The sequence below is a fragment of the Desulfobacter vibrioformis DSM 8776 genome, assembly GCF_000745975.1.
Taxonomy (GTDB): Bacteria; Desulfobacterota; Desulfobacteria; order Desulfobacterales; family Desulfobacteraceae; genus Desulfobacter; species Desulfobacter vibrioformis.
Genome location: NZ_JQKJ01000019.1, coordinates 1 through 57,671 on the forward strand (window position 1 = coordinate 1; position 57,671 = coordinate 57,671).

General features: G+C 47.7%; 49 protein-coding genes. 13 read left to right on the forward strand and 36 right to left on the reverse strand.

The genetic code is table 11. The annotated features are described in order from the left end of the window. From Q366_RS12665 to prmA, 8 genes are all read right to left on the reverse strand, one after another. On the reverse strand, positions 1 to 793 hold a 793-nt coding region (locus Q366_RS12665; RefSeq protein WP_051958028.1), incomplete at its 3' end, for an IS982 family transposase. Between the two features lie 56 nt (positions 794 to 849). Continuing rightward, the gene (locus Q366_RS12670) at positions 850 to 1,683 is read right to left on the reverse strand and encodes a hypothetical protein (protein WP_156968171.1); all 834 of its coding nucleotides are present in this window, start codon (positions 1,681 to 1,683) and stop codon (positions 850 to 852) included. Positions 1,684 to 2,098: 415 nt separating this feature from the next. After that, positions 2,099 to 2,863 carry a phosphoribosylformimino-5-aminoimidazole carboxamide ribotide isomerase gene (gene hisA / locus Q366_RS12680; RefSeq protein WP_035239499.1) on the reverse strand — a complete coding sequence of 255 codons (765 nt, stop codon included), beginning with the start codon at positions 2,861 to 2,863 and terminating at the stop codon, positions 2,099 to 2,101. Between the two features lie 32 nt (positions 2,864 to 2,895). Then, positions 2,896 to 3,555: an ABC-type transport auxiliary lipoprotein family protein gene (locus tag Q366_RS12685; RefSeq protein WP_035239501.1), complete on the reverse strand. Its 660-nt coding sequence runs from the start codon at positions 3,553 to 3,555 to the stop codon at positions 2,896 to 2,898. Between the two features lie 6 nt (positions 3,556 to 3,561). Next, positions 3,562 to 4,632, reverse strand: coding sequence for an MlaD family protein (locus Q366_RS12690; RefSeq protein ID WP_035239503.1), 1,071 nt, complete (start codon positions 4,630 to 4,632; stop codon positions 3,562 to 3,564). 20 nt (positions 4,633 to 4,652) lie between these two features. Then, entirely contained in the window at positions 4,653 to 5,399 is a 747-nt protein-coding gene (locus Q366_RS12695) for an ABC transporter ATP-binding protein (RefSeq protein ID WP_035239506.1), read from the reverse strand. Then, positions 5,396 to 6,511, reverse strand: a complete 1,116-nt coding sequence (locus Q366_RS12700; RefSeq protein WP_156968172.1) for an ABC transporter permease — start codon at positions 6,509 to 6,511, stop codon at positions 5,396 to 5,398. The genes Q366_RS12695 and Q366_RS12700 overlap by 4 nt, the downstream gene beginning before the upstream one ends. 88 nt (positions 6,512 to 6,599) lie before the next feature. Continuing rightward, complete coding sequence (gene prmA, locus Q366_RS12705) at positions 6,600 to 7,523, reverse strand: 50S ribosomal protein L11 methyltransferase (RefSeq protein ID WP_035239672.1); 924 nt, start codon at positions 7,521 to 7,523, stop codon at positions 6,600 to 6,602. On the opposite strand from prmA, the gene Q366_RS21320 reads away from it, so the two are divergent. From Q366_RS21320 to Q366_RS12720, 4 genes are all read left to right on the forward strand, one after another. Further along, positions 7,513 to 7,782, forward strand: coding sequence for a hypothetical protein (locus Q366_RS21320; protein ID WP_156968173.1), 270 nt, complete (start codon positions 7,513 to 7,515; stop codon positions 7,780 to 7,782). The two genes, prmA and Q366_RS21320, sit on opposite strands and share 11 nt — an antisense overlap. 69 nt (positions 7,783 to 7,851) lie before the next feature. Continuing rightward, entirely contained in the window at positions 7,852 to 8,829 is a 978-nt protein-coding gene (locus Q366_RS12710) for a phosphate/phosphite/phosphonate ABC transporter substrate-binding protein (RefSeq protein WP_169742964.1), read from the forward strand. Positions 8,830 to 8,882: 53 nt separating this feature from the next. Then, the gene (locus Q366_RS20385; RefSeq protein WP_051958029.1) at positions 8,883 to 11,498 is read left to right on the forward strand and encodes a hybrid sensor histidine kinase/response regulator; all 2,616 of its coding nucleotides are present in this window, start codon (positions 8,883 to 8,885) and stop codon (positions 11,496 to 11,498) included. Between the two features lie 113 nt (positions 11,499 to 11,611). After that, a complete protein-coding gene (locus Q366_RS12720; RefSeq protein ID WP_035239510.1) occupies positions 11,612 to 12,436 on the forward strand; it encodes a sulfotransferase domain-containing protein in 825 nt (274 codons plus the stop codon). A 78-nt stretch (positions 12,437 to 12,514) separates the two neighbouring features. Here the strand turns inward: Q366_RS12720 and Q366_RS12725 are convergent, their stop codons facing one another. From Q366_RS12725 to Q366_RS12740, 4 genes are all read right to left on the reverse strand, one after another. Beyond that, positions 12,515 to 13,024, reverse strand: a complete 510-nt coding sequence (locus Q366_RS12725; protein WP_035239512.1) for a YehS family protein — start codon at positions 13,022 to 13,024, stop codon at positions 12,515 to 12,517. Continuing rightward, complete coding sequence (locus Q366_RS12730; RefSeq protein ID WP_084691820.1) at positions 13,021 to 13,938, reverse strand: CvfB family protein; 918 nt, start codon at positions 13,936 to 13,938, stop codon at positions 13,021 to 13,023. The genes Q366_RS12725 and Q366_RS12730 overlap by 4 nt, the downstream gene beginning before the upstream one ends. Positions 13,939 to 14,165: 227 nt before the next feature. Then, positions 14,166 to 14,999, reverse strand: coding sequence for a transglutaminase domain-containing protein (locus Q366_RS12735; protein ID WP_051958030.1), 834 nt, complete (start codon positions 14,997 to 14,999; stop codon positions 14,166 to 14,168). A 152-nt stretch (positions 15,000 to 15,151) separates the two neighbouring features. Beyond that, on the reverse strand, positions 15,152 to 16,300 hold the full coding sequence (locus Q366_RS12740) for a GTP pyrophosphokinase (RefSeq protein ID WP_035239514.1): 1,149 nt from the start codon (positions 16,298 to 16,300) through the stop codon (positions 15,152 to 15,154). Between the two features lie 358 nt (positions 16,301 to 16,658). On the opposite strand from Q366_RS12740, the gene Q366_RS12745 reads away from it, so the two are divergent. From Q366_RS12745 to Q366_RS12765, 5 genes are all read left to right on the forward strand, one after another. Continuing rightward, positions 16,659 to 18,086, forward strand: a complete 1,428-nt coding sequence (locus Q366_RS12745; RefSeq protein ID WP_035239517.1) for a methyl-accepting chemotaxis protein — start codon at positions 16,659 to 16,661, stop codon at positions 18,084 to 18,086. Positions 18,087 to 18,430: 344 nt separating this feature from the next. Next, a complete protein-coding gene (locus tag Q366_RS12750; RefSeq protein WP_035239519.1) occupies positions 18,431 to 19,840 on the forward strand; it encodes an FAD-binding oxidoreductase in 1,410 nt (469 codons plus the stop codon). Next, positions 19,837 to 21,090, forward strand: coding sequence for a (Fe-S)-binding protein (locus Q366_RS12755; protein ID WP_035239522.1), 1,254 nt, complete (start codon positions 19,837 to 19,839; stop codon positions 21,088 to 21,090). The genes Q366_RS12750 and Q366_RS12755 overlap by 4 nt, the downstream gene beginning before the upstream one ends. Positions 21,091 to 21,131: 41 nt before the next feature. Then, positions 21,132 to 22,475 carry a M48 family metalloprotease gene (locus tag Q366_RS12760; protein WP_035239525.1) on the forward strand — a complete coding sequence of 448 codons (1,344 nt, stop codon included), beginning with the start codon at positions 21,132 to 21,134 and terminating at the stop codon, positions 22,473 to 22,475. Further along, on the forward strand, positions 22,475 to 23,374 hold the full coding sequence (locus Q366_RS12765; protein WP_035239527.1) for a M23 family metallopeptidase: 900 nt from the start codon (positions 22,475 to 22,477) through the stop codon (positions 23,372 to 23,374). Before Q366_RS12760 ends, Q366_RS12765 begins: the two co-directional genes overlap by 1 nt. A gap of 52 nt (positions 23,375 to 23,426) precedes the next feature. On the opposite strand, the gene Q366_RS20390 is transcribed toward Q366_RS12765, so the two are convergent. The 7 genes from Q366_RS20390 to Q366_RS12800 form a co-directional block, all read right to left on the reverse strand. Further along, complete coding sequence (locus Q366_RS20390) at positions 23,427 to 26,207, reverse strand: hybrid sensor histidine kinase/response regulator (protein ID WP_051958031.1); 2,781 nt, start codon at positions 26,205 to 26,207, stop codon at positions 23,427 to 23,429. A 7-nt stretch (positions 26,208 to 26,214) separates the two neighbouring features. After that, positions 26,215 to 27,021, reverse strand: a complete 807-nt coding sequence (locus Q366_RS12775) for a PstS family phosphate ABC transporter substrate-binding protein (RefSeq protein WP_035239530.1) — start codon at positions 27,019 to 27,021, stop codon at positions 26,215 to 26,217. A gap of 195 nt (positions 27,022 to 27,216) precedes the next feature. Continuing rightward, on the reverse strand, positions 27,217 to 27,657 hold the full coding sequence (locus tag Q366_RS12780; RefSeq protein WP_051958032.1) for a YkgJ family cysteine cluster protein: 441 nt from the start codon (positions 27,655 to 27,657) through the stop codon (positions 27,217 to 27,219). A 46-nt stretch (positions 27,658 to 27,703) separates the two neighbouring features. Then, on the reverse strand, positions 27,704 to 28,738 hold the full coding sequence (locus tag Q366_RS12785) for a histone deacetylase family protein (RefSeq protein WP_035239532.1): 1,035 nt from the start codon (positions 28,736 to 28,738) through the stop codon (positions 27,704 to 27,706). A 17-nt stretch (positions 28,739 to 28,755) separates the two neighbouring features. Beyond that, positions 28,756 to 29,319 carry a GNAT family N-acetyltransferase gene (locus Q366_RS12790; RefSeq protein ID WP_035239533.1) on the reverse strand — a complete coding sequence of 188 codons (564 nt, stop codon included), beginning with the start codon at positions 29,317 to 29,319 and terminating at the stop codon, positions 28,756 to 28,758. Positions 29,320 to 29,325: 6 nt separating this feature from the next. Then, positions 29,326 to 32,403, reverse strand: coding sequence for a PAS domain-containing protein (locus tag Q366_RS12795; protein ID WP_035239536.1), 3,078 nt, complete (start codon positions 32,401 to 32,403; stop codon positions 29,326 to 29,328). Between the two features lie 35 nt (positions 32,404 to 32,438). Beyond that, entirely contained in the window at positions 32,439 to 33,902 is a 1,464-nt protein-coding gene (locus tag Q366_RS12800) for a chemotaxis protein CheW (RefSeq protein ID WP_035239539.1), read from the reverse strand. Positions 33,903 to 34,293: 391 nt separating this feature from the next. On the opposite strand from Q366_RS12800, the gene Q366_RS12805 reads away from it, so the two are divergent. Both Q366_RS12805 and Q366_RS12810 read left to right on the forward strand, forming a co-directional pair. Further along, the gene (locus Q366_RS12805; protein ID WP_035239541.1) at positions 34,294 to 34,575 is read left to right on the forward strand and encodes a hypothetical protein; all 282 of its coding nucleotides are present in this window, start codon (positions 34,294 to 34,296) and stop codon (positions 34,573 to 34,575) included. Positions 34,576 to 34,639: 64 nt separating this feature from the next. After that, complete coding sequence (locus Q366_RS12810) at positions 34,640 to 35,668, forward strand: response regulator (RefSeq protein ID WP_035239544.1); 1,029 nt, start codon at positions 34,640 to 34,642, stop codon at positions 35,666 to 35,668. Positions 35,669 to 35,797: 129 nt separating this feature from the next. On the opposite strand, the gene Q366_RS12815 is transcribed toward Q366_RS12810, so the two are convergent. The 5 genes from Q366_RS12815 to dctP all read right to left on the reverse strand — a co-directional run bounded on the left by Q366_RS12815 (position 35,798) and on the right by dctP (position 43,187). Then, entirely contained in the window at positions 35,798 to 38,659 is a 2,862-nt protein-coding gene (locus Q366_RS12815) for a bifunctional diguanylate cyclase/phosphodiesterase (protein WP_035239547.1), read from the reverse strand. 199 nt (positions 38,660 to 38,858) lie between these two features. Beyond that, positions 38,859 to 40,247, reverse strand: coding sequence for an aspartate aminotransferase family protein (locus Q366_RS12820; RefSeq protein WP_211251891.1), 1,389 nt, complete (start codon positions 40,245 to 40,247; stop codon positions 38,859 to 38,861). 47 nt (positions 40,248 to 40,294) lie between these two features. Beyond that, on the reverse strand, positions 40,295 to 41,554 hold the full coding sequence (locus Q366_RS12825; protein ID WP_051958033.1) for a TRAP transporter large permease: 1,260 nt from the start codon (positions 41,552 to 41,554) through the stop codon (positions 40,295 to 40,297). A gap of 69 nt (positions 41,555 to 41,623) precedes the next feature. After that, positions 41,624 to 42,124, reverse strand: coding sequence for a TRAP transporter small permease subunit (locus Q366_RS12830; protein WP_035239553.1), 501 nt, complete (start codon positions 42,122 to 42,124; stop codon positions 41,624 to 41,626). Positions 42,125 to 42,134: 10 nt separating this feature from the next. Beyond that, positions 42,135 to 43,187 carry a TRAP transporter substrate-binding protein DctP gene (dctP, locus tag Q366_RS12835; RefSeq protein ID WP_035239555.1) on the reverse strand — a complete coding sequence of 351 codons (1,053 nt, stop codon included), beginning with the start codon at positions 43,185 to 43,187 and terminating at the stop codon, positions 42,135 to 42,137. 354 nt (positions 43,188 to 43,541) lie between these two features. Between dctP and Q366_RS12840 the strand changes: the two genes are divergently transcribed. Next, entirely contained in the window at positions 43,542 to 44,954 is a 1,413-nt protein-coding gene (locus Q366_RS12840; protein ID WP_035239687.1) for an aldehyde dehydrogenase family protein, read from the forward strand. A 303-nt stretch (positions 44,955 to 45,257) separates the two neighbouring features. Here Q366_RS12840 and Q366_RS12845 read toward each other — a convergent pair whose 3' ends face one another. Both Q366_RS12845 and Q366_RS12850 read right to left on the reverse strand, forming a co-directional pair. After that, the gene (locus tag Q366_RS12845; RefSeq protein ID WP_035239557.1) at positions 45,258 to 46,160 is read right to left on the reverse strand and encodes a phosphate/phosphite/phosphonate ABC transporter substrate-binding protein; all 903 of its coding nucleotides are present in this window, start codon (positions 46,158 to 46,160) and stop codon (positions 45,258 to 45,260) included. 1 nt (position 46,161) lies between these two features. Further along, the gene (locus tag Q366_RS12850; protein ID WP_169742965.1) at positions 46,162 to 48,492 is read right to left on the reverse strand and encodes a bifunctional diguanylate cyclase/phosphodiesterase; all 2,331 of its coding nucleotides are present in this window, start codon (positions 48,490 to 48,492) and stop codon (positions 46,162 to 46,164) included. A gap of 321 nt (positions 48,493 to 48,813) precedes the next feature. On the opposite strand from Q366_RS12850, the gene Q366_RS12855 reads away from it, so the two are divergent. Next, positions 48,814 to 50,562 carry a DEAD/DEAH box helicase gene (locus Q366_RS12855; protein WP_035239559.1) on the forward strand — a complete coding sequence of 583 codons (1,749 nt, stop codon included), beginning with the start codon at positions 48,814 to 48,816 and terminating at the stop codon, positions 50,560 to 50,562. Here Q366_RS12855 and Q366_RS12860 read toward each other — a convergent pair. The 10 genes from Q366_RS12860 to Q366_RS12900 form a co-directional block, all read right to left on the reverse strand. Next, positions 50,559 to 52,076 (reverse strand): alpha-amylase, encoded by a 1,518-nt coding sequence (locus Q366_RS12860; protein WP_211251892.1) that lies wholly within the window; start codon positions 52,074 to 52,076, stop codon positions 50,559 to 50,561. The two genes, Q366_RS12855 and Q366_RS12860, sit on opposite strands and share 4 nt — an antisense overlap. Positions 52,077 to 52,118: 42 nt before the next feature. Next, on the reverse strand, positions 52,119 to 52,934 hold the full coding sequence (locus tag Q366_RS12865; RefSeq protein ID WP_084691823.1) for a lipase family protein: 816 nt from the start codon (positions 52,932 to 52,934) through the stop codon (positions 52,119 to 52,121). Between the two features lie 74 nt (positions 52,935 to 53,008). Continuing rightward, entirely contained in the window at positions 53,009 to 53,437 is a 429-nt protein-coding gene (locus tag Q366_RS12870) for a thioesterase family protein (RefSeq protein ID WP_035239564.1), read from the reverse strand. Positions 53,438 to 53,537: 100 nt separating this feature from the next. Next, positions 53,538 to 54,254, reverse strand: coding sequence for a class I SAM-dependent methyltransferase (locus Q366_RS12875; RefSeq protein WP_035239567.1), 717 nt, complete (start codon positions 54,252 to 54,254; stop codon positions 53,538 to 53,540). Positions 54,255 to 54,520: 266 nt separating this feature from the next. Continuing rightward, positions 54,521 to 54,859 (reverse strand): cupin domain-containing protein, encoded by a 339-nt coding sequence (locus Q366_RS12880; protein WP_051958035.1) that lies wholly within the window; start codon positions 54,857 to 54,859, stop codon positions 54,521 to 54,523. 184 nt (positions 54,860 to 55,043) lie between these two features. Further along, the gene (locus Q366_RS12885; protein ID WP_035239571.1) at positions 55,044 to 56,183 is read right to left on the reverse strand and encodes a PrpF domain-containing protein; all 1,140 of its coding nucleotides are present in this window, start codon (positions 56,181 to 56,183) and stop codon (positions 55,044 to 55,046) included. Positions 56,184 to 56,380: 197 nt separating this feature from the next. Continuing rightward, positions 56,381 to 56,722: a DsrE family protein gene (locus Q366_RS12890; protein WP_035239574.1), complete on the reverse strand. Its 342-nt coding sequence runs from the start codon at positions 56,720 to 56,722 to the stop codon at positions 56,381 to 56,383. A gap of 144 nt (positions 56,723 to 56,866) precedes the next feature. Continuing rightward, positions 56,867 to 57,142: a hypothetical protein gene (locus Q366_RS21325; RefSeq protein WP_211251893.1), complete on the reverse strand. Its 276-nt coding sequence runs from the start codon at positions 57,140 to 57,142 to the stop codon at positions 56,867 to 56,869. Next, positions 57,135 to 57,299: a hypothetical protein gene (locus tag Q366_RS20915; protein WP_281175494.1), complete on the reverse strand. Its 165-nt coding sequence runs from the start codon at positions 57,297 to 57,299 to the stop codon at positions 57,135 to 57,137. Before Q366_RS20915 ends, Q366_RS21325 begins: the two co-directional genes overlap by 8 nt. Before the next feature lie 46 nt (positions 57,300 to 57,345). Next, the gene (locus Q366_RS12900) at positions 57,346 to 57,558 is read right to left on the reverse strand and encodes a hypothetical protein (RefSeq protein WP_035239579.1); all 213 of its coding nucleotides are present in this window, start codon (positions 57,556 to 57,558) and stop codon (positions 57,346 to 57,348) included. Between the last annotated feature and the right edge of the window lie 113 nt (positions 57,559 to 57,671).

The following is a 57,671-nucleotide window of genomic DNA, read 5'->3' on the forward strand; positions in this document are numbered from 1 at the left end:
TTGTCAGATGCCACAAATCTCTTGCACGCACTTTCTCAATATTAAAGCGTTCGCAAAGTTGTCCGATTACTGTTTCGACTTCTCTGCGAACCGATGTCATAATTCGGACGGATTCTGGAGGACGGTCATCTTTCATATTCGAACGAAAAGGTGTCTGCAGATCAATGCCGTACAAAAGCAATTCGTTATGTAGAAAGTCGCTTATATAACCTTTATCCCCAATGACGAGCCCCCGGATGCCGCAAAGCATTTCCCACAAGGCATCCCGTTCCTCGGCGTTGGCAGCAGTCAGGGTGAAGGACGAAATTACACCAGAAAGGCTGATCAGCACATGGCCTTTGAATCCGTAATATTTTTCATCTTTGGCGGCACAATATCCGTATGTGGCATCACCTTTGAAAATTCGGGAAAAATAAGCCCGTTTGAAATGACATACAGGTAATGGAAAACCGTCAACAAGATGAATATTGTCATCAAAGGCTCCACATTCTTTTGCAAACCTGCGCTGAAGTTTTAATTTCCAATACCAGAGATTTGCGGCTTGGCGCGCAAAGGTTGTCCGGCAACCAAGATCGGGAAAAAAGTGTAGCCAATGACGCCGAAAGTATTCCCATATCCCCTTATCGGTGTCAATTCCGATGTATTCACCCACAATTTCCATGGTAATGACCTCGCTATCGGATAGCGAAGGAGGAAAACCCCGGCTGCGTAATTTTATACCCCGGGAAATTTCTTTCAAAGAATCATCTGTCCGACAATATATTTCAATTATAAAATCTTCTATTGACAACATAACTCTATCCTCCCTGTCTGATATTATCAGTGCCTATCGGGAATATAATCATGTTGTCAAAAAAAGTTGCACATCACGTCATTTTTAGAAAAAAAATCTTTCGATATCCCTACAATAGTAAATGCATCTATGTATGATTTGTAGTAGCGCCCCATATCATATAAAAATATGCAATACATTTTTTGAAATTGTTTTTTGTCTGTCCTAAACTCAGGATACATAGAGTTCAGTTTTTCATTAGATTTAATATAATTAACTATTAATGGCACTTCGTTTTTTTGTTCAATTTTTATCTTATTGGTTTTATTAATTTCATCTTTAATCCTCTCTACCTTAGTTGTAAGTTTCCATATTTGCGAGGGGATTTTTATTGTTTGAAAATTTATCTTTTCAGTTTTCTCTTCCAGTTCTGAAATAGCATTATCCACGTTTAATATTTTTTCCTGAAATAATTTATTCATTTTATCGTTTGCACTATCAATTTCTGCATTGAGTTTTTCAATATTTGCAACGACACAATCAAATTGTATTTTAAGTGATTGACCATTTCTAACATCAAAATAAAAAGATGATAGAAGGGTAATCAGAATAGACAAAACTACAGATGCTGCGAATATTTTTATGGACTGAGATTTGGCTTCTTTGGAAGGGACTTCAAAAAGCTCCTTAATCAACAAAGAATAGTTTGAATTCTTAAAGTTTTGAGCTAACGCCGTCTTTTCTTCAGCTATTTTTTTTTCTTCAGCTATCTTTTTTACTTCTATAGTGAGGTTTGCTATTTCATCTCTGTATTTGTCTGCTTTTCGTTGCTCTTCAACTGCTTTTCTTTGTTCTTCCTCTAACCGAGCCTTTAGTTCTTCAATTATTTCTGTGATAGGCTTATCGTTCATGAAAACTATCCCAAATAACATACAAAAATTACTGGTAATTAATTTATCCCTGGTTAATTTCAAGGCACAACAGTGAAATAGGCAGAATGGGCCAATATGGTAATAGGCAGATTCTGTCTATTCATTTTATAATTTTTATTTTCGTTTCATTTTTTCATAGCTGGATGCCCTTGCAGCTTGAAAAGTTGAATGATTTAACCGAGTTCATCCGGTTGGTAAGAAAACCAAAACCCAGATACAGTGGAAAATATCCTGACTACCACCTGGGAGGCAAGGGAAAATTTCAATTATTGGAGTTCGTTTTTTGCAAAAGGTCTGACAGCAGGCCTATTCAGCCTATGATGCAAGGCACTATATGGGTCAAAAGGCACATGACTTTGTGCTCTTATAAAAAATAGTCTTAAATATCAACGTATTATTTTTGATTCTTGTGCCATGCCACCACCTCCTGGTAAGGGATGGTGCCGCCAAATATGTCCAGGGCTGAACCGATGGTCAGGTCCACACGGCCATTGCCAAGGGTTTTTACCCGGTCCAGGTCTGCAGACCGGCTTGCTCCCCCGGCATAGGTGGCAGGGATGGGACTGTGTTCCCCTAACAGCACCACCAGTTCTTCCTGGATCCCCTGCATTTTGCCTTCCACATCCACGCCGTGGATTAAAAACTCGTCACAGAATGCGGACAGATGTTCCAGGGTGGCCGGGGTTACGGCCTTTTCTGTGAAATTTTGCCAGCGGTCTGTCACAATCCAGAACTGACCGTCCCTTTTCCGGCAGCTCAGATCCAGAACCAGGCGGTTTTTACCCACGGCATTCACCAGGGTATTGAGCTTATCCATGTCCATGCGGCCTTGGGAGAAAACATACGACGTGACGATGACATGGGATGCGCCTGCATCCAGAAAGGTATGTGCATTTCCAGGATTAATGCCGCCGCCCATCTGAAGACCGCCGGGAAAAGCCTGCAGCGCGTCAAGGGCTGATTTGGTATTTCCCGGGCCAAGGGCAATGACATGGCCGCCGGAAAGCTGGTCTGCCTGGTACATCCGTGCGAACTGTTCCGGGGTCCGGGTGCTTTCAAAATTGGTGACAAGGCTGTCCTGGGTGTTGTCGCACAGGGTGGCGCCCACAATCTGGACCACTTTGCCGTTTCGAAGATCAATGCAGGGTCGAAATTTCATATGGCATACTCAAAATAAGAAACTCAAAAAAATTATGGGTTATCCGCCGGGGCCGGCATTGTTTGAAAATCCGACAGAATATTGTTAACAATGCCGGTCAGTCCGCGGTTGAGGGCCTTTATATACCCCTTGGGGCTGGTGTCGCTGCCCAGGGGAATTTGCGCGGAATAGGTTTTTGCCAGAACCGGCGTGAACCCGTCTTTGTTCAACCGGTCAAGGTTCAGGGCCATGGCCACCACAGCCGATACCGCGGATGGGTTGCGCTGGTCACAATAAAGCGCTGTGATTTTACCCCATAACTGGAAAATATCGTCCGGAACCTGGTTTTGGGGGGCCGGTGCAAACTGAGGCGAGTTGACCAGGGCTTCAAGCATCACATCACTGATCATACGGGCCGGAGGTGTCATATAGTTGTTATAATAATCCTGGGTAAACCGGTTCTGATCCACCCGGTAGACAAATCCCGCGCCGCCGAATTCCGGTGAAATGTCCAGGCGCTTGACCACCAACGGGGCACCTGCTGACCGGTTGCCTTGGGCCGCAGGTGTGTTGCAGTCTGCACAAAGCTTGAACATCTGTTTTTCCGTGTAATCATTTTTAATCCCGCATCCGGCAAAAAAAGCTGCTGCAGTTAAGATGCAGGCCATTATCACAAAAAGGGGCAAACGCGTTAAGGGGCGATGGCAGTTCATAACGGTTTATTTCTCCTTTCCTGATGTGGATGTTTTTCTGGCAGGCGGGGCCTCCATGAGAATTCTGCCCGGGTATTCACGCAGTTCCCGGGTAAACTGGTTGAGGTTTTCTGTGGTATCCTCCAGGTTCCCGATGGTTTTCTCGATGACATCCGCATTTGTCCAGATCATGTTTTCCAGTAACCGGGATGTTTTTTCAAGGCTGGCAAGGACTGTATTCATTTTTTCGGACATGTTGGTCAATTTTCCTTCATAACCTTGTTCCAGGCCGGTGGCCATGCGCTTGAAACTGCCTGATGCCGTATTGATATCTGCCAGGGTCTGTTTGATGGGAACTTTTGCCTCCTGAACAATCTGCTTTAAATCTGCCACAGATGCGCCTGCATCGGCCAGAAGCTGTTTGACCTGGCCGGATGTCAGGATTTTGGCCAGGTCCTTATTGGTCTGGCGAAGTTCCTTGAACAGGCTTTCTGCCTGGGCAGATACTTTTGTGATATTCAGTCCCTTGAGAAGGGCTGAAAGATCCTCTTTCATCTCTTTGAAGTCCAGGGAGCCCAAGGTTTCCATTGCCTGACTCAGAGCGTCCGATACCTGTTTGATGTTGCTGGGCTGGGACGGCACATAAAGGTTTTCAGGGGTCCAGGTGATTTTAAGGTCATCTGGCCCGGGTTTTTTATAATCGGTTTCCAGGTAGGCGGAGCCGGTCAGCCCGTTAAAGGATAAAAATACGGAAAGACCGTCTTTGACTGCTTTTTTCATACGTTCCTCAGGATTTTTTCCGGTCTGCCCCACATAACAGTCTTCGGACAGGGAAAAGGTGACCAGAACGTAATTTGAGGCAATGTCATAAACCTTTGTGGGGGTGGTGATGGATTTTACAGCGCCGATTTTTACCCCTTTGTATTTAACCTCCGAGCCGATGTCCAGACCCTGGACAGATTCGTTAAAATAGGTTTCGGCAAGGGTTTCTGTCTTGAGAAACTGGCCTGCACCAAGGGCTATCAACATGGCCGCAGTCAGTGCAAAGGCCAGGATGACAAAAAGGCCGAGTTTAAAATAATTGGTTTTCTGGGTCATGGTCGGGTTCCAAAGGGGTTTTATGGGTTCCGGTTAAAAAATTTATATACATATGGATTTGACGGATCGGTTTTGAGCTTTTTGGGATCGCCCTGGGCAATGATGCCTTTTTCCGTTTTGCCCAGCATGATCACCCGGTCGGAAATGGCCAGAATGCTTTCGAGCTCATGGGTGACAATGACAAAGGTGATGTTAAGGGCCCCTGCCAGTTCCAGGATCAGGCGGTCCAGTTCGGCAGAGGTTAAGGGGTCCAGCCCGGCAGAGGGTTCGTCCAGAAACAGGATGGCCGGATCAAGGGCCATGGCCCGGGCAATGGCTGCCCTTTTTTTCATGCCGCCGCTCAGCTCGTCGGGCAGAAGATAAAGGGCATGGCCCATGTCAACCAGATCCAGTTTGACCCGGGCAATGGCTTCAATGGCTTGCCGGGGAAGATCCGTGAACTCTATCAGGGGAAGCGTGATGTTTTCCAGCACAGTCATGGAGCCGAACAGGGCCCCGTTCTGGAATGCCACGCCAATGGTGGCCAGCAGCCGGTTGCGCGCCTTTCCCCGGGCCGTTACCATATCTTCGCCATGGATGAGGATCTGGCCGGACACCGGCGGCACCAGGCCGATCATGTGTTTGAGCACCGTGCTTTTGCCGCAGCCGGAACCGCCGAGGATAACAAACACCTCACCACTTTGGATATCAAAGTTGAGATCTTCCATAATGGCGTTGTTGTTATACCCGGCAAAAAGGTGCCGGACATTGATAATGGTTTCGTTCATATGCCCAGATAATAGAAAATTACGGAAAAAACACCGTCAAATACAGCAATCAAAACGATGGAGGATACCACAGCCCTTGTGGTGGCATCTCCCACGGCAGAAGGCCCCCTCAGGGTCTGATACCCCCGGATACAGCCGGTGGCGGCAATGAGAAGGCCGAATACAAAACATTTGGCAAGGCCCCCGGCAAAGTCTTCCCAGGAGACAAATCCCACCACCTGGTTATAATAGGCGATCGGCGGGTAGCCAAGGGAAACAATGACAACCATACCGCCAAGGATGCCCACAAAATTGGAAAATACCGTTAAAAGCGGCGTGATCAGGGTGGCGGCAATGACCCGGGGCACAATCAGAAATCTGACCGGCTCCATACCCATGACCGTGAGCGCGTCAATTTCCTCGTTGATTTTCATGGTGCCGATTTCCGCAGCAAAGGCAGATGCGGACCGGCCGGCCAGCACAATGGCGGTCATCAGGGGCCCAAGCTCCCTGACCATGGCAATGCCGATGAGGTTGGCCACATATATTTCCGCGCCGAACATCCGCATGGGAATGGCGGCCTGGAAGGCCATGACCAGGCCCACGATAAATGAAATCAGCGCCACAATGGGCAGCGCGTTCACCCCGGAACGTTCCGCCACCATCCAGGTGTCTGCCCACCGGACCCGGCCTGGATTTTTTATGCAGGAAAACAGGGCCGCCGTGATCTCTCCGACCATGGTGATGAACATTTTAACATCTTCAAGGGAGGTAATCAGATCTTCACCGGTTTTTTCAATATAGGAAGTCTTTGGCGGCGGGGCTGCTGCGTCGTTTTTTGATTTTTGGGCCAGTTCCAGAAGCGGGGAAAATTCATTTTTGACCCCGGTCACAAAGCCGGGCTGTTCTGCCGGTGTGCTGCCTGCCAGTCGGCTTAAATGGGAGATAAAGGTGGCACCGGCCATGTCCATGTAATCAACGGATCCAAGATCGATCCGGATTTTTTCCTGGCCTGGGTTGTTAACCGTTTTAACTGCGGTATCCCATAACCGGGCCACGCCCGGGGCATCCAGCCGTCCTGAAAAAAGCATTGCCGTTGTGTGGTTTACGGTTTCAATGTTCAGCTCCGGCAAAATATCCCCTTGTCCCTTAATATTGTTTCTTTTATGGGCCGCACCATGTGTTACGATTCGGGGATTAAACCATGTTTATGACAGGGAATCAAGGTGTGATCAAACGAACCACCAGCGCCACCCACCCCTCCTGGTTGATTTTCCGGATGCACCTGAGGTTTTCGGCCCCAAGGGCTGCGTAAATATCCGGCACGCGCTCCTCAATGATGCCCGAAAGGATGGCAATTCCGTCCGGTGCCATGCGGGCCGCGATATCCGGCATGATGGATACGATAACCTGGGCAATGATGTTGGCGCAGATAAGGTCGTACCGGATTGCAGGTGTTTGATCCAAAGTTGCTGCCCCAAGGCCGAAATGGTCCGGTGAAATTCCGTTTTTTTCCAGATTCTGCCGGGTGATATCCACGGCCACAGGGTCCACATCAATGCCGGTCATGGCGCCCGCTCCAAGCTTTGCAGCCCCGATCATCAGTATGCCGGACCCGCACCCCACATCCAGCAGGGTTTTGCCCGGCTGTACATGTTCTTCCAAAAGGGCCAGGCACATGGATGTGGTGGGGTGGGTGCCTGTGCCGAATGCCATGCCCGGATCAATGTGGATAATAATCTCTCCGGGTGCAGGGGAATAGTCCTTCCATTCGGGTTTCACCACAATTTTGTCCGTAATCCGGGTGACGTTGAAATAGTCTTTCCAGGCATGGGCCCAGTCTTTTTCATTCACCACTTCCAATAAAATATCCACCTGGACAGCCATATCAGACAGTCCTGACAGACGTTCCTTGATTTTGGAAATCATAATATCAGAATCATCCGTATCCGGCAGGTACCCGATAATGCTGTTGTGCTCAGGCAGTTTCAGGGTACGGGTGCCGAACCCCTCATCCGGTTCGGGGATGGGAACCTCACAGATTACGCCTTTCAGGTTGAATGAAAAGAAAATATGGCAGATCACTTCTTCGGCAAGTTCAATATTGTCTGCATCAAACCGGGCAGTCACTTTTTTGAATTTCATGGTATTTTCCGTTGCTTTTTTGTTGCGGGCTTGGGGCCCATCCGGGTTATATATCAACATTATCGTTAACAATCCATACCTGCCTGGCCTAACGGTAAAGCAGGCCGTTTTTATAAAATTCATGGGACAGTGGCATGCCGCAGCAAGAGCCTGGGAAACAGGTAAAAAAGTTTCCCATCCTAATTATTATCTAATAGTTTTCTCATATTTACATGAAGATATTTCTTGGATTATCGTACCTGATTGGCTAAAAGAGTAGAGCCGTGTATAAATTCAGGAAAGGGTGGAGAGCCGCACTTTTTTATGAAAAACAATGCTGGAAAATAAGTTGATTAAAAATACATGTATTAAAAATTACCGGGTGCTTCGTCTCCTGCTGACGGTTTCAGTCATATCCTGTGCATGTATTTTTAGTCATGGCGCATTGGCCCGGGGGCAAGACAATCCCCTGGGCCGTGCAGAACCCGGGACACCTCTGGCAGGCGATGTCATCAATTTCGGTGTGGAATATCTGGAGTCCGAGGCTGTTATGAACCAGGCCTTTGTCCCACTTTTAAATTATATGGGTGAGAAGCTTGGAAAACAATTTGTCATCAACTATTTCCTTGAAGATAAAGATATTTTAACCCACCTTGTCAACGGACGTATCCAGGTGGCGCATTTTTCTTCCCAGTCCTATGCCAGAGCCCTGATGACCCATGAATCCGATGTACATTATATTGCAACCGTGAGCAATTCCGGGGATGATCCTTCTGATTTTTATTATGGATATATTTTTACCAGAAAAGATAACCCGGCCCAAAACCTTAGGGATCTGAAAGGGTATAGTTTCGGCTTTGTCAACCGGACATCGGGCAGTGGATATTACTATCCGCTGATGCTTTGCCTGAAAGCCGGGATTGATCCCCAAACGTTTTTTTCCAGAATCCTTTTTCTTGGGGAGCATCCTGATGTTACCCAATGGGTGATCAATGGAAAAGCCGATGCCGGGGCAACCTATGACGGCAATTTTCGAAACGCCATGCAGCAGTGCGGCAACTGTTTGAAAATTATTGAAAAAACCCCGCCCATCCCCAATGAACCCTGGGTGGCCGGAAAAGGCGTGTCCCGGGAAATGATAAACAAGATACAGCAGATTCTTTTGTCAATATCTTCAGACAGTTGTTCTGCAGATGGAACACCTGCCATTAATCCGGGGCTCCGGCAACAGCTTGAGATTGATTCGTTTACAGTCCATGATCCCTCCTTTTACCAGGTCGTTGTGGATATGCTCCATTACACGGAAAACATGTCCCGGGAAAACTGAAACAAATCCCAGTGACCGTTCTCCAACCGCCAAATCAGGGAGTCCGTCCGATCTTGTTTAAGCACATCACACTTAAAAAAAAGGCGGCTTTTTTTCTTTTATCCCTGTTGCTGCCCTTTTGCCTGACCCTGGTCATCACGCTCACCGTACTTTGGCAGCGCACGGATGCATTTTTTCAATCCCATTTGATGGAGGCGGAAAAGCGTGTCCAGCTCAGTCTTTGTCTGAGCCGGAAAAATACCCAGGCATGCGCCCGTCTCTTTTCCGATAACCTGCAAATCCGGCAGGGCGCTTATCTCAATGATGTGGGAACCATAAAAAGTGTTCTCCCGGATAATATCGTTTCTGAATCAGACGTGAATCATATTGCCGTATTTGACCGTGCAGGCCGGCTGCTTTACCAGGTTGCAACCTGTGCCCCTGTCATGAATTCATCCCGGTCAAAAATTTTGGCGGATGTGTTGCACGGCACGGATGTGACAATGGTCCATAAAAACGGCGACAGCTTCCTGCTTGAAACCTTTTGCCGTGTTTTTCACGCAAACCGGGAAAACATGGTGGTGGGCGCTGTCTGCGTGGGGGACCGGATCAATAATAAATTTGCCCGGTCCATTAAAAACATGTGCGGTGTGGATATTGCTTTTTTTGATGCCGGCCGGCCGGTTACGTCCTCTTTTACTGAAAGACAGGATCTTGAATCCGTTCCTTTCGGTATCCGGACGCCCACAGACATGACACAGCCCGGGAAAATTACCCTTTTTAAGGATGATTATACCTTTGATGCCGTTCCGGTTGATTTTTCACAAAACGGTTTCAACAGGCTTCAGATTTACGCAGCCCTGGATCATTCCCCCCTTAAAACTGCTTTGGGAAAAACAATCGTCACAATTCTGATTGCCTTTGTCCTGCTGGTTTCATTGGGCGCTGTCATTGCCATGGTCATCGCATCCGGGGTGGTTCAATCCATGAACAAAATCATTGGATTTGCCAGAAATTTATCTGTCAGGCAATTTGATCAACCCTTAGAGATCAACAGCAAAGATGAATTCGCAGAAGTGGCCGCAGCCTTTAATCTCATGTCCCGGCGGCTGAAAAAAAGTTTTGAGCAGATCGAAAACCAGGCCAATGAAATCGAAAAAGCAAAAACCTACCTGAATAATATCATCAATGCCATGCCCCTGATGCTTATCGGGGTCAGCCGGACCGGGAACATCATGTTTTTGAACCAGGAGGCAAAAACATTTTTTTGTGAATACCTTGGTGACGAAAAAGCCTTTTGTGCGACGTCATACCAGGAATTGCTGAAGCATTGCGATGCAAAAAGCCTGGATGAAATAGACCGGGCCGTAACACAGGTTGTTCCCCTGCGGCTGGAGTCGGTTGCCTGCCGGAAAGGCAAAGAAACCCTTTTTCACCGGGTCGCTGTTTTTCCTGTAACGGCAAGTGGTGACAGTTTTGCAATGATTTGCCTTGAGGATACCACCGGACAGCACCTCATGGAGACCCGGCTGCATCAGGCCCAGAAAATGGAGGCCATGGGGCGGCTTGCCGGCGGCATTGCCCATGATTTTAATAATATTTTATCCGGTATTTTCGGATACACCAAACTGGCACAGATGGATGCCCAGGGCCAAAATAATATTCTGGGCAGCCTGGACAATATTTTTACGGCCGGGCAACGGGCCGCGGACCTGATTCGGCAGATATTGACCTTCACCAGACAGACACGTCCCCGGAAAAGCCACATCAAAATCAGGATCGTGGTGAAGGAGGCGTTAAAACTGCTGAAATCCGCTTTACCCGCCGACATTGAAATCCGGGAAAAAATTGAATCCCATTCGACTATCCTGGCAGATGCCACCCAGATGCATCAGATTGTCATGAACCTTTGTACCAATGCCTATGCTGCCATGGCCGAAGTCCGGGGGACCCTTACGGTAACGCTGACGGACATTATCTTTCCCGATATTGGGGTTCAAGCCGGACTTTCCTGTCAGATTCCCGATGGCGCTTATGTCCGGCTCGAGGTGATTGATACCGGCCATGGTATGAATGAAGATACGCTTGAAAAAGCATTTGAACCCTATTTTACCACCAGGGAACACGGCAAGGGAACGGGATTGGGGCTGACACTTGTGCATTCCATCGTGGCGGAGCACCAGGGATTCCTTGATGTGGCCAGTACGCCGGGAAAAGGCACCCGGTTTCAACTCTTTTTTCCCATGAGTACCAGACCCCTGCCTGCCACGGTTGCAGTCCCGGAGCAGGCAGCCTCTCTGCATGGTACGGAAAAGGTGCTGCTTGTCGAGGATGAAGAAGATGTGCGAAAGTCCACGGCAGAACTTCTTCAGCATTACGGCTACCGGATTGAGGCGTGTGAAGACGGTGAGCAGGCGGTAAAGATATTCTGCGTGGATCCTGCGGATTACGACCTTGTGATCACAGACATGAATATGCCGAAAATGAGGGGAGATGCCCTGGCAAAGGAGATCCTTGCCATCCGTCCGGATATGGACATTATCCTTTTAACGGGGTACAGCCGGTCATTCTCCAGAGAAAAAGCCTATGCCATAGGAATACGGGCATATCTGGAAAAACCGGTGACTGCGGAATTTTTGATGAAAACCATTCGCCAGATTCGTTTGAATGCCAACGCCGGGGTGAAATAGAACTGCGGAAGAATTTGGCGGTTTATTCCTTTTTTTGTTTGAAATACCATAAATCAGAATGGGTTTTGTTTTTCCTTTTAGCATTTTCCAGCAGGTCATGCTAAGAAAGATACATGAGCTTCGCTGCCTTTATAATTTCAACCGGACGCTGCGGTACGCAATGGATTGCTGCGGCCTTGTCAAATTTATGTTCGGACTGTATTACTGTTGAACACGAACCACTCCAGAGCCGTTATGAGTCTCGTAAGACACTTGAGAGATTTAATTTAAAAAAGCCCCTTGATTCACTGCCGTCAGAAGTGCTCAGCCACATGCAAGATATTGAGGCGCAAATAGCTATCCAGCCATATATTGAATGTGGTCATCCAAGTTGGAGCACAATCCCATACCTTGCGGAACGTTTTGATTCCCGTATTCGGATTATTCACCTTACCAGGCACCCGGTGCCAACATGTTGTTCCTGGTTAACTCACTCTGCATTTCAGAAACCGATATTATCACACATTCCGGAAAAAATTCTTCTGTCACCGTTTGATCCTGGAACCCGATTTAAAGAGTATTGTGAGGTGTGGGATAAGCTGATCCCTTTTGAAAAGTGTTTGTTTTACTGGAGTGAGGTGCATGCCTTTGCTTTGGAACTGCAGAATCGTCTGAATGTTCCATGGCTGCATATACGATATGAAGATATGTTTAAAAATCAGGACATCTCTGAGATTCTCGACTTCCTGAATTTGCCTGTGGATGAAAAAAGTCTGAGTTTTCAATCTCAGAGGGTAGATAAATTTCAGTATATTTCTCCAGTATGGCAGGATTGGAGAATCATACATAAGCATCCTTGCGCACTGTCAATCGCAGAGACTTTTGGGTATGATATGAACGGAATTGATGAAGAACAATTGGCGCGCCGCTATCTTATGGGCAAACAAGAAGAATTTTAAAATCATCACAAGCATCATCTGTCAAAAATCTGTCAAGCCCTGAAGGATGACATAAAAAAGCAAACAAAATTGGGAGATTTATTTTTTGCCCGGTCCCTTGCCCCAGGGGTCGGAAGAGTTATTATCCGTTCCGGGCCTTAACTCAAGTTGAAGTCCTTTTAAAAAATTACGTAACACTTGATCTTTGCATTCCCTGTAATGCTTATGCCCGGGTTTTCGGAAAAAAGCGCTTAATTCATGTTTGCTGATTCGCAAACCTGCCAAGGATAGGACCCTGACCATATCATCAGCCTGGAAGTTTACAGCAATCTCCAGCTTTTTTAAAATAGCGTTATTGGTTAATGTCTGTTCAGACTCAGGTTGAGCGCCTTCTTTTTTCCCCCGTTTATGATTGATCAATCCATTCAAAAACGCCGCCATATCTGTATCCGTGCATTTTTTACAGGCAGGATCATCATCTTTTCTAAGCAAGTCAATGACCTGGACCCGTGACATCTGCTGCCCGGCCTGTTCAAAAATTGCGATCATATCTGAATTACTAAAATCAAAAATATATCTAATCCTGCGTAAAATATCATTTCTATTCATTTTAATAGGCCAATCCCGTTGTCTTTTAATTCGATCATTCTTTTTTTATACAGAGTTCCCACAGCCCTTTTGAATTCTTTCTTGCTCATGGAAAACCGCTTGCGGATCGCTTCAGGAGAACTTTTATCATGGCAAGGGATAAACCCTCCGGATTGATTTAGCCGGTATAAAATAACCTCCGCAGATTTGGGAACCGATGAATACCCGGGTTTTTTCATGCTCAGATCAATTTTCCCGTCTTCACGGATCCGCATGATATACCCTTTGCACGTATCCCCAATAGATAATTTTTGATAGGTTTCATTCAAGTACATCATTCCATAGTATCGATTATCAACAACAGCCATGATCCCAATGGTCGTAATAGAATGAACCATTAAATCAACCTGCTGTCCGACTTTCAGATCCCGGGTATTTTTATCACAGTTGGCAGAAATTTGGGTTGTACCATAAACCCTGTGTGTTCTGTTATCCTGGCAGATTTTGACTAAATATTTTTTCCCGGGCTCCATCCTGGTCTGATGCTCATTTTTGGGCACCAGCAAATCTTTTTCCAGTCCCCAATCCATGAAGGTGCCAAAAGGAGCAACGTCTTTTGCGATTAAAAAAACAAAATCACCCACCACACCGGCAGGCTTTAAAGTGGTTGCCACCAGACGGTCTTCTGAATCAGTGTACACAAACACATCAAGGGAATCGCCAATTGACAGGCCCTTTGGAACATATTTATTGGGCAGAAGAACCCGGTCATCTTCAGTGCCTAAATACATGCCAAAATCTGACCCGGCTTGAACGACCAGTCGATTATATCTTCCGATTTTGATACGGGTCTTAAGTTCTGGTCTGCTTAATTTGCCTGCATGCTGTTTTGAATGATCCCATACATTTTTAAAATTTGGTTTTTTACCTGGCATTAAGGATTCCTCTTTGTGAAAATTTTTCCGGCATCATATCATACAAATTACGTTCTTGATACATGCCTCGTTTGGGAACGATTCCCGCAGGCCAAAGGTACCGATAAATCCAGAGTCATTTTGAACCGTAATTATGGATCAGATCGGACAGGCGGGCATGTGCAGAACTGCGGCAGATCCTACCGGAGATGGAATACGTTTTGGGCAGGAAGTGCTGCGCCTCCGGTTCAGCCCCAATGCGCCGGCGATCCAGGCCCGTGCAATCCGGAAAATTCACCAACCGGGCGTTGAACCTGAACGTTCATATTTAATAATTCCACTGGATCGCCAAATTGGGTGTAGACAGCAACATCGGCCGCATCCCGACCAAAAGCGATGGCAATACGGCCGCCTTTCAGATCGGATTGCGTCGGATCGAATGTGTACCACCGATTGCCAGCATATGCCTCGAACCAGGCATGCAGATCCATGGGTTCAAGGGTCTCAAGGTACCCCACGACCATGCGGGCAGGTATTGACAGGGCTCTGCAGCAGGCAATGCCCAAATGGGCCATGTCCCGGCAGACGCCGTACCCAAGCTGATTGACTTCACAGGCACTTATTATCTGTTGTCCAAGACCCGGTGTATACTGTATCGAATCCCGGATATAATTAACAATGGCACTGCATTGATCGTATCCTGAAAAATGGCCCGTTGTCACCGATGCCGCCATTTGTGTAAACCGATCCGATTCACAATACCGGCTTGGGTACAGGAAGGGCAAAACACCATCCGGTAACTTCTGCACCTCGATAAACGGTGCGCCCGGCGCGGTATCGGCGGCCTCTGCCGTTTCGATATCAACGGAGGTACTGACTGAAAAATACCCGGCCGGTGCAACTATTCTTTGACACAGATTGCCGAACGAATCAGTGAACTCCACCGCCGGTACGCTGGGGGACAGAATATACGTTTCACGGGCAATCCATTGCTGGCATCCACTGCGGGGGCGAAGCATCAGCAGAAATGGGGTTGGAACCGATATTTTAAATTCAATCAGACAGGATGCGTTTAACCACATGCTAGAGACTCCTTAACCAATCCTTAAATTGAGCAGTAATGCTCCCCATGGGCCGCAAACCCACAACGAACAATGAAACTAAAAACACCGACAATGCGGGGCTAAAATAAGCGCTCCAGACGCTTCGCCCTCTTGTTTCCTGTATCTTGTTTCTAGTTTCTCATAAAACGACAACGATCTTTTCTCCATTTCAACGTGGATCTCAATCCTTCCTTTGCAACCATTGAGCCTTCGATCTCATCAAAAAATGCAAAATTTACCGCATTGATGATATCAATGTTTATGGCGTTGCTGTCCTTGAATGGTTCTTTATTCAAAACTTCTTGGAAAATAGTTCGAAAATCATTCAGCCGGCGCTTTTTGAACATTCTCCGAAAAAAACGCTTAGAGCGCTGGGAGTATCCTAATTTATTGAGCCGCTTCATGATATACGCAAGCGTTCTGTCTGTCACTTTAAACCCAAAAGTCTCTTCCAATACCGATTTAAGCGCCGGGGGAACATTCAATTGGTCAGCAAAACCAGTGGTTTTCTCTCTTCCCCTATGGTCAGGATCGCTTGAAAGCGTACTCTTTCCACTGGCCGTCAGTGCCCCTGCGGCCCGGTGCGCCTCTACTTGCCGGCACAATTGCTCGGCCTGCATGGCGGCAGCCTGCAGATAAGCACTTAGATTATAAAACCCTGAATGTATATGTTCCGGAAGTGATTCCCCGATTCGGGTGTATTTATATCTGTATTTATGGTCAATTTCCCCCCATGCCTCCTCAAGAATTGTCCGCAATTGCAATTCAATCTGAATTTTTTTAAACACGTCGCCTGCATCTGAATTCTCGCCCAGTCTGACCTGATAATGAATTGAAGAATAGCCGCTATATTGAAGATTGATATCTTGTGGGGCAGCTTCACCAGGCTCTATCGGTAAAACAAATGATCTCTTATAATCGGGGTCTTGTAAAAAGTTTAGTATTTTCTCTTCAACCAGAAATTCAAGATATTCTTCGACTTTTACAATGTCAGAAAGGCGCAGACAGATAATCCGAACGCCAATTATATCCCCAATTCTTTCATAAAAATTTTTGTGTGTGACAGGCGCTTTATCAGGGTCAGAACAGGCATTTTCCTGGTCGATTTTTTCAATAAGCCTTGATTCACCTTTGATTCGATACAGGATCGTATGGATACTTTCCTTTGGTGCTGAAGGATCATCGCTTATTAGCCGGACAATGTACTCAGCAAGTTTTTTGTATATCTCTTTCTCCTTGAGAAAAGTGATCAGTAAATTGTCCCTTTGCTGTTTTCTCAATCGCTAAGTCCTTTTTAATCAGTTACATAAAGACTGAGTTGCATGATAGGCTTATACATATACGTATGCAAGATATTTAAATACAGGTACATGAGTTCAGCCGGAGCCTGCGGCGCAGCAATCTCCATCAAGCCTGACCACGGTCCTTGGGCCTCTTTGAGCTGAAATGACAATTATGAAATTTTATTAGGGAAAATATACCGATAATTGTAAGAAAGAAAAAAGAATCGCCAACTGAAATTTAAAAAGTAAATAATATCAATGTGTTAGTTATCTTATGATTTGGTATTTAAATTGCATATTATTGGTATCTAATTTGCATATTAGAAGAAGAAAGCTAATCCAAAAGGAGGTGATCATGTTTCTGGGGTTTATGAGAGAAAAACCGATTGGATCAAAAAATACAAATATGGCAGAGATTAAAAAGCGACTGGATCAGACCTGGAATCTGGCTGACAAGCATTTTTTAAGCAAATTCGGGGTTGATTCCCAAGTACAATCAATTTTCAGTCTGGTATTTGGCAAACTGAATCATATAATGACCAATACGATGAAAAGCGTGGTGGCACTTGCCTCGTTGGGGCCGGATCTGTTCAGGATATCCGGTGATTTTAAAAATAAAGCCCGGCTGCAAAGCGAAAAAGCCAATGAAATCTCAAGCGCTGACAGAAGGATTTCCCAAGGTATAGAAAAAATATCCGATCGCGCCCAGGATTTAACACAAGCGTTTTCAGGAATCGAAAAAGAGGTTACCCATGCCCTTAATAAAGGGGATCTATCCATGGCGGTTTTTTCCGATATTCAAGAACAGGTCACCGTATTAGTAGACGCCATCCAGGTACTCAAAGAGAACTCGGATTCTATCAGTTCCATTATTGACGTGATAAACAATATCTCTGATGAAACCAATATTTTATCTTTAAACGCCAGAATAGAAGCGGCAAGAAGCCACGAAGACGGCCGGGGGTTCAAAGTGATTGCAGAAGAAGTTGGAAGCCTGGCCCACCAGTCAAAAAGTGCCACCCAGGATATTCAAACCCGTCTTAATATTTTGCAGGAAAAAATTGCGCGAACCGTGGATGCGGCAGGACAGGTGGCCCAAAATGTAACCGGATGCGAGCAGCAGATTAATGAAGCCAATGCCGCCTTGAATAGTGTCTGTTCCCGGTTTGGCGCCCTTTCCGAAAATCTTGCTGAAATCAGTGAGGCTGCAGAACGCCAGGCCGAGGACGTTAGGCAGGTTTCGGCAAATGTTGTTGAAATTGAAGCCGCTCTGGCCGATCAGGTAACGGATGCTGACACGATCTTTGGTATTGCGGAGCAAGTCAATACCGTGTGTGACGAAATAGTTCTGAGCACCGGCGTGTTTCATCTGGCCGGCCACCAAAAAGCCGGGCAAGCCGCTGAAAAGGCTTCAGAAGAAGCGGCAATTCGGGCAGGTTCCAGAAAAGATCGGGATGCGGCACTGGTTCGCCTTCTGGACCGGATGCCCTTTGCGGAGCTGGCTTATGTCACAGACGCTGCGGGAAAGCAGGTTTCTTCCAATATTTATGCCCGGGCACTGGCAGATCAGGAAGGGCTGGAGGAGGGGTATGAAAAAAATTGGCGGGAAAAAGTGTGGTTCACCACACCGGCCAGCACGGGTGACACCTTTATTTCAGAGGTCTATCGGTCTGCTGCAACCCAGGCGTTTTGTTTTACCGTGTCTATCCCTTTAAAAGAAAATGACCGGTTTGCCGGGGTTCTTGGCATCGACATTAATGTAAAAGATATGCTCAACATATAAAATTTTGTCCTGGGGTGTCTAAATTTTCGAGCTCAGTTTGCCCATGATTTGTACCCCGATTTAAATTTGAATATCATCTTAACTTTATGACATTACCTGTAAAGTAGTCCAGAAAATAGAAATTTTTATTTCCTAAAACCTAAAACTTAAAACTTAACAACCCACCCAAAGAGTGATAATTTAAAAGAGCTGACCTAAATTATATTCAACCTTATAAAGCTATATATTTAAATGAGTTACACACTAATCCGCCATAAGCCATTCACGCGCTTAAAAAAAAGACAAGGCCGCTCAAACGGTAAAAAGAATGGAAATTTATCCGGTTTTAATCAGGAAGCTGATCTATGATATCAAAAAGAATGATCCAGGAGTTCAAAGAGATCTGCGGCTCTGAATTTGTCAGCAGCGACAAGGCCAATCGCATCCTGCACAGCTATGATGCCACACGCAAACAATTTCTTCCGGATATCGTGGTGCATCCCGCCGATGCCCGGGCCGTATCCCGGATCATGACACTTGCCCACCACCACCGTATCCCGGTTTACCCCAGAGGTTCCGGCACCGGGTTCACCGGCGGTGCCCTGCCGGTCTGCGGGGGGATAGTTATGGGCATGAGCCGGATGAACCGTATCCTCGACATTGACCAGGAAAATCTTGTGGCCGTGGTGGAACCCGGTGTAGTGACCGGGGATTTCCAAAAGGCCGTGGAGGCGCTGGGGCTGTTTTATCCTCCGGATCCGGCATCCCTGAAAGTCTCCAGCCTGGGGGGAAACGTGGCCGAATGCGCAGGTGGCCCCCGGTGTGTCAAGTACGGGGTAACCAAGGACTATGTCATCGGCCTGGAGGTGGTGACGCCCACAGGCGACCGTATTGAAACCGGAGGCACCACCATGAAGGGGGTGGTGGGCTACGATCTGACCAAACTCTTCTGCGGTTCAGAAGGCACCCTGGCCGTCATCACCAAGATTATTCTCAAGCTGCTTCCCAAACCCCAGGCCAAGAAGACGATGCTGGTGGTGTTTGATGCCATTGACGGTGCTGCCAAGGCGGTATCCGCCATTATCCGTGAAAAGATCATTCCCGCCACCCTGGAATTTATGGACGGCCGGACCCTGGACTGTCTCAGGCAGACCGCCGGGCTGTCCATGCCCCAAGCCGCCAGAGCAGCCCTAATTATAGAAGTGGACGGAGACAGGGAGTTTCTGGACAAGCAGACCCAAAGGATTCTGACGGTGATTGAATCCCTGGGCGTTCTGGAGAACCGGGTAGCCAATACGTTTGAGGAAAGCGAAGAGATCTGGAAGATCCGCAGGGCAGTATCCCCCTCATTGAGAAAGCTTGGACCGGACAAGTACAACGAAGATATCTGCGTACCCAGGGCCAGGCTGCCGGAGATGATCCGCCGGATCGAAAAGATTGCCGACCTTTATAACCTGCCCATCGTGAACTTCGGACATGCCGGCGACGGAAATATCCACGTCAATATCATCGCGGACAAATCCGATGCGGAACAGAAGATCAAGGCGGCGCATGCCATTGAGGCGCTGTTCCGGGCCACGATAGAGCTGGGCGGAACCATGAGCGGAGAACACGGCGTTGGCATCATGAAGGCCCCCTACCTTTCCCTTGAGCTGTCCACCGAGTCCATCCGTTACATGAAAATACTTAAAAAAGCCCTTGACCCGCACAATATTCTCAATCCGGGCAAAATTTTTCCAGACGCTGCCTGCCCGCCTCCCGGAGAGATGGAATGAAGGATCTGAAACAATACCGGGAGTGGTTTCAGGCCTGTGTCAAGTGCGGTGCCTGCCGGGCCACATGCCCGGTCTTCAAGGCTGAGAACCAGGAAGGCGGTGTGGCCCGGGGGAAAATTGCCCTTGCCCAGGCCATGATGGACGGGCAACTCTTTGCCGAAGACGGGCTGATCCATGACCTGTCCCAGTGCCTGCTGTGCGGCAGTTGCACCCACCTGTGCCCCAACCAGGTGCCCACCCCGGATATCGTGGCGGCGGCCCGCATGGAGGTCGCTCAGAAAAATGGGCTGTCCGGATTGGGAAGAGGCGTAGCTGCCTTGCTGACGCATAAAAAGGCCATGGACTGGATGAGTAAAAGCGGGGATCTGGCCTCCCGGCTCCTGTGCCGCCAGATTCCTGAAACAAGCGGCCTGAGACTGCGGTTTCCGCTGCCGGGCATCCCCAGGACGCGCACCTTTCCCAAACCGTCATTCAAACCCTTTTTGAAACGGGAGATCCGGCAGACGCCTTCCCGTTCAACAAGCCCCAAGGTGCTTTTTTTCACCGGCTGCGGTATCAATTACCTGTATCCTGAAATCGGTGAGTACCTGGTCCGTATTCTCAACTTTATGGGGATCCATGTGACCCTCACAGACGAACAGGTCTGCTGCGGGCTTCCCGCCCTGTCCGCCGGTGCGGGAGAGGCGGTGGAAACCCTTGCCGGAAAAAATTTGAAGGCCTTGAAAATCCACGCCTTTGACTATGTGCTCACGGCCTGTGCCTCCTGCCACGGGACCCTGGCCGGGATTTACCCCGCCCTGGGACCTGACTATCAGCCCTTTGCCCAAAAAACCCGGGACATCATGGATTTTTTGATGGATATGGACCTGGCAGGCAGGCTTTCGTCTATTCCCCGGTCAGAGGCCCGGGTCAAGGTAACCTACCACGACCCCTGCCATCTGCGAAATTACGGCCTGACCCGGGCCCCCAGGCAGATCCTTTCCGCGTTACCCCAGGTTGACTATGTTGAGATGGCGGATGCGGCAACCTGTTGCGGTCTGGGCGGCACCTTCTCCGTACACCATTACGAAACCAGTCAAAAGATCGGCACCCAAAAGGCCAAGCATGTGGCCCAAAGCGGGGCCAAAATTGTGGCAACGGCCTGTCCGGGATGCATAATTCAGCTCCAGGACAGCCTTAACCGCAAAAATATTCCTGCCAGGGCGGCCCACCTTCTGGAACTGGCCTGCCAGGCACTGCCCATCAAATAACGCGATGTTTGAACAATATAATAATATCGGTCAGGAGAACTATGAAACAGAGTGAAAGCACCCCAATGACCCGGCGGGACTTTTTGTATGGATGTACAGCAACTGCCGTGACCTTGGCAGGGGCCGTACTTTTCCAGGGATGCGCCATTGATCCGGTCACCGGGAAAAAACAGTTGATGCTTGTGAGCCGGGATCAGGAAATATCCCTGGATAAACAGCAGTCGCCCTTTCAATTTTCTTCGGACTACGGTGTAAGCCTGGATAAAGGGCTGAACCAGTATGTTTCCGGCGTGGGCAAATCCATGCTGCCCCAGGTACACCGGCCCGACATGCCCTATAATTTCCAGGTGGTCAATGCCACCTATATAAACGCCTATGCGTTCCCCGGCGGTTCCATCGCCGTGACCCGGGGAATTTTACTGGAACTTGACAATGAGGCGGAGCTGGCCTCTCTTCTGGGGCACGAACTGGGTCATGTCAATGCGCGGCATACCGCCGAACAGCAATCCAAAGGACAAATCTCGTCCATTCTGGTGGCAGGCCTTTCTGTCGCAGCAGAGACCCAGGGTGCAGGACTGGGCGATTGGGCCCAGAAGCTTGGGGACCTGGGACAGGGGCTGTTCCTTTCCAAATACTCCCGGGATAACGAACGTGAGGCCGATGCCTTAGGGCACCAGTACATGGCCCGGTCCGGATACAACTCCAAAGGGTTTACCGGCCTTATGGAAATGCTCAACGAAATGAATACCACAAAGCCCAGTTCAACCCAGATGTTGTTTGCCACCCATCCCATGAGCCGGGAACGGCTGGACGCCGCCAGAAACAGGGACAACGGAATATACCGGGACACCCATTCCCAGAGCCTCTACCGCGACCGGTATATGGACCACACAGCAAATTTAAGGTCGCTGAAACCCATGATCGCCAAACTCCAGGAAGCAGATAAGTTCCTGGCCAAAGAACAGTATGACAAGGCCGAGAGTGCGTTGATGTCTGCACTCAGATTAAAGGACACTGATTATACGGCCCAGGTGATGACAGCCAAGTGCATGCTGATCAGAAAAAAAAATCAGAAGGCCGCATACCATGCCGGCCTTGCCAAACAGCTTTCCCCCGGGGAAAACCAGGGACATTATATTTCAGGACTTTCCAATCTGGCGTTAAAGAAACCCATGCAGGCCCATGCGGATTTTGCTGCATGCACCAGGCTGCTGCCGGGAAATCCCCAGACAACCTTTTACCAGGGTTACGCCCTTGACATGGCCGACAGACAACAGCCGGCAGCCCGGGAATATGCGGCATATATCAAAGCGGTCAATTATGCGTCAAATAAGTACACCCAGTATGCGTATAAGCGGCTTAAAGCATGGAATTATATTAAATAATGAAACGCTTGGCAGCGGTTTTATTTACTTGCCTTGTGATCACTGCCATCAGCCAGGCAGAATCCCGCACGGATGGCCCAAAAGGCATCGTCCTTGCCCACCCGGAAGAGGCGGGCATGGGACAGCCTTTCCTTGTTCGGTTGACATCTGCCCGGGCCTTTGACAGGCTTTCTGTCCATTGGATGGGCCGGGTGGTGGTCCCGTCAGTCGCCCAGTGGAACCAACGTCATGTGGCAATTGCCATGCTGGGAACAGATGTACTCACCATCAAGTCAGGCCCCCAGCCACTTTTGATCCGGGCCTGGTCAGGGGGAAAGGAGACGGTCTGGCATCGGTCAGTGACGATTGTTGCCCGGTCGTATCCCCGCCAGGAGCTGACGCTGCCGTCAAAGATGGTGAATCCTCCCGGGGCTGAACTGGCGCGGATCAAGGCCGAAAGAATCCGGACCCAGACGGCCAAAAACACCTGGTCAGACCAGCGGTTTTGGCAACTGCCTTTTCATCAGCCCGTGGGTGGGAAAATTACCAGCACTTACGGCCTGCAGCGGATACTGAACGGCAAACCCAAGGATCCCCACCGGGGACTGGATTTCAGGGCCCCCCCAGGCACGGCTGTGGAAGCGGTGGCAGACGGCAGGGTGATCCTGGCCGAATCCCACTATTATGCCGGTAACGCCATATATATAGACCACGGCAACGGTGTCATCTCGCTATACTTTCACCTGAGTGAATTCGAGGTGTTTCAGGGGGACAGTGTAAAAAGGGGGCAGATTATCGGACGGGCCGGATGCACGGGACGGGCCACGGGTCCCCACCTTCATCTGTCCATATCTGCCCAGGGGCAACTGGTGGATCCAGCGCCGTTGTTTGAGCAAACAACCGACCAATTGATCAGGTAAAACGCGTTTGGGCAAAGATGACGAACCCAGGCAGGCCTGAGGGCCATGGCCCTCAGGATAGAACGTCCGTGGAATCCAAAACCTTCCGGATCGCCTGTGACATCTCTTTTAGTGAAATAGGCTTCATGGCAAAGGCGGCGACACCGCTTTCACGTGCCTTTTGTTCATCCATGAGAGCGCTGTGGCCGGTACAGACCATCACAGGGATATCGTTGCGAATGGCTTTGACCACCCGGATGAAATCAGCCCCGGTCATGCCGGGCATGGTCATGTCCGTGAGTACCAGGTCAAAGATGTCAGGATCAGATTCAAAGGCCTCAACAGCCATCAGGGGATCGGTAAACGCCTTGACCCGATATCCGATCCGGGTGAGCATCCGGTTAAAAATTTGGATCAGCTTTTTGTCATCATCCACGATAAGAATTGTTTCGGTTCCGCCTTTAACACCAAAGAGTTCAGAGGTATTCTCCGGCTCAGGGGGGTGTTTTGTCAGGGGGAAGTAAATGGAAAAGCATGATCCTTTCCCAGGGGTGCTGTTTACCTGAATTACCCCGTCATGGTTATTGACAATGCCCATGACCACAGATAATCCCATGCCCGAGCCTTTGCCCACGCCCTTGGTGGTGAAATAGGGGTCAAAGATACGACTGAGAATGGTGGGTGGAATGCCGGCACCGTTATCTGAGATGTCGATCCTAACGTATTGACCCGGTTTAAACGTCCCATGGCTGACAGCCTGATTCGGGATAGGATCCGTAATGCAGGCCCTGATCTCTATGGATCCTTTCAGGTCTTCCATGGCCTGATAGGCATTGATGCACAGATTCATAATGATCTGGCTGATCTGGATGGAATCGCCCAGGACAAACAGGCCGGCGACTTGAATATCATGGAAAATTTGAACCGAACTTGGAATGCTGGAGCGCAGAAAATTGATGGATTCCCGGATGACCTGTGAAATGTCAACGGCCTGGAGGACCGGGGATGATCCCCGACAGAAGCTGAGAAGCTGAGCGACAATGGCCTTGGCCTTGAGGCTGGCCGTTTTTACATCATCCAGATATTCCCGGAGGGGATGATGGGGATCAAGCTCATCCAAGCCCATCTCGGTGTTGCTTAAAATAATGGCCAGAATGTTGTTGAAATCATGGGCAATGCCGCCTGCCAACGTTCCAATGGTCTCCATTTTCAAAGCCTGCTTAAGCTGATTTTCCAGCTTTTTTTTCTCCGTAATATCTTCAAATTCAATGAGAAAGCAGTCTTCCTCCTGAATCCGAATGGGCACGCTGTAAAACAGAATCTTGATGCAGGATGCCCCATTGACCATAATATCCATTTCCCACCCGTCTGTGCTGCTTTCCCGGACCAGTTTTTCAAGCAGCGACAAGGTGCTATCCTCAAACTGGAATCCCAATTGCTCCGGATTTTCTCCTATAATCTCATACCTGGAACGCTGGCAGACCCGGCAGAATTTGTCATTGGCATCCATGAACAGACCATTGGCCCGTCTGATCAGTCCAATGGCATGGTGGGAGGTATTGAAAAGGGTTTTGAACTTTTTTTCACTGTCTTTTATAATCCTTATCTGACGCGTATTTCGTTCTTCCAGGATTTTTAGGTTTTTTACCATCAGGTTCATTGAACGGGCCAAAATGCCGGTTTCATCCCGGGCGCTTTCATCCAGAACAGGAGTAAGGTCGCCCAAGGCGATCCGGTTGGACATCCTGGCAGCCATGGCCAGGGGATTTGCAATTTTTCGACTGATCAACCCCATGAGGATGATCACCAGGACCGCGACCATGGCGGATATGACAAGGGTGGTCACCAAAATCCGGTTCCGTGTTGCGTCTCCTGCGGTTATGATTTTATCGCTGGCCTGCCGGATCATAGCCGCAGGCTCTCCCACCAGAACCCAGTAGTCTGACAAGGCGCTGGATACGCCGATTCCTATTTGGGAAAAAAGCGGTTCAAGGGGAAACGTCCTGATATGGAAGGTTTGTTTTCCAATGGGTATTGGTCTTAACAGATCCGTTATCAAGCCGCTGCTCTGGAAGGCGGCGGGTTCCAGAGCTCCAACGGCCTTCTCAACCTCGGTCCGGCTGTCGGGAATACCGGCCCAGATCAGGGGTCTTCCCTGGCCCAGAACCATGGACAATTGACCTGTGGTTTCGGAAAAAAAAACAAAGGGCTTGGACAACCTGTTCACGGTGGTGCCGCTTAAAACATATCCAAGGGGTTCGTCCATGAATTCGTTGGGGATCACAGCCAGTGACAGGAGCATCAGAGCGCTGTCACGACCAAGGGCATAGCCCTTGCAGGTATCTGTGTCCCATTTCTCGAATAACGCCACCGCACCGGTCCGGGTCAGGTCCCTGGCGGCAATGGCCTGATGGAAGTATGACCCCATATCCAGGGCTTTAAAATCTGCCTCCGGACAGGCCTGGTCAATGATACCCGGATAGGCGCTCAGCACACTTCCCCGGGTGTCAAAAACCACCATGAAGTCAATATCCGCCCTCTGGCAGGTGGCTGCCATACGTGCAAACAAGGCCTTCCACTGGCCAGTGGCGATATTGATCTTGGTCCCGTTATTCCGGCTGATATCTATTATATTCCGGTTGATCTGAAGGATGTGGGAAGTGGCCGCGTTGAGCAATAGCTTTTTCCCGGTCTCCAGGCGGTGCCCGGACTGGTCGGCAAGCTCTGTAATCAGTTCCCGGGTCTGGGTTTCAAGACCTTGGTTCAAAAGAATCAAGACCCCGAAAACCGTCAGCACTATGGCCAGTAAAACCATGGCTGTGGCGGAAAACACTATTTTTTTCCCGATGCTCATCTTTTTCCTAATTCACCGGCAGGCCGCCGGTATCCCTGATGGCCTTTCTTGCCCCGGCAGAGGAGAGAAATTCCACAAATCGTTTTAAGCTGCCCTGATAGTTTTCCGGCTTATAAACCAGATCAAGGGGAGCGAAATAGGGATAAGCAGGATCGGATGGCGCAATACCGCTGATCCGGACCACATGGATGGACAAAAGGTTTATGACATCTGCCAAAGCCCCATAGGCAATGCTGTTTTTAACATGGGCACAGGTATCAACGGTTTCCTGGTCCGTATAGGTAATCTTTGCCACCTGGGTCGGGGTCATGGTGGCGAATCCGGGCAGGCGGTCAATCAATACGTTCAAGGAACTGTCTCCCTCCTCCCGCCGGATCACCCGGATGGGGCCTGTACCGGCATTCAACACCTCCCATGTCCGCATGGTTCCGCTGTAAATGGCGCAGGCCTGCTCCGGCGTAATGCTGTCCAGAACCACACTGGCATTGGTATAGAAAATGATAGGCAATTTAGCCAGGGGGGTTTGGGTCAGCCCGTATTTGATCTCCTTGTCTGCAATATCCCGTGCCACCCGTCCCAGCAGATATTCACCTTTACCCACCGCCTTTATGGCACCGCCGGAACCGATACTCGGGGGAACACGGACCCGGATGCCGGGATTTTTCCTGGTAAATGCCTTGCCCACGGCCTGGATCACAGGCATTCCAGCGCCTGTGCCCACGATAATCAACTCTTCTTTCGCCGCAACGCCCGGCTGGGCCAATGCGGTCCACCCCATAAAACAGACAAAAAGAATCAGGCTATAGTATTTCACGTTTTTCCTCTTTTAATAAGTGATATGATAACGATAATATCAAATAATCTCAACGCCATCGATGGATTTTATTATTTCCATAACCCCAGAACCTATTCCTGGGTGACGCGCAACACCTCCCGAAGGGAAGTGATGCCCTGGGACACCTGAGTTAACCCGGCGACTGATTTTCCCTGCCGGGCATGCCTCGCCTCGTCAGGGTATGGTTTTTAATGGCAGTCCGAAACGGTCTTTCCCCAGCAGATGCATGGCATCCGTCCCAAAGATATTTTGAAGGGACCCGTCAGCAAGGTTACACCTGAATCCCCGGCAGGATTCAGGCCTGTAGTGGTAGATTTTACAGAAATATTTGTCATTACGTTTTTCTAAAAAAACGCAGCCGGTTTGATCCGGATGGATCATATACAGTTTGCCCTGGGCTGCCGCTTGTTTTGAAAGTTCCTCCAGGGAGTTGTTCCGTAATGCATCCAGCGACAGGCCAAAGCCGACATAGCCGCCCATTTTTTGAATAAATTCAGCTTCCTCCGGTTTGAGCAGCACCTTTCTATACCGTTTACAACAGGCCCCGCATTGACGGCATTCGTGGAACAAGGAGTCCAATTCTGCCGCCTGAACCTTATTTTCGTCACCAGGCATCCGTATTTCCTTATCAATCAACAACACGCAATTGTATCACTTTAACTTACAACGTCCAGAACTGCTTTAACGGATGATCTGTCAGAATCCGGTCTGCCCGTTTGGCATGCATGACCCCCACCAGGTCAACGCTTGTTTCCAAAAGTCCGTCCAGGGTGGCCAGTATAGACGCCTCCAGACAGTCAGGCTTGTATCCGCCTTCAAGAATCAAAAGCAGGCGGCCATCACATACCTGTTTGGCATGGGAGCGCAGCATCATGGTAATGGTCCTGAACCATCTGGTGCTCAGGCGAATCTGGCTGATACTGTCATCAACATGTCCGTCATACCCGGCTGAGACCAGAATAATCTGGGGAAGATACTGGGCACATACGGCATTGAGCAACTGGCCGAGAAGAAAGGTATACTCGTTGTCACCAAACTGTGAATATACCGGCACATTTATGGTATACCCAAGGCCCTTGTCCACGCCTGTTTCTTCTGCGTGCCCTGAAAAGGGAAAAATGCCTTGCTGATGAATGGACAGCACCATCACTTCATTGGTATCGTAGAATACATCCTGGGTGCCGTTGGCATGGTGGGCATCAAAATCCACAATTAAAATGCGGCTTAAGCCATACGTATGCCGCAAATATTCTGCGGTGATGGCGATATTATTCAGAATACAAAATCCCATGCCCCGCCCGGTACTGGCATGATGCCCCGGGGGCCTGATCAGGGCAAATCCCTGGTCCAGTTCTCCGGCCATGATCTGATCCGCCAGGTTCATGCAGCCGCCCGAGGCAAGCCGTGCAGTGATAAGGGAATCCTCCATCAGGTAAGAATCCCTGTCATAGGAAAAAGGATTGGAATTAACCGCATGTTTGCGGATCTGATCCAGGTAAAAAGAGGAATGCACGGCCAGAACCTGGTCAATAGTTGCTTCCCGGGGCTCAATGACCTGGCAGCGTTCGGTATATCCGGACAGGCTTAAGGTCAGATAAAGGCTTCTCACCCGGTTGGGATTTTCAAGGCTTGCCAAAGGAATGCAATGGTGTAAATAACGCTGGTCAAACACCAGTCCGGTACGCAAATTAGTCATTTTTACCGATTGCTGCTCTATTCATTGTGGTACCGGTAAATCGGATGACGCGCAAAGGTTTGCCCGGACAGGGTAAAAAGCAACCCGTTCCGCATGATGTTCTGATCCTGGTACTGGACAGCCTCCTGCATCTCAAATCCAAGCTTAGCAAGACATCGCTGCTGGGGAATATTATTTATATCCGTATACATTTGCACCTGCCGGATGTTTTCGTTTTCCATTAAATGTTTGATCAAAAATTTCTGGGCCTCTGTGCCATACCCTTTGTTCCGTTCACTTTCCCGGGCAATTTTAACGGAAATGATAACCGAATTAAACTGGCCGGACACAGTCCAGTATCGAATGGATCCAATGGGGGTATTTGTTTTTAACCACACCATGAACCGTTTTTCTTTATCGTTCCATAAGGCACCGGATTTAAGTTGATGGGTCAAATGTCCAATATCAAGATTTTCAGGAGAAAGGTATAAGCCGTTGGCTTCCAGCGCATGGCTCCATTCGGCCAGAAGTTCAAGGTCGTTCACGGCCAGCTTTTTCAAGCACAGCCGTGAGGTAAATATACAATTGCCATAAAATGTCATTTTTAATCACATGGAACGGATTGCAGCACTCAATTCTTTACTGGATTGGGCCAGCTTTTCAAGGGCAGCCATTGTTTCGTTAATGGATCCGCCCACCAGGTCAGCAGAAGACTTATTCTCATTTGACGCGGCCACCACGCCTTCGATCTGCTGCTTAACTTCCTGGCCGTTGTCGCTCAGTACATCGGATTTTTTATCAATCTGGTCAATGGCACTGGATATCGTTTCAATCCCTTCGGAAATTTTATCCATGGAGTCAAGGGCGCTTTTTATGACTTCGCTTCCCTGGCCAAGCATTTTCATACCATCTTTCATGGATTCTATGGTATCCCGGGATTCCTCCTCCACTTTCTTCACAATATCGGCAATATCCACTGCGGATCTGGATGAATTTTCAGCAAGTTTGCGCACTTCATCCGCCACCACCGCAAAGCCCCGGCCTGCATCCCCGGCCCGGGCCGCCTCAATGGCTGCGTTAAATGCCAGAAGATTGGTCTGGGAGGCAATGTCCTTTATAATGCCCACAAAACTGCCGATTTTCTTCAACTGGCTGACCAGGTTGGCAACCATTTGATTGGATTCTTCCATGGACAGATTGATGGCCTGCATTTTTTTACCGGCTTCTGAGCCTGCCTTTTTTCCGGCCGCCGCATCCTGGGCCACATTTGTTGCCATCTTGCTGGAATCTGTTGTCAACGCGACCATTTCAGATGCGGATTGCACCATGTACTGAATCACGTCCATTGATTTTGCCAGGTCTTTCACTTCCTTTTCAATGGTGGTGTTCATGGTTAAAACATTGGCGTTTGCGGTTGCCATCATGGCTAAAGAATCTGAAACCAGGGAAGAGACCTCTTCACCGGCAGCGTTGATTAATCCCTCTACCTGGAATTCCCGGGCCACGTCCACGGAAAACTCCAGACCGCCCTTAATATTGCCTTTGGCGTCCTTGATTGAAACGCTGGTCGTCTTCAGCGGCACCGGTCTGTTGTTTATATTGGCCATGGTTTGTTCCGTGAACACCGAGTTGTCGCGCATGGCTGTTCGCACCCCGCACCGTTCCGAATTACAGCGTTCTGTGCAAAACAGTTCATAGCATTTGCGTCCAATGGCATCTTCCACCGAAAGCCCCAGCAATTCAGCGCCGGCCGGGTTAATATAGGTAATGTTGTGGTTCAAATCCACCGCATGGATGGAATGGGGAATCACGTTTAAATTTTCTATTTTTTCGGCAGCCTCCTGCCGCTGACGTGCTTCTTCCGTGATATCCAGAATGAATTCCAGGCCGCCTTTTATATTGCCCTTGGCATCCTTTATGGGCGCCCCTGTATATTTGATGGGCATGATCACCCCGTCCCTGGGACGCGCAATGGTCTCTTCAGAAACAACCCGGTCTTCTAACATGGCCCGGCCAACCGCGCATTTTTCCGTACGGCAATGGGGGGTTCGGAACAGGTCATAACATTTTTTGCCAATCACCTCATCCACCTCAAATTCGGTGATTGCCGCCCCTGCCGGGTTGATATAAGTGATCGTAAATTCGGTATCCACGGACATAATCGGCGTAGGAATGGCATTCAGGTTTTCAATTTTTTCATTGGAAGCCTGGCGCTGGGCCGCCTCTTCGGTCACATCCATAATATACTCCAGGGCCCCTTTAATATTCCCTTTGGCGTCCTTGATGGGAGCCCCTGTATATTTGATGGGTATAATCACACCGTCTTTAGGCCGGGCAATGGTTTCAGCACTGATCACCGAATCCGTTTTCATGGCCCGGGTACAGGCGCATCGCTCTGTACGGCAATGGGGGGTTTTAAACAGATCGTAACACTTTTTGCCGATGGCTTCGTCCGGTGTCAGGCCGGCCACGGCCGATCCTGCCGGGTTCATGAACGTTACGTTGAACTCGCTGTCAATGGCCATAATGGGTGTGGGAATGATGTTTAAATTGTTGATCTTTTCATTGGCCATCTGGCGCTGGGCCGCCTCTTCGGTCACATCCATAATATATTCCAGGGCACCTTTGATATTCCCTTTGGCATCCTTGATGGGAGCCCCTGTATATTTGATGGGTATAATCACACCGTCTTTAGGCCGGGCAATGGTTTCAGCGCTGATCACCGAATCCGTTTTCATGGCTCGGGAACAGGCGCACTGCTCGGTACGGCAATGGGGGGTTTTAAACAGATCATAGCACTTTTGGCCCATGGCTTCGTCCGGTGTCAGGCCGGCCACAGCCGATCCTGCCGGGTTCATGAAAGTCACGTTGAACTCGCTGTCAATGGCCATAATGGGTGTGGGAATGATGTTTAAATTGTTGATCTTTTCATTGGCCATCTGGCGCTGGGCCGACTCTTCGGTCACATCTACAATATATTCCAGGGCACCTTTGATATTACCTTTGGCATCCTTGATGGGGGCACCGGTATATTTAATGGGTATGATGACGCCGTCTTTAGGCCGGGCAATGGTTTCAGCGCTGATCACCGAATCCGTTTTCATGGCTCGGGCACAGGCGCATTGCTCTGTGCGGCAATGAGGCGTTTTAAACAGATCGTAACACTTTTTGCCCACGATTTCGTCCGGTGTCAAACCCGCGGCTGCCGCCCCTGCAGGATTCATATAAGTCACCGTAAACTGGGTATCAATTTCCATTATAGGCGTGGGAATGACGTTAAGATCGGTCTCCATTTGGGATAGCCGGGATTTCAGCGTTTTAACCAATGTGATGTCCCGCAGGGAGATCAGGGTAGTTTCAGTTTCATCCGGCATGGGCGTGGTCATGGATTCGTACCAGGTAAGCGCATCTGCGTCACCTTTAAAAAATATTTCGGCACTGGTGCGCTTACCAATGCGCCTGGACTTGGCAACAGGGCAGTTCTTGGTTCCACAGAACTGGGAGCAAATCACCTCCTCGCAGGTTATTCCTTTTTGAATTTGTTCCTTTGAAATACCAAATGCTGTATAAAATGATGCGTTGGCCCAGGTAATGGCCATATCCTTGTCCACCATGCAAAACGGGTCTGACATCAATTCAAGGCATGCTTGATTAAACGCTTCCGGATCCTTATTGGAACCTGACATGATAATTCTCCTTTAATGGTTAGGACCGCAGAAACCTAGTGTTCAACAGTCAAAGCTTGTCCGCAATTTAGATGATTGCAAACCAGATTACGGATATTAATTACTAATACATGCTTTTGCACCCCTGCCTGATCAGAAAAATCAATCAAACGATCCAACGTATCTTTCTTGGCCTGAAATTGCTCATTAAGGGACGGGGTGTCAAAATGTTGTTCCTGCTTATATATGGTATTTATATTATCAACCTCCAGGGCCACGGTCACAGACTCAGTTCTGCAAATGATCAACTGTTCCCCGGATCTGTTGCGTTCCGGGTATCCGTAGAAGCGGCGCATGTTTACCACAGGAACCACAAGCCCTCGTAAATTAATGACCTCGGTATCATGCCCCTGGGCGGAAGGTATCGGCATAACCGTGTTCCTTTGGATAATTTCCTGAACATCCCTGATTTGAACCGCGAAAAATTTTTCAACGGTAAACACCAGATAGCCATTTTCGGTGATCAGATGATGTGCCGCTGTGACCTCTTCTGTTTTTTCATTTCTGTCGTTCATATGGGCCATGGATTGCAGCGTTTCCAGATGATTCCGGATCAGTTTGTCAACATCAAGCAACAGAATGCTCGATGCCTGGCCTGTTTCATAAAGACCTGTCACACTTTGCTGTTCCCGGAAAGGCATGGGCAGAATTTCGTGGGTCCCCACAGTTAAAATCCGGTGTACCGTATCCATAATCATGCCGAAACGTATATCAGTGGCTTCCAGGATCAAAATACGCCGGGTATCATTATTTTCTTCCAACGCTTTTTGAGAAGCCTTTTTTCTGTCCAGCAGCACAAGGGCGTCAACCACAGGAATTGTACGGCCGCGAAGTCGCAGCGCCCCTTCAATACACCCGTGGCAGAACGTTTTATCCACTGATTTGTAATAGGTTAACTCTTTGGCATGCTCCACAGGCACACCGTAATCCTGACCGTCACAGGTAAAAATAATAAACCGGCGATAGACCCTTTGCTCTTTTTCCTTTTGTGCCTGCCCCTGGCCGGTATCTGCTTGTGGCAACAGACTTTTACCTTCAAAAAGCCGATTTAAATCCAGAAGCTCCAGATTTCTTGTGCCCCGGCAAATCAAACCTGAAATCAAACAATTTTTGGAAAGCAATGCATTGGGGATGGCAGAAATCTGCTCCGGCGCCACGCGCAGTACATCCAGAATGTCATCAAAGAGAAGGCCGAAGCGGTAACCGGAAAGTGAGACCACTGCCACCCGGGCATTTTCATCATACGCGGTTTCATCAAATCCAAATCGTTTTTTTAGATTGATCACCGGAATAACATCTTCTCTAAGACGCATGAAGCCCTCGAAAAAATCAGCACTGTCAGGCACTGGCTGGATAGGACGAATGTTTGTTGCCTCAATGACACTCAGTGCATCAACGGCTATGTCAAATCCTCTGGAACGGTCCAGAAGAAAGGATGCGAAAAGCTGTTCGCTATTCATGACAATCATTCCCACGTTTTATTTATGATCAAGGCTGGATGTTGCGAAAAAACAACATTGTTCCTAACAATTTCATAATATTTGTTTACATTAAGATCTTGAACCAACTATTTTGTCAAGTCATAATTACCTGTGTATAAAAAATTCTTTTTAATTCAAAACTATGCCCCTGTAAGCGGTTATTTTTTTCTGATCTTTAATCCTTTGCTTGACAGAACGCGTCTTCACGCTCTAATCTTCGTTTAGTATTTTAGTTTAAAATTTGTTTAAGGGATACTAAAAAAGCGTTTTTCAATGAAAAAATTAAATCCGGTAAAACCCGGATTCGATATGAGGATTTTGCCTGGATCCTGCCGGAAACAGATCCGGATGGAGCTAACATGCTTGCAGAATGAATCCTTCCGGTATTGAAAGACTTGCCATTCCCCACCAGTCTTCCACATTTGAGATTAAGGAAACGGTATTGACCCAGGAGTGCCGGATGAAACAGGTGATCGTTGAAACGCTTTTGACGATTAAAGACGAATTTTTACAAATCGCTTTTTCGCTGGCAGATTCCCAGGAGGAAAAAGCAGTCCTTACCGGGGAGGGAAATATCTGGCAACGGATAAATGTCCGAACTGACGTAATTCAATCGTATCGGAATTTGCATTTCCTAACACCTGAAACTTAACAACCCGCCCAAAGGGCGATAATTTAATGACTGAATTTTTTTATAGTGTATTGGGGAACAAACGATGACAAAAGGTGCCGATAAACCTACGATTCTCATTGTGGATGATGTCCCGGACAATATTACAGTCTTATCCAGCATCCTGACCGACTACAACTTAAAAGCGGCAAATAATGGGGCCAAAGCCCTGGAAATCGCATCGCGTTTCAGACCGGATATTATTCTGCTTGACATCATGATGCCTGAAATGGACGGCTATACGGTCTGCAGGCGGCTGAAGCGCGATCTTCATACAAAAAATATCCCTGTAATATTTGTCACTGCAATGGATGAGGATACGGATGAAGCCCGGGGATTTGAAATAGGCGCGGTTGATTATATAACAAAACCCGTCAGTCCGCCGGTTGTCCGGGCAAGGGTGAAAACGCATCTTAACCTGTACGACCAGAACAGGGCCCTGGAGCACCTGGTCTATGAACGGACAAAAGCGCTGAATAGAAGCAGGCTTGAAATTATTCGCCGATTAGGCCTTGCAGCAGAATACAAAGACAACGAAACAGGCATGCATGTTATTCGTATGAGTTATTACTGCAAAATCATGGCAACGGCCATCGGTATGAGTAAAGAGGAGGCTGAGTTGCTATTAAACGCCTCCCCCATGCACGATGTCGGCAAAATCGGCATTCCGGACGATATCCTTCGCAAGCCGGGAAGACTGAATGCCCAGGAGAGAGCCATCATGGAGCAGCACACGGAAATCGGAGCCAGGATTATAGGCGAACATGATAATCCGCTTTTGGATATGGCACGGACAGTGGCGTTGACCCATCACGAGAAATGGGACGGCACGGGCTATCCCCGGGGCATTAAGGGAAATAATATTCCTCTTGTAGGCCGTATCGTTGCCGTTGCCGATGTTTTTGATGCCCTTGTCAGCAAACGCCCCTATAAAAATGCATGGCCCTTTGAAAAGGCTGTTGCAGTGATCAAAACGGAATCAGGGAAGCATTTTGATCCTGGGCTGGTGGATGTATTTGTGGCAAACCTGGATAAAATAATCGAACTTGCCAAACTAAATGCTGATCCGGATTAAAAGACAGGAGGATCGTGAAACGATGTAATTTTAATCCATCTATTTCAGGAACTCAAAAAAAAATAAATGATAAAGATTTTACGCCGAATTTTTATTCGTATTTAAAGCGCAACGCAGTGACTGGGTTGATCAAACATGCGGCAACCGGTAGTCTGACAGCCAGGACTCAAGTTCGTGCAAGGGCATGGGCCGGGCAAAAACATATCCTTGAATATCCATGTCTCCCATCTGATTTAAAATTTCCAGCTGATTTTCGTTTTCAACGCCTTCGGCCACAATCCCCATGTTCAGTTTGTTGGCCATCAGGACAATGGTTTCGACCAGGACAAGGGCATTGGCATCATCGACAATATCGTCGATAAAGGATTTGTCGATTTTCAAGGTGGTGATGGGCATCTGTTTAAGATAGGCCAGGGAAGAATAACCTGTCCCAAAGTCATCAATGGCCGTTGAGATACCAATTTGGGACAGGTTTTTAAGCCGGGTCATGGTGGTGTTTATATCCCGCATTAACAAAGACTCGGTGATCTCTATTTTCAGACGGTCTGCCGGATATAAGGTCTCTTGCATGATGCCTGCGGCCATTTGTTCAAATGAGGGGTCATCCATCTGGCGTGCGGAAATATTGACAGACAGCATCAGGTCCAGTTGACTTTTTTCTTTAATGCGACAGACCTGTTCAACCGCCTTCTTAAAAACTTGTTTGCCAAGGGGAATGATCAGGCCGGATTCTTCTGCCAGGGGGATAAACTGGCTGGGGGGAACAACGGAGCCATCCGGTTTTATCCAGCGGACCAGGGCTTCAAGCCCCACCGGCGTTAATGTCCTGATATTGACCTGGGGCTGAAAATAGACCTGGAATTCATCATTTTCAATGGCCGTACGCATGGCCATTTCCATGTCAATGCGCTGGTTGATCTTTCTGGCCATTTTCTGCTCAAACAGATAATATTTGTCCTTGCCTTTGTCCTTGGCGTGATACATGGCAAGATCGGCATGGCGCACAAGGGTGTCTGCATCATCACCGTCTTCGGGAAAAACGGAAATACCGATACTGCAGGTGATATGAAAGGATTTGCCATTTATGTCAAAGGGCGCTGAAAATGAGCCCTGAATACGTTTAACCATGCCGATGATTTCCATCATATTGTCCACGTCCGTGACCATGATGACAAATTCATCCCCGCCGAGCCTGGCCACGGTATCGCTGCCCCGGGTAACGGTGAGCAGCCTTTGCGCAGCCTCTTTTAACAGTTCATCGCCATGGGCATGTCCTGCCGTGTCGTTGACGTTTTTAAAATTATCAAGATCAATGAAGATCAACTGGACCATCTTCGCCTCGTGCCGGGCCCTGTTTATGGCATGTTCAAGCCGGTCTTTGAACAAGGTCCGGTTGGAAAGACCGGTGAGCGGATCATGGTAGGCCATATATTCGATCTGCTTTTCTTTGGTTTTCATCTCGGAAATATCATGAAACACAGCCACGTAGTTTTTCACCTGTCCGCTTTTATTCCGGATAGCGCTGATACTTAAAAATTCCGGGTAGGCCTGTCCGGACTTTTTTCGATTCCAGATCTCCCCGGACCACTGGCCTTTTAGAATCAGGGACTGCCACATGGTTTTATAAAAGGCTTGATCGTGCCGGTTCGATTTTAAAATCCGGGGGTTTTGTCCGATGGCATCCTGGGCCGTGTAGCCGGTAATATCGGTAAATGCCTGATTTACGGCCTGGATCTTTCCATCGGGCTGGGTTATGGTGATTCCCTCATTGGCATTTTCAAATACTTTTTCAAATAACTGAAGCTGGATCTCCGTCTCTTTGCGCATGATATTTTCTGTGATCAGATTTTTTTTATATCTTTCCAGCCGTCTTACAAATTCGTTGAAACTGGATTCAAGGTCACCGATTTCATCTTTGCGCCGGCTGTCCAGCGGCTGTAACTGCCAGTCCTGGTTCATATTGACATTTAAACGGCGGATCAGGCTGGTCAGCGGCCGGGTAATGGTGGTGCTTACGGCCAGTGTGACAAACGCAATGACAGCAATGGACACAGCCAGGATAGCAAGAAACATCCGGCGCATCTCCACAAGCGGGGCAAAGGCTTTTTCAGTATATGTTGAAGAGGCAATGATCCAGTCAAAATCCGGTATAAAATCAAACACCATCAATTTCTCTTTGACCACCTGATCTTCGGGGTTTTTCCAGAAGTAGTGCATCATCCCTTTTTTCTGTGCAATGATTTCCCGGGTCTGTTTTTTGTTTTCGGGTGTTCCGTAATCCATCATGTTGCCGGTTATTTTAGGATGAATGAGGATGTTGGCCCGGCTGTCAAAAATAAAAGAGTAGCCGCCCCCCAGGGCATCCATTGCCAGCACGCTGTCTTTGAAATCTTCCACGGAGACAAGCTGGGAAAATTCCGATTTGTACGACGATGCTGAGATGATCCAGTCCCAGGGCTTAAAATAAGCCATGTGCAGTGCCTTGGCGCGTTTTTCAGTGTCCTCCGGATTTTTCCACCAGTATTCCAGGTACCCGTTTTTCTTCACCAACTGTTTCCGGATAAACCCCAATTCAGCATAGCTCTGCCCTTTGACATCCTGGTTAGGGTGGACTTTCATCTTTCCTGTGCTGTCGATGACGTATATGTATCCGGTCTTGCCTATTTTTTGACCCAGCAGCAGACTTTCTGCCTGTTTTTTGGCCTCTTTTTCGGATATCAGATGATTCTGGAAATCCTGGTAGATGTGTTCAATAATTTCCAGATTTTTTTCAGCAATGGCACGCAGGTGAATTTTGATGGAAACCGTTCCGACAGTTTCGATCAGGCTTGTAATCGACTGATTGGAACGCGTCAATGCGGTTTTTATATGATGTTCAAGATAATTTTTTACATGGATATAGTACATGCTGAAACCGCATGAGAAAACAACTGTGGCCACCAGCGAATAGATGAAAAACAGCTTGAATCGTATGGGCAGGCGTTTGGACATATTGTATCTTAAATTTACAGGTTTTGATTTGTAAGCGGATATTCTATCGAAAAGTGTATTTCAAAATGGCTGTGAAATCAAGTCGCTGTTTTACCGGGCAGCCCGTCCGTTGTTTTGCAGCTAGATAAACGTGGTCCAGGTAAGGTGCCCCCCGGAAAATGCAATACGCAAAGTTCCGGGGGATATCGTCCCATTAATGTCAGATATCCAAGCTGCCCAAAACGTCAAGCAGGATATCCGAAGCCTTGTCCAGATATTTCTTCGGCGTTGTCAAAGAGGGCATAAACCGTATGACATTCCCGTATCTCCCGCAGGGAACCAGAATAACGCCCTTGTTCAGCATCGCCATGATGACCTGTCCCATGAGAGCTGCATCAAAAGGCGCTTTGGTTTCCCGGTCTTTGACCAGTTCAATACCGATCATGAACCCTCTTCCCCGGACATCTCCGATACATTCTATGTTCCGGGCCCCCTCTTTAAGTCTGTCCTTTATCTGTTCACCTAATTTGGCAACTCTTTTTATCAGTGCATTGTCATTCTCGGTAAGGATATCGATATTGGTCATGCTGACAGCAGCAGAAACGCCGTTGGCGGCAAAGGTATTGGGCTGGGAACCGTCTTCGATTTTTGCTGCAAGATCCTTGCGCAACGTAACGCCGGCCATCGGCACATCGCCGCCAATGCCTTTTCCAAAGGTCAATATATCCGGTTCAACGCCGCTATGTTCAATGGCCCACATTTTTCCGGAACGTCCTGCACCGGATTGAACCTCATCGGCGATAAAAAGGGCACCGTGTTTTTCGCACGAGGCTTTAACACGCTGAAGAAATTCAGGATTCGGGGCCAGGTATCCACCTTCACCCTGCTGTGCCTCAATGATCACCGCTCCCACATCATCCACACCGGTATACGGCGTATTCAACAGGTATTCCAGATAGTTTGCGCACATGTCTTCACACGCTTCCTGGCTTTTGGTTCCAAAACAGCACCGGTATGCGTACGGGTACGGCACATGGACAACACCGGGGATAAATGGACCAAAATCTTTTCTGTACTGATCACCGGTTGTCAAAGATCCACACCCGCAGTGAACACCGTGATAGGCGCCATGAAATGCCACGATCTGTGAACGGCCTGTAATCTTTCTGACAAACTTAATGGCCGATTCAAGGGCGCTGGAACCGGACTGGGTAAAAAAAGTAATGCAATTATCTTTTAACCCTGCCGGCATGATGCCGGATATCTTTTTTGCCAGATCCAGACGCATGGAACTGCTGCAGTCACTGCCATGCATCAATTTTCCGGTTTGTTTGTGAATCGCCTCAACCACCCTTGGGTGAAGCCTTCCCACTGAATTGACAGCAACACCGGCTGTGATATCGATATACAAATTTCCATCCGGATCTTTTACGGTGGCCCCGAATCCCTGATCATAAACCACCGGAAATCTTCCGGCGCCTCTTGCCATGGATTCAAATTCCGGGGCTTCACCGAGCTGCTTAAGGCTTTTGGGACCCGGCACGGATTCAGTTATTATTTTGGGGGCATCAGGATAGGATAATTTTTCAAGATCGGATTCGTTAATCATGTGATTTCTTCCTTTTAAACTTTGTGTTTATATATTTAGTGTCTACACTACAGCATGCTATCAGTCAGCCATAAAGCCAGTTGCGGGAAAATCATAACCAGGATGAGAACAATGAGCTGAATGGCCACAAACGGCGGGATAGACTTCCAGATATCCCGGGTCGTGATTTCGGGTGGTGCCACCCCTTTCATCATAATCAGTGCCCATCCAAAAGGCGGGGTCAGATATGCCACCTGCATGTTCAAAATAAAAATTATTGAGAACCAGATGGGATCAAAACCCAGAACTTTGGCAATGGGAACAAAAATAGGCGCACAGATGGTAACAACGGCATAGTCATCCATGAACATACCCAAAACCAGAAGAATCAACTGCATGCCCCCCAATACAATCCAGCGGTTTATTTCAAGCGTGCTCACAAGCTCTGTGACCAAAGACTGTGCGCCCTGGCTGGTATAAAACACACTGAATAATGTAGCACCGATTAAAATCCAGAAAACCATCCCGCTGATGGTCATGGTCTGTCTGCAGGAGTCCCAAAGCACTTTCCATGACATTTTCTTCAGAAGAACACAAATAACAAAAGCGCCGGTTGCGCCTACACCGGCAGCTTCGGTTGGTGTGGCAATCCCGAAAAAAATTGAACCCAATACCAGGACGATCAAAAGTGCGGGGAGCAAAATATCTTTCAGGGAAGACAGTCTCAACTTCCAGGTGACCGTTTCCTTAACAGGCGGTGCAAATTCCGGCTGGAGTTGACACCGGATACTGATATATAAAATATAGCCGAATGCGGTGATCAAACCGGGAATCACGCCAGCCAGAAAAAGCTTTCCAATTGATACCCGGGCAATGTACGCAAAAATAATCATGATAATACTGGGGGGAATAATTTCGCCTAACACCCCCCCGGCCATGACAGAACCCAGGGCAAGGGACCGGTTGTAAGACTGCTTGAGCATTGCCGGTACGGCGATCAGGCCCATGGTCAAAATCCCCGGGCCGAAACCACCGCACATGGCAAGGGCCACGCACACGCCGATGGAGATAATGGCAAGCCCGCCTTTAATGCCGGTGAGCCAGAATCCCAATGCCTTGAACATTCGATCCGAAATACCGGAATGTAAAAGAAAATTGCCCATGAGCAGAAACAATGGAATCGTGATCAGATTCGGATCTGTAATCTGCTTATATGTCGTTGTCGCAACAATAAACAGAGAGGTTGAACCTTCCAGAAGGCAGGTCAGAACAACGGTAATCCCCCCCAAAGCAAATGCAACCGGGACCCCAAGTAAAAGGAGGGTCATGAGCCCTCCGAACAACAATATGGTAACCACTTCAATACTCATAAAACCATGCCCTCACCCTGCCCTGAACTATTCAAGATTACGCGTTTGTTTTTTCAACAAGATATAAATTCCTTCCACAAGGAACAATACAGCGGTAATGGGAATTAAAAGTTTCAAAGGATAGAGCGGTATCCGGAATGCTCCATGTGCGGTTTCTTTCATCACGAAAGAATTTTGTCCCATCCAGGCGCTCTGCCAGATCAGAACCACGATGAAACAGACAAATGACAGCAGTGCAAGCAGGTCCGCTGTTTTCCGTCCTTTTCTTGTAAAACGGTTATAAACAACTTCTATGCGTATATGGGTATTCTTCGCCATGGCATAAATCCCGGCAAAAAGGATATACACACCAAAAATCTGGCGATTGACAGGCCAGACCCATATGGTCGGACTGTTAAACGCGTATCTTAATATCACCTCAATGGTTGTACACAACATGATGACCACAATTAAAAGGCTCATCACATCTCCGGCCCGGCAACTGACCGTATCGACAAATTTAAAAACTGCTTTCAGGCTTTTTATCATGCATCTATCCTTATTTAACCCCTCTCCATTCTTTGATCATCTTGATCGCCTCGGCTGACGCCTCATCGCGTTTGGCAACCTCATCCCAGAGTTTATAAGCAATTTCTTTGTGCTGTTTAATTGCTTGGGCAGAGACGTTGCTTTCTTTCAATGTGCCGGCTTTTATCATATTTTCCGCGTTTTTAAATTCTTTGCCGTAGGCTTCCACGGTCGCGGTCCAGTAATTTTCAGCCGCTTTCTGAAGGGCCTGTTTTAAATTATCGGGCAGTTCGTTCCAGGATTTGTTGTTGATCAGCATATGCCCGATCACATGGTCATTATCCCCGGCCCGCACCCAGTAAGGGGCGACTTCATACCATTTTAATCCGGATATGGCACTGATATCCCACTGGCTGGCATCAAGGGTTCCAAGTTTCAACGCCATGTAGGCTTCACCACCGGAAACATAAGTGCCCCGGGCACCGATCATATTGTGAAACTGTGTATAAATCCCTTCGTCCCTGATCTTTATACCTTTCCAGTCGTCAAAGTTTTCCAGCGGTTTTGTGGACAAGACAAAGGGGCCGCCGTATGTATGCATGTCAAGCCAGTAAAGGCCTTGCTTGTCATACTCTTTTCGCAAGATATTGACGAATCCCTTATTATAATAAAAATCTCTTATCACCTGGGCCTTGGCATCAAATCCATCGACTTCATCAATGGTATAAGCAAACGGAATACCGAATTCAATTTCCCCAACCGGAACAATACCGCCCCAGAATGCCCCCATACAGTGAAGCATGTCCAAAAGCCCCCTTTGTGTGGATTCAAACAACTGCTCCAACGGAACAATTTCGGAATCCGCGAAAACTGAAATAATCAGTTTGCCGTCACTGAATTTTTTCACGTCCCGGGCAAAGCCGTCAAGCAGTTCAAAAGAGATGTCGCCATGGGGATATCCGGACTGCAGTTTCCATCTATACACCTTATCTTTGGCAAAAGCAGATCCAACGGAAAAGATGGTACACAGAAAAATGGTGACGAAAACCAACGATACTTTTTTAATTGCTGCAGATAATTTCATGCGTTTCTCCTTTAATCATTTTTAATGACTATAATGCCCACGTTTAATACCACCCGTAAATATATCCCTTCCACCGCCCTGTCAATGGCCGGAAGATGACCATATACAGGCGAACCGCATTTGCTGTTTACCCGGCAGGGCAATTATGCATATAGTTGCCCTGCCAAGGCCATGCCGCTGATTTGCCGGAGTACCGGCATTAACAATGGTCAATTGCGTTTACCGGTAGCAGCCCAGGACCTGTTACCGCAAAAGATATGCAAGGGATTTGGGACGGCCAATAATTTTGAAAATTTTTTGGAACAGCCTTACGCCTGGGATTTTCAGGAAACAAAATGCAAAAGGAGAAAAAGCATGACGGATTATGCAATGATAATCAATGGTAAAAAAGTGTTATCCGACACCACATTTGATGTGGTCAATCCGGCAACGGGAGACGTTTTTGCAAAGTGCCCCAGGGCCACGATTGAGCAACTGGATGAAGCGGTTGCCGCAGCCCGGAAGGCTTTTCCCGGATGGTCGGCCCTGGCCGATGACCAGCGGGTAAAGATCATGAACCGGATCGCCGGCATTATTGAACAAAACCAGGCGGAACTCGCCGGACTGATCACCCGGGAACAGGGTAAACCATTGTCCGGACCGGGGTCCATGTTTGAGGTCGGCGGCTGTATGGCCTGGACCCAGGTTACCGCATCCATGAAACTTGAACCCGAACTGGTGGATGATAACCCGGAGGATACCATTGAACTGTACAGAAAACCCATTGGTGTCGTCGGGTCCATTACGCCATGGAACTGGCCCTTGCTCATCGCTGTATGGCATATCATGCCGGCCCTGAGAGTGGGGTGTACCGTTGTCCTGAAACCTGCATCCTATACCCCCCTGGCCACCCTCCGGCTGGTTGAACTGATCAATGAAGCCCTGCCCCCCGGGGTGCTCAATGTGGTATCCGGCAGCTCCGAGATAGGCAATGCCATGTCAGCCCACAAAGGCATTGACAAAATTGTCTTCACAGGTTCCATTCCCGTGGGCCAGACCATCATGGGCCGGGCCGCGTCCAATTTAAAAAGCCTGACCCTGGAACTGGGAGGCAATGATGCAGGCATTATTCTGCCGGGAACTGATGTTACCCCGCTTTTGGAGCCTTTGTTCTGGGGATGCTTCATTAATGCCGGACAGACGTGCGCGGCCCTGAAACGCCTTTTTGTCCATGAAGATGATTATGAAGATGTCTGCCAGAAATTTACGGATTATGTAACTAAAATTCCTGTGGGGGACGGTATGGATGAAAAGAATCTCATCGGCCCGCTGGGCAATGGGCCCCAGCTCGAAACCGTCAAACAATATGTCGATGATGCCAGGGAAAAAGGCGCCAGGGTCCTGTGCGGCGGGACACCTTGTTCCGGCCCGGGGTACTTTTATCCCCTGACCCTGGTGGCAGATGTAACCGATGATATGGACCTGGTCAAAGAAGAACAGTTTGGCACCGCACTTCCCATCATCAAATATGCCACTGTTGACGAGGCGGTTCAAAGGGCAAATTCCCTTGACGTGGGGCTTGGCGGATCTGCATGGTCCAATGATCCGGAAAAAGCCAAAGCGGTTGCCATGCGCCTTGAAGCCGGGACTGTCTGGGTGAATGCCCATGGAAAACTGCACCCCATGGCCCCCTTTGGCGGAGTCAAATCTTCCGGTATCGGATCTGAATTCGGGCTTGAGGGTCTCAAAGCCTATACTGTGAATCAGGTGGTCAGTGTAGCGAAATAGTGTTTGAACAAAAAGTTGCCCATCTGCCGGGTTGCAGAAAATCTGCAATCCTCACAACCACGGGGTTGCTTTGGTTGCGGATTTTCCTGCGCCTTGCATATGGGCAGCTTTTCGTCCAAACACAGGTTCCCGTTCAAGTACTAAATAGTCACCATTTCATTTCCGGGACTGGGTCAATGTCATAAAGTTAAGAAACTTTTCAGATTAAAACCACGAAGTTCACGAAGAACACGAAGTTTAGTTCTCTAATATCTTCGTGAACTTCGTGTTCTTCGTGGTAAAATAAAATCTGAATGCTTAAGTTTATGGCATTGGGGACTGGGTGGAAATGATGTCATGAATCGCCTGGTAGTCTTTATCAGAAACCGCCACAATGCCTGCCATATTCATGTTCTCCAGCATGGTTTTAAGGCCGGGCGCCGATGAGAGCATGATTTTTCTGATCTGATTTTTCAAGGCATTGTCCACACCGCCGCTGAATACAAAAGGATCGTAATGGATGGGATCGGACTGCCACAGGATCGCTGCCTGGCCAGGAGTTAATATATTTTTCTCAACCGCCTCGTCGATGCGGACAGACGAGACAAAGGCCGCATCCACATGCCCGCCCAGGACGGATTGAATGGAACGGTCATGGGAGCCGGTATAGACGATGGTCCCGAAATACGCCTTCAAAGGGGTACCGATGTGCTTTGAAAATGCCATGCTCGGAATAACAGAACCTGAGGTGCTTTCCGGATCTGTAAAGGCAATCTTTCTTTGTTTCAGATCCCCGGCCGATTTAAACCCGTTCTTTTTTAAGGTAAACAGAACCGAATAATAATAACTTCCTTCGGGCGTAATGAATCCCTTTTTTCTGGCAAAGGAGGCAAAGGCTTCCACCCGGTTATCCCTTGCCCTTGCCCTGGCATAGGATGCCGGGCCCAGAACGGCAAAATCAATGGTCCTGGAAAGCACCCCTTCAATCACGGCATTGTAAGACTGGGGACGAACAATTTTAATGGATTTCTGCAATTTTTTTTCTAACAGATCAAGCAATGGACTTAACTCCTGAATCTGCTGATCAAAATTTTTCTTAGGGATGGCTGAAAAATAGAGTACACCACGGACATGGTCCGTTAGCGCAGGCTGGCTAAAAGCAAAGGAAGAAAAAGGCCCAAGGATTAATCCCAGCACGATCACACATCTGGTAAAGTAAATTATCATCTTATATCTTTCTGACAGGTGAAATAATGAATTCCCGGATTTTGTTTTCAGACACCGGACGGCTGAAAAGATATCCCTGGACCTGCTCGCATCCGGCCACCCTGAGGCTGATCAGCTGATCACTGGTTTCAACGCCTTCGGCCACAACGGTTAAGTTCAGCTTTTTAGCCAGCGTAATGGTTGAAGATACAATCGGATTGTCATGGTAACTGTTCCGGATATCCTGGATAAAACTTCGGTCGATTTTAAGGGAATTCACGGGAAGGAAACGAATATGCTCCAAGCTTGAGAACCCTGTGCCGAAATCATCCAGAAAAATTTTCACGCCTTTGTCAAACAGCGCCTTAAGGTTGTTAATCACAATGTCCCTGTCATCGATAAAGGCGTTTTCAGTCACTTCGATTTCAATATATTTAAATGGTATATCATGCTGTTTAAGAATGTTTTGAAACCGGTTTGCATACGCCCTGTCCTTGAGTTCAAGCGGAGAAACATTGACAGCAATGGGGATAAGATCCATCCCGGCAGCGCGCCAGTTGTTCAGCTGCCGGCAGGCCGCCTCAACAACCCAGGCCCCGAGATCCATGATCAGTCCCGTCTCTTCGGCAATCCCAATGAAATCCGGAGGAAAGATCATGCCATGGTGGGGATGCCGCCAGCGGATCAGGGCCTCAAGACCGACCACCCGGTAGTCCTGCAGCCGGACTTTAGGCTGATAGTGCAGTGTAAACTCCCCCTGGGTTATCGCCGAAGGCATGCGCTGTTCAAGTGCAAATTTCTCAACAGATACGGTATTCAGGCTTGGATCAAAAAAACGGTACTGCCCCCGGCCTGATTTTTTGGCTTTATACATTGCCGCATCCGCATTCAGCAGCAGGGTTTCAATATCTTCCCCATCCCTGGGGTAGACAGAGATACCGACACTTGGGCTGGTAATGATCTCATGGCCGTCCAGGTCCGGACAGGGCTTTGAAACAACGGCGGTGATATTTTCAACCACCGTGGCAATATCCCGTTCCCTGGCAACCTCCGTGAGCATGACAACAAATTCATCTCCCCCGAACCTTGAAACGATATCTGATTTCCGGGTACACATTTTCAGCCGCAGGCTCACCTCTTTTAACAACAGATCCCCGATATGGTGGCCAAGGGTGTCATTGATCTTTTTGAACCGGTCAAGGTCGATAAACAGAACAGCATAACAAAACTTGTTGCGCTTTGCCTGGAGAATGCTTTTTTCAGCCAGAGAGATAAACAGGTTCCGGTTATAAAGTTCGGTGAGCGGATCAAAAGAGGCCGCTCTGCTTGAGGCTTTATGCTCTTTCTCCAGATTTTGTATCAATCTTTGATTTTCCTGGTTGAAAAGGGCCAGGGCATCCAGATACGCCTGGTTCCGGTTGATCATTTTAAAAAGAAGGACAATGCCTGAAAGCCCCAGCGAAGTCAAAATAATCAGGACCCAGAGCAGCCGGTTCCGATATTGATTAAAATCTGAAAGAAACTCGTCCTGTCCGATACTGATGGTAATCATAAAAGGATAATCATGGACACGCAGGTATGTCAGATAGCAATTTCCAAAATCGGAATACCTGCCGTCCCTGAAACCGGAGACCCCGGAAATTGATCCTGCCGGCATCATTTTTACCGGCGAATTTCCAACAACCAGTCCGCCGCTTTCAAACCGGGCCACCTCTTCCCCCTGATCATGTTGTACCGTTATCGTGCCGGTCCTGCCGATATCAATATTCTGTAAAAGATTCAAAAAATATCCGAAATCCATCTCAAGGAGCATGGCACCTTTAACTGCAGCACCGATTCCGATGGGAAACAGGAACGGCACCTGCCAGGAAATATTGGACAGCCTGTTATCCCGGGGCATCACTACGGGCTGGCCTGAACCCAGCATTTTTTCAATCTGTTCTCTTATCTTATCCGGCCGGTCCCCGCTTCCGGGAGAGGATTCATAAAAGGACCTGCCGGACAGGTCATAAAGAACAATTCGGGTAAACGTCCGTTCACCGTAGAGGAAACCGGTTATATCTCCGGAAGGCGATTTTGTTCCATCAAACCATTTTGATGCAAAAAGCTCAATCGTATGCCGCTGTTCAAGAATCTGGAACAGATTTTCAGCCAGGACCCCGGCCAGATTCTGCTGTTCGCGTTCAAGACCGGCCACAAGCTCTTTTTTATTTTTATCCACCTGAAATAAAAACAGGCACCAGGCGAGCATAATCAGAACCGTACCCAAGGCGATAATCCCCTTTTTTAAAAACCGGGAATCAAATCCCACAGGATTAAGCACATCCCTATCAAGGAAATCAGGTATTTTCATATTCAGCCTTGCGTATCCTGCACCACCTGTATTCATAACCCGCTTGCACCATCCAGCCCAACAATATGCGCATCAGTATATAATAGCAATATTGGTACCAAACTTTCAATTATTTCCAGACAATTTAACACAAATCTAATACGCCTGAACCCGCGCCTTATCCATACTCCGTCTTTAAAAGACCCTATCGGCAAGATCCAGGGAATGAATAAACAACTTGCATTTTTTTAAAAATTCGTATATTTATAAACGTTTTGTTTTGAGTTAATATTCATATTCAGGGCTGGCTGCGCCGGCCTTTTTTTGCTTTTAAGGAAAACCATGTCCCATAAAGATTTAAACCAGGCCGGGTTCGGTGAAATGAACTTGAGCCCGGATGTTTTTGCGGCTTTGCAGACGGTTGGTTACGAAACACCGACACCGATCCAGGCCATGACCATTCCCCGTATGATTGCGTGTAAAGACCTGCTGGGTCAAGCCAGGACCGGAACCGGAAAAACAGCGGCCTTTGCACTGCCGCTGCTTTCCCGGATTGATCTTAATAACAGACGGCCCCAGATTCTTGTGGTCACCCCGACCCGGGAGCTTGCCATCCAGGTGGCCCAGTCCTTCAAGAACTATGGCGTAAACATGAAGGGCCTTAATGTTCTGGCTGTATACGGTGGGCAGAGCTATGGTCTCCAGTTAAACCAGTTAAAACGGGGCGTCCATGTGATTGTGGGAACACCGGGCCGCCTCATGGACCATATGCGGCGAAAAACCGTCTGCCTTGCCGATCTTACAGGCCTGGTCCTGGATGAAGCGGACGAAATGCTGCAAATGGGATTTATTGATGATGTTGAATGGATTTTATCCCAAATACCCCAACCAACCCCGATCGCACTTTTTTCCGCCACCATGCCGGCCCCGATTCAGAAAATTGCCGGCAAATATCTTAAAAATCCTGAAAAGATTATTATCCGCCATGATTCAGATGTCACCAGCACCATTCATCAAAAATTCTGGCTGGTGAAACATGTAAAAAAAAGTGATGCGCTTGTCCGTATACTTGAAGCCTCGTCCCATGATGGCGTCATCGTATTTACCAGGACCCGGAATGACACAATGGACCTGACAAAAACCCTGGAAGAAAAAGGATTCAAAGCAGAAGCCCTGAACGGAGACATTGCCCAGGCAGCCCGGGAACGGACGGTGAACCGGTTGAAAAACGGGAATATTGATATTCTTGTGGCCACGGATGTGGCGGCAAGGGGGCTTGATGTTGACCGGATTTCCCACGTCATCAACTACGATATGCCCTCTAAAACCGAGCCCTATATTCACAGAATCGGGCGGACCGGGCGGGCCGGACGAACCGGTGAAGCCATTTTATTTGTACAGCCAAAAGAAAAATGGATGTTAAAACAGATTGAAAAAGCCACCCGCCAGAAGGTTGAAGAAATGACCCTGCCCTCCAACAGGGAAATCAATAAAAAACGGGTGGATGATTTTAAAAATAAAATTTGCCAGACCATCGGCACCGAAGATGTAAGTGCGTTTACGGATCTGGTGGAGACCACCGCAAAGGAACAGGATATTTCAATTTCCCAGGTGGCTGCGGCCCTGGCAAAGATGCTCCAGGGCAATACACCGTTTCTGCTTGAGGAGAAGGTTGACAGGCCTGCCGCAAAAAAGACCCGTGCAAAAACCGGAAAAAAAGCCAACGCGCCTGTTGCACCAAAACAGACCAAAGCACCCATGGCAGCGAAACAGACCAAAGCACCTGTTGCACCAAAGCAGAACCAGGCACCTGGCCGGCTTCACCTCCTCAATAAAATTGCGCCTGCCGAAAAGGGGATGGAACGATATCGCATTGAAGTGGGTTACAAGCATGGCCTTAAACCCGGCGATGTTGTCGGTGCCATTTCAAATGAATCCGGTCTGGAAAGCAAGCTTATCGGCGCCATCAATATTGACTATGATTATTCTCTGGTGGATCTGCCCTTTGGCATGCCTAACACCATCTTTAATCTGCTGAAAAGGACCTGGATCAGATCACAGAAGATGTCAATTTCGAAATATGCCTGCTAAAAAGAGACAGGAATCCAAACGGAGATACTTCCCCCGGACACGGGGAACTCTCCCCATCCGTCGGCGTTTATAGCAACCGTGGTGCCGTCCATGTTACCCAGGGCGTCGCGATACTGCCCGTTGGCGTGGATTTTCCCTGGTTCCAGCCACATCGTTCCGCCGCCGCCGATGGAAATGACGGCTGCCAGACCGGAGCCGGGGTGCCCCGCGGCGCCCTCGCGTGTCCAGCCAATCATGTGGGCATGCTCGAACCGGTCACGCTGACAACCGTAGGCGTGTGACTGTCGAAGTTCCATAAGCCGCGGCAGATGAGGGACGGGAACCATGTTGATTTCGTATTCCTTGCCGTCCCTGCCCTTGTCTTTGTACTTTGCCCCAAACCAATCCGCGTAGAAGACACAGGGGTATCCGTCTTGCCGCAGCAGGATAAATGCATAGGCTGCGGGTTTGAACCACCAGTCCACAGGGGACTCCAGTGACTGGAGGGGCTGACTGTCATGGTTTTCCACGAACGGGACAGACAGGGCCGGCTGATCTTTGGTGAGCGTGCCATCCAGGATTGTCCTCAGGTCGTAGTGCCCATTGGCCCGGGATATATAGTGAAACTTCATATGAAGCGGCACGTCAAATAGGGACATCTTGCCATGCGTGGATCTGATGTAATTGTGCAGCTCTTCCACATTGCTTGACCAATATTCGCCCACTGCAAAGAACCCGCTCTTTGCATTTAAAGAGGCGACCCGGCGCATGTGGTCCAGCCACTCACGAAAGAAACTGAATTGAATATGCTTGACAGCATCAATCCGAATACCATCAATTCCGGTGGTCTCCAGGTACCAGCGCCCCCAGCGGGCGTATTCCGTGCGGACCTCCGGGCAGTTCATATCCACATCCGAAAACATGAGATAATCGTAATTCCCATTTTCCCCGGAAACCATCTGGTCCCAGTCCTTGCCGCGATTCGTGAACTTGAAAATCGCTTTTTTATATAAGTTCTCGGCCCAGTCCGTGCCGTCGAAGCAATCGTAATTCCATGTAAAACCGGAATATTTTCCCGCACGCCCCGGAAAGGTGAATTCCGTCCACGCCTCGATCCAGCAGTCCGGTTTTTCCGGATTGACAATTTCAAAGCACCGTTCGTCTCCTTGCACTTCCACGGCCTTCACCCACTCGGTGCGATCCGCGCCGCCCTTGTGATTAAAAACGATGTCTGCGTAAACCTGCAGTTTCTTGTCGTGCAGTGCCTTAATCGCTTCAAGATACTGGACACGGGTGCCGTACTTCGTGGGAACCGAACCTTTCTGGTTGAATTCCCCCAGATCGTACAGATCATAGACACCGTACCCGACATCGTGTGCGCCGGCCTGCCCCTTGTACGCAGGCGGCAGCCAGACCGCACTAAACCCGCAATCCCCCAAGGTTCGGGCCGAATCACGCACCTGGTTCCAGAACGTTCCATCATTGGATGTATACCAATGAAAATACTGCATCATCACGCCATTCATCTGAGACATCGTAAAACGTCCTCCTTTTTTTCCGAGATTAAGAATCCAATATCAGATTTCCTGATCCCATGTTTCAACTGCTGACAGATAGTTTGCCATATCATGATCTTCGATCCCGTCAATCCCTTTTTCCTTCAGGGCGTTAAAGGCACCGTCAAAATAGTCTATGAATTTGAACCAGAATCCGGGTTCCCGGGAAATTTTTTTCTCTTCCGAGATATACAGATAGGAGCCCACATGGCTGTAGCCCATTAAACGGGCCGGCACCCGGGTGACAATGTCATTGTTGTTATGAAACCTGAAAAACCGCTGCTTGCACTCCATATTAAACACCTGGGCAGTAGTCCGTGTCATGGCCCGGGGCTGGCCAAAGGTGTATACGCTGGTAAAGGGCTTGTCTTCGTGTATATATCTGGCTGCGGCAATGGTGGCCATGGCACCGCCTAAACTGTGCCCGGTAAAAAAAATAGGCCGCCTGCCCTGCTGCTGCAGCTCCCGGCATTTTGCATCCAAAGGAAGCCACACATCTTCGAGGGATTTCCAGAAACCGCGGTGAAACTGGCCGAACAGGACGCTTGTGGCAAAGGCATCTATGTTGTCCATCCAGTCCTTTAGTTCATTGGTTCCCCGAAAAGCCATGCACAAAAAGTTTTCATGCTCGACCACCGCTGCCTGGGCACTGTTTTTATCAATCCCGTACACAGAAATAAATTTGTTATCATCCTGTTTCAGGTTCATTAAAATCCGGTCTTCATCAGGCATCTGGTTTCCTTCGGATTTTTTTAAATACACTTCCTTTGCAATCCGCGCCATCCAATAGGCATTTCCTTCATCCAGAACGGTTTTGTACGGTGATACGTTTTTCATTTTTCCTCCCGTCATTAACCTGCTTCAAAGAAATTAACCAACCAATGTTCAGCGTGTCGGTGTTGCAGGGCGTGTTATATCCCAGCTTTTTTCAATTTGCCGTTTATTCTGTTATCAAATTTTTCCTTGTTGATGATAAAGCGTTCATGCTTGCCGCGGGTAATGGTATCAAAATTATCATGGGCCTCAACATCGAATACCAACCGTTTTCCATCAACCTCTACAAGCTTTGTTTTTACAGTAACAGTTAACCCAGGCGGTGTTGCTGCGACATGACTTACGTTGATATGCGTGCCAACGGTTTGTTCTTCAGGCCAATTAAGGTGGGGGTTAATTGCCTGGATACAAGTCCACTCAATTAATCCAACCATATATCCTGTCGCAAATACGTTTGGCATCCCCTGAAATTCATCGGCTTCCGGATACAGGGCGGGAACCAGTTTTGACTTGGTAATTGTGAATGAAAAGCTATATTCTATACCTGGTTTTAGGCTGTCTTTCATATTTACCTCCTGAGAATAACCAAAAGTTGAGACCCGAACGTTTTTTACGCGTCGATTCTCAAACGACTTGTTATCTTTTCTTTTAAATTTTTCAAAAACGCTATTTAAAACCGCCAAACAGGCTGAAAATGCCATGTTTTAAAAAGCAATCCACCTCTTTAAAACCAATTTGTGTTAACGCTTGTAGTTGAGAACCAAGTGTGTCCGGCATATTGTCTGTATTTTTTTTGTACTGGTCAGGAATTCCAACTAAATTTTCGCTCATTTCTTTGTCTGGATGTTCTTTTATCCATTGACGCCAAAGCGACAAAAACCAGTTTTCAATTTTTGTCGAAACCGGAGCAACAACATCATAATGTGCAAAGCATCCTCCTGGAGATAAAAGTTCATAAATATATGAATATAAGCGCTTTTTATCCTCCGATGGTAAATGGTGAATAGCCAGTGAAGAATAAACGAAATCAAAAGTTTGGTTCAGCAACTGGCCGGAAAATAAACTCTGGAAGTTTGCCTGAATGAAATTGATATTTTCCTTTTTTCCTAAACGTTTTTGGGCCGCTTCAAGCATTTCATTTGAGCCATCTATAAGTGTTATGCTTGTGGGGGAAAATGTTTTCAATAATTCCTCTATAAACAAACCGTCTCCACAGCCAAGGTCTAATACATTATTTTCGCTTTTTGCATCAAAGAAATAGCCATAGAGTGATTTTGCGGTTCCAATAAATTCACGCCGGAAAGGCAGGTAAATATTGGCTTTATCCCTATAGTTCCGGGAAAATTCTCTATTGGTCCATCGTGTTTCTTCAAATTTTGACATTTATATTCCCTTTAATTGCCTGATAGTTTCTTTGCATGCTGAAAGATAACGTATTTCTCACCGGCCGGTGTGTAACGGCAGCGGAATACCGGTCAGGTGCAGAAAATGGTTAGCGGACTTGTTATTGAGAGAAGGATGTTTTCGCAATGTAACAGTGCATATAATCAATGGTACTATCTTCCTCCCTGTTTGCTGCTGGTCTCTGTTTTTGCCGTGCTAATTTTTAAATTTTGTTGAATTAGGTATCATGTCCCCGGAATTCTATGTTAAATTTTTCCAGATTTAAAGTAACTATCATCATTAAGAAAATGAAATGAAATTGCATTAGTGATAAAGTATCCCGAGTGAGGGGTGTTTTCCGGAACGAAAAAAGTATCACCTTTTCTATATATTGTTTTTTCATTTCCGATGGTAATCTCAAATTCACCATCAACGACAATTCCCCATTCCGCAGCATGCGTGTGAGTAGGAATCTGCGTACCGGCTTTAGCTTCAAAAATAACTGCCTGATTTGATGTCCCCTGGATAAGATGGCCGCTTATGCTATTTGTAGGTGTGATTATTTTGGGCAACTCTTTAATAATTTGTGGTAACTCTTCACTCATTGTAATTCCCTCGTATAAAATTTTTTTCGATTTCTTCCGCGGATGACTTCGCTCTTATGAACTTGCTCAACGGTTGAACGATAGTTTCTCCTACATTGCCCAGAGCCCGCAGGGCGGCAGGTAATGTCAGGTGTAAACATTTGTTGGAAAACTTTAATCCCATACAAGTGCAGCTTGAAATCTATTAACATTGGGACAAACCGTAAACGACAGAGTGTCCCTTCATAATAGTTTGTGCACTTCTCTTGTATACAATCCTTTCAATTTCATTGCTTTTAAAATAAAGTTCAATTTCAAGAATCCCTGCTGGATTTTCGATTTTCACCGTGCAGCTATTATTTAACGGTTTTAAATTGTTTTTATCAGACATCAGGTTATGCGCAATTGTGCCTTCGAGAAGACAGGCGGCTGCCAAACATCCGCCACCTGACACAGCAAGAGAATTATGAGGTTTTTGGGGAGTGAAGTATCTGACATGAATATCACCACCTTTCAAAGGATCTGAAATAAAACATATTTTCGGTATCGTCTCACTATGTTGTAATTCTTCCTTTGTCATCAACGTACCATCAGCTTTTCTAAGTTTCATTTTTAATCCAGCTTCCATCCAAATTTTCTGAAGCTTTTTATACAAAACTCCGTCAGCCTTTAATTCATCAACACTCTCGTAGCCTGTTTTATTAACATCATTCGCTTTGATAATTACCATGGGAACATTTACGTCCAGGCATGATGCTTCGATACCCTCTATCAGGTCAATTTTTTTTCCTGTGGGAAAAAGCTTTCCTGTTTTTGCACCAGCGGGATTTTGTAATTCCAATTTAATCTCCGGGTACCTGCCAATTACCCCTGGTATTTCTATGTGGTCTACAATCTTGTTATTAAAGACATTAATATATGCATGAGTCAGCTTCCCTGTATTTGTGTTAAAAATCTCAACCGTGTTTATTCCGTTTTTTACATCTATTTGTCTTGTTTCCAGCAGATAAAGGGGAATGGCTGATGACATATTTCCACAGTTAACACGCCAATCAATGCTGCTTTTATCAGCAGCGAACTGGGCCAGGGTGCTTTTTACTTTCCGTTTTTCCTTACTGACCACCTCCACAATAAATAGCTTATTGCTTGTCGGTATAACACGCCCAAGGCCGGTGATCTGGTTATTACCGGGTATATTAGTTTCTGGAATACCCATAACTTTGCGAATTAACTCATCTCGTGTTTTCTCATCAACAGGAAGATCGTCCTTATTTATTACAACGCCTGTAGATGTGCCACCACGCATATGATAGAGCGGAATTTCACATGTTTCAAAATTAGTCATAATTTAATTGCTTTCCAACTTTTCAAAATCACCGGCTTGCCCATGTGCATTTTGATTGTTAAATATTCTTCCGATTTTTCTATATAACCGTTATTCGGCCCCGAAAAATGGGGGATAGGCCCCAAATAAAAATTTTTTAAGAATAATTACTGCTATTCAAGTTGGTTATCGGTTATCATGACCAGACCCCATTAAGTCTATATTGTTAAAATATGAGCATTGTTTCTTAACAATTGGGTCAATGGTTCACCCCAATATTTAATTTCTATGTTAAGCAGTTCTAATTTCTCTAAAAGTCCAAGGTGTTCAGCACATGATTTACAAGCTGAAATATGCACTCCCTCCAATTCTGCTTCTTCGATAAGTTCTTGTATTTTTATATTTTCTGCAACCAACTTTGCGGTTGCTCCCCAAATAATGACGGTTACCTCATTCCACCATTTTTTTCGTTTTGAATTGATCCCATACATAAAAACCATCATTTCTGCGGTTATCAAATTATCATTTGTCCAGAGGATGTATAATTGATTCTCTTTCATAGTTTAAAATGGAGTCCTTCCTTTTGCATTTGATGTTTAATGTTGCTAATCAGTCGCGCGTTTTTTTGTGTCGGCTGCATTGGCCTCAACATCCGTTCAATGGCCGGCGTCTGCTTGTCGCCCTTTTCAAGTTTTGCCAAATATTCAGATGGCACCACGCCACCGATGATCCGGTTGGTACGGAATGACAACGCCGGAACATATTGCCTCAAGCACCAATTTTTCAAATTTGCCCGACCCTGTCACGCTATCAGGATATTCTTCCATCCAACGCAAGAGATCCGCTGGAATCCAAGGCAAAGGCGCATCCGTATCAGCCAACGTTACGAACTTGGCTTGATCCTGAAGTGAGAAAGCGCAATCAACACATACTGCAAAAAGAAAGTGATCCGGCTTCAATGATTTGCGTTGACTATACATAATGATCGGGTTTTCTCGGACCGCTGCCGAGGTCGAGCACTCGGGTCTCCGTTTCCAGACGCAGCGCCGCGCCGGGAGTGGCGAGCTTTTCGGGTGAGAACGGGTTATGGATGCGGTGAGCACTTTCGGTGATGTTGAAGATCCGTGGAATATCCAATGTAAAAAATCTCCTTTTGCCTTGTTATGTGTGCTTGAATCACAAATCAACTGTCCAAGACGCTTTGAAGTTCACTTCCACAACGGCTAACAAACTTATTATACTGGCCTTTAGTTAGAAACAATCTATGAATTCCGGCTTGTTTTTGTTGGCCCTTATCTAAATTTTGTTTTTGGTCGAAGCCAACTTTAATGATACCCAATGAATCAAGGTCAATCTCTATAAAATAGCGAGTATCTTCATTTTCAATTCTGCTCATCAATTTTGCCTCCGTGTGTGTTTGATTTTATGCGATCATTCCTGTTTTAAACACATAACGTTGCTGATCAGCCGCGCGTTTTTTTGTGTCGGCGGCATTGGCCTTGTTAAATA

Bases quoted from the DNA above. Each gene is read 5' to 3' on its own strand.
- Q366_RS12670 (WP_156968171.1), bottom strand. From the start codon at position 1,683: ATGAACGATAAGCCTATCACAGAAATAATTGAAGAACTAAAGGCTCGG.
- hisA (WP_035239499.1), bottom strand. From the start codon at position 2,863: ATGAAATTTCGACCCTGCATTGATCTTCGAAACGGCAAAGTGGTCCAG.
- Q366_RS12685 (WP_035239501.1), bottom strand. From the start codon at position 3,555: ATGAACTGCCATCGCCCCTTAACGCGTTTGCCCCTTTTTGTGATAATG.
- Q366_RS12690 (WP_035239503.1), bottom strand. From the start codon at position 4,632: ATGACCCAGAAAACCAATTATTTTAAACTCGGCCTTTTTGTCATCCTG.
- Q366_RS12695 (WP_035239506.1), bottom strand. From the start codon at position 5,399: ATGAACGAAACCATTATCAATGTCCGGCACCTTTTTGCCGGGTATAAC.
- prmA (WP_035239672.1), bottom strand. From the start codon at position 7,523: ATGAAATTCAAAAAAGTGACTGCCCGGTTTGATGCAGACAATATTGAA.
- Q366_RS12720 (WP_035239510.1), top strand. From the start codon at position 11,612: ATGAGCTTCGCTGCCTTTATAATTTCAACCGGACGCTGCGGTACGCAA.
- Q366_RS12725 (WP_035239512.1), bottom strand. From the start codon at position 13,024: ATGAATAGAAATGATATTTTACGCAGGATTAGATATATTTTTGATTTT.
- Q366_RS12730 (WP_084691820.1), bottom strand. From the start codon at position 13,938: ATGCCAGGTAAAAAACCAAATTTTAAAAATGTATGGGATCATTCAAAA.
- Q366_RS12735 (WP_051958030.1), bottom strand. From the start codon at position 14,999: ATGTGGTTAAACGCATCCTGTCTGATTGAATTTAAAATATCGGTTCCA.
- Q366_RS12745 (WP_035239517.1), top strand. From the start codon at position 16,659: ATGTTTCTGGGGTTTATGAGAGAAAAACCGATTGGATCAAAAAATACA.
- Q366_RS12750 (WP_035239519.1), top strand. From the start codon at position 18,431: ATGATATCAAAAAGAATGATCCAGGAGTTCAAAGAGATCTGCGGCTCT.
- Q366_RS12755 (WP_035239522.1), top strand. From the start codon at position 19,837: ATGAAGGATCTGAAACAATACCGGGAGTGGTTTCAGGCCTGTGTCAAG.
- Q366_RS12760 (WP_035239525.1), top strand. From the start codon at position 21,132: ATGAAACAGAGTGAAAGCACCCCAATGACCCGGCGGGACTTTTTGTAT.
- Q366_RS12765 (WP_035239527.1), top strand. From the start codon at position 22,475: ATGAAACGCTTGGCAGCGGTTTTATTTACTTGCCTTGTGATCACTGCC.
- Q366_RS20390 (WP_051958031.1), bottom strand. From the start codon at position 26,207: ATGAGCATCGGGAAAAAAATAGTGTTTTCCGCCACAGCCATGGTTTTA.
- Q366_RS12780 (WP_051958032.1), bottom strand. From the start codon at position 27,657: ATGCCTGGTGACGAAAATAAGGTTCAGGCGGCAGAATTGGACTCCTTG.
- Q366_RS12785 (WP_035239532.1), bottom strand. From the start codon at position 28,738: ATGACTAATTTGCGTACCGGACTGGTGTTTGACCAGCGTTATTTACAC.
- Q366_RS12790 (WP_035239533.1), bottom strand. From the start codon at position 29,319: ATGACATTTTATGGCAATTGTATATTTACCTCACGGCTGTGCTTGAAA.
- Q366_RS12795 (WP_035239536.1), bottom strand. From the start codon at position 32,403: ATGTCAGGTTCCAATAAGGATCCGGAAGCGTTTAATCAAGCATGCCTT.
- Q366_RS12800 (WP_035239539.1), bottom strand. From the start codon at position 33,902: ATGAATAGCGAACAGCTTTTCGCATCCTTTCTTCTGGACCGTTCCAGA.
- Q366_RS12805 (WP_035239541.1), top strand. From the start codon at position 34,294: ATGAATCCTTCCGGTATTGAAAGACTTGCCATTCCCCACCAGTCTTCC.
- Q366_RS12810 (WP_035239544.1), top strand. From the start codon at position 34,640: ATGACAAAAGGTGCCGATAAACCTACGATTCTCATTGTGGATGATGTC.
- Q366_RS12815 (WP_035239547.1), bottom strand. From the start codon at position 38,659: ATGTCCAAACGCCTGCCCATACGATTCAAGCTGTTTTTCATCTATTCG.
- Q366_RS12820 (WP_211251891.1), bottom strand. From the start codon at position 40,247: ATGATTAACGAATCCGATCTTGAAAAATTATCCTATCCTGATGCCCCC.
- Q366_RS12825 (WP_051958033.1), bottom strand. From the start codon at position 41,554: ATGACCCTCCTTTTACTTGGGGTCCCGGTTGCATTTGCTTTGGGGGGG.
- Q366_RS12830 (WP_035239553.1), bottom strand. From the start codon at position 42,124: ATGATAAAAAGCCTGAAAGCAGTTTTTAAATTTGTCGATACGGTCAGT.
- dctP (WP_035239555.1), bottom strand. From the start codon at position 43,187: ATGAAATTATCTGCAGCAATTAAAAAAGTATCGTTGGTTTTCGTCACC.
- Q366_RS12840 (WP_035239687.1), top strand. From the start codon at position 43,542: ATGACGGATTATGCAATGATAATCAATGGTAAAAAAGTGTTATCCGAC.
- Q366_RS12845 (WP_035239557.1), bottom strand. From the start codon at position 46,160: ATGATAATTTACTTTACCAGATGTGTGATCGTGCTGGGATTAATCCTT.
- Q366_RS12850 (WP_169742965.1), bottom strand. From the start codon at position 48,492: ATGAAAATACCTGATTTCCTTGATAGGGATGTGCTTAATCCTGTGGGA.
- Q366_RS12855 (WP_035239559.1), top strand. From the start codon at position 48,814: ATGTCCCATAAAGATTTAAACCAGGCCGGGTTCGGTGAAATGAACTTG.
- Q366_RS12860 (WP_211251892.1), bottom strand. From the start codon at position 52,076: ATGTCTCAGATGAATGGCGTGATGATGCAGTATTTTCATTGGTATACA.
- Q366_RS12865 (WP_084691823.1), bottom strand. From the start codon at position 52,934: ATGAAAAACGTATCACCGTACAAAACCGTTCTGGATGAAGGAAATGCC.
- Q366_RS12870 (WP_035239564.1), bottom strand. From the start codon at position 53,437: ATGAAAGACAGCCTAAAACCAGGTATAGAATATAGCTTTTCATTCACA.
- Q366_RS12875 (WP_035239567.1), bottom strand. From the start codon at position 54,254: ATGTCAAAATTTGAAGAAACACGATGGACCAATAGAGAATTTTCCCGG.
- Q366_RS12880 (WP_051958035.1), bottom strand. From the start codon at position 54,859: ATGAGTGAAGAGTTACCACAAATTATTAAAGAGTTGCCCAAAATAATC.
- Q366_RS12885 (WP_035239571.1), bottom strand. From the start codon at position 56,183: ATGACTAATTTTGAAACATGTGAAATTCCGCTCTATCATATGCGTGGT.
- Q366_RS12890 (WP_035239574.1), bottom strand. From the start codon at position 56,722: ATGAAAGAGAATCAATTATACATCCTCTGGACAAATGATAATTTGATA.
- Q366_RS21325 (WP_211251893.1), bottom strand. From the start codon at position 57,142: ATGTATAGTCAACGCAAATCATTGAAGCCGGATCACTTTCTTTTTGCA.
- Q366_RS12900 (WP_035239579.1), bottom strand. From the start codon at position 57,558: ATGAGCAGAATTGAAAATGAAGATACTCGCTATTTTATAGAGATTGAC.